36 protein-coding genes (1 of these 36 running past the window's edge) are annotated in these 57,671 nt (G+C 48.3%); 27 read left to right on the top strand and 9 right to left on the bottom strand.

The window, feature by feature from the left end; genetic code table 11:
* The 7 genes from FC652_RS16510 to FC652_RS16480 form a co-directional block, all read left to right on the top strand.
* Nucleotides 1-882: the 3' portion of an alkyl/aryl-sulfatase gene (locus FC652_RS16510; protein WP_176299463.1), read on the top strand. The gene continues 1,143 nt to the left of window position 1, outside the view; only the last 882 of its 2,025 coding nucleotides appear in the window; its start codon lies beyond the left edge, outside the window; it ends in the stop codon at nucleotides 880-882.
* Nucleotides 883-1,189: 307 nt separating this feature from the next.
* Nucleotides 1,190-15,154, top strand: coding sequence for a type I secretion C-terminal target domain-containing protein (locus FC652_RS16505; RefSeq protein ID WP_176299462.1), 13,965 nt, complete (start codon nucleotides 1,190-1,192; stop codon nucleotides 15,152-15,154).
* Between the two features lie 11 nt (nucleotides 15,155-15,165).
* Nucleotides 15,166-17,319: a type I secretion system permease/ATPase gene (locus FC652_RS16500; RefSeq protein WP_176299461.1), complete on the top strand. Its 2,154-nt coding sequence runs from the start codon at nucleotides 15,166-15,168 to the stop codon at nucleotides 17,317-17,319.
* Nucleotides 17,316-18,644, top strand: coding sequence for an HlyD family type I secretion periplasmic adaptor subunit (locus FC652_RS16495; protein WP_176299460.1), 1,329 nt, complete (start codon nucleotides 17,316-17,318; stop codon nucleotides 18,642-18,644). The genes FC652_RS16500 and FC652_RS16495 overlap by 4 nt, the downstream gene beginning before the upstream one ends.
* A gap of 17 nt (nucleotides 18,645-18,661) precedes the next feature.
* A complete protein-coding gene (locus tag FC652_RS16490) occupies nucleotides 18,662-19,972 on the top strand; it encodes a TolC family outer membrane protein (RefSeq protein ID WP_011151735.1) in 1,311 nt (436 codons plus the stop codon).
* A 1-nt stretch (nucleotide 19,973) separates the two neighbouring features.
* A complete protein-coding gene (locus FC652_RS16485; RefSeq protein ID WP_176299459.1) occupies nucleotides 19,974-20,588 on the top strand; it encodes an OmpA family protein in 615 nt (204 codons plus the stop codon).
* Nucleotides 20,589-20,615: 27 nt separating this feature from the next.
* Nucleotides 20,616-21,524 carry a PstS family phosphate ABC transporter substrate-binding protein gene (locus FC652_RS16480; RefSeq protein WP_176299458.1) on the top strand — a complete coding sequence of 303 codons (909 nt, stop codon included), beginning with the start codon at nucleotides 20,616-20,618 and terminating at the stop codon, nucleotides 21,522-21,524.
* 43 nt (nucleotides 21,525-21,567) lie between these two features.
* On the opposite strand, the gene FC652_RS16475 is transcribed toward FC652_RS16480, so the two are convergent.
* Nucleotides 21,568-22,686 (bottom strand): mechanosensitive ion channel family protein, encoded by a 1,119-nt coding sequence (locus FC652_RS16475; RefSeq protein WP_176299457.1) that lies wholly within the window; start codon nucleotides 22,684-22,686, stop codon nucleotides 21,568-21,570.
* Nucleotides 22,687-22,947: 261 nt separating this feature from the next.
* On the opposite strand from FC652_RS16475, the gene FC652_RS16470 reads away from it, so the two are divergent.
* Complete coding sequence (locus FC652_RS16470; protein WP_176299456.1) at nucleotides 22,948-23,295, top strand: XRE family transcriptional regulator; 348 nt, start codon at nucleotides 22,948-22,950, stop codon at nucleotides 23,293-23,295.
* Between the two features lie 205 nt (nucleotides 23,296-23,500).
* Entirely contained in the window at nucleotides 23,501-25,129 is a 1,629-nt protein-coding gene (locus tag FC652_RS16465) for a methyl-accepting chemotaxis protein (protein ID WP_176299455.1), read from the top strand.
* Between the two features lie 133 nt (nucleotides 25,130-25,262).
* Here FC652_RS16465 and FC652_RS16460 read toward each other — a convergent pair whose 3' ends face one another.
* Nucleotides 25,263-25,538: a GNAT family N-acetyltransferase gene (locus FC652_RS16460; RefSeq protein WP_176299475.1), complete on the bottom strand. Its 276-nt coding sequence runs from the start codon at nucleotides 25,536-25,538 to the stop codon at nucleotides 25,263-25,265.
* A 170-nt stretch (nucleotides 25,539-25,708) separates the two neighbouring features.
* Here FC652_RS16460 and FC652_RS16455 point away from each other — a divergent pair, with 170 nt between their 5' ends.
* The 6 genes from FC652_RS16455 (at nucleotide 25,709) to FC652_RS16435 (ending at nucleotide 35,285) form a co-directional block, all read left to right on the top strand.
* Nucleotides 25,709-26,458: a flagellar brake protein gene (locus FC652_RS16455; protein WP_176299454.1), complete on the top strand. Its 750-nt coding sequence runs from the start codon at nucleotides 25,709-25,711 to the stop codon at nucleotides 26,456-26,458.
* 284 nt (nucleotides 26,459-26,742) lie between these two features.
* Nucleotides 26,743-28,797: a prolyl oligopeptidase family serine peptidase gene (locus FC652_RS16450; RefSeq protein WP_176299453.1), complete on the top strand. Its 2,055-nt coding sequence runs from the start codon at nucleotides 26,743-26,745 to the stop codon at nucleotides 28,795-28,797.
* Complete coding sequence (locus FC652_RS16445) at nucleotides 28,798-30,933, top strand: TonB-dependent hemoglobin/transferrin/lactoferrin family receptor (RefSeq protein ID WP_176299452.1); 2,136 nt, start codon at nucleotides 28,798-28,800, stop codon at nucleotides 30,931-30,933.
* A 16-nt stretch (nucleotides 30,934-30,949) separates the two neighbouring features.
* Nucleotides 30,950-33,256 (top strand): proprotein convertase P-domain-containing protein, encoded by a 2,307-nt coding sequence (locus FC652_RS16440; protein ID WP_176299451.1) that lies wholly within the window; start codon nucleotides 30,950-30,952, stop codon nucleotides 33,254-33,256.
* A gap of 15 nt (nucleotides 33,257-33,271) precedes the next feature.
* Complete coding sequence (locus tag FC652_RS20590; protein WP_237287466.1) at nucleotides 33,272-34,723, top strand: DUF1566 domain-containing protein; 1,452 nt, start codon at nucleotides 33,272-33,274, stop codon at nucleotides 34,721-34,723.
* Nucleotide 34,724: 1 nt separating this feature from the next.
* Complete coding sequence (locus FC652_RS16435; protein ID WP_255199178.1) at nucleotides 34,725-35,285, top strand: DUF1566 domain-containing protein; 561 nt, start codon at nucleotides 34,725-34,727, stop codon at nucleotides 35,283-35,285.
* A gap of 119 nt (nucleotides 35,286-35,404) precedes the next feature.
* Here the strand turns inward: FC652_RS16435 and FC652_RS16430 are convergent, their stop codons facing one another.
* A complete protein-coding gene (locus tag FC652_RS16430; protein ID WP_176299449.1) occupies nucleotides 35,405-37,048 on the bottom strand; it encodes a methyl-accepting chemotaxis protein in 1,644 nt (547 codons plus the stop codon).
* A gap of 469 nt (nucleotides 37,049-37,517) precedes the next feature.
* On the opposite strand from FC652_RS16430, the gene FC652_RS16425 reads away from it, so the two are divergent.
* From FC652_RS16425 to FC652_RS16405, 5 genes are all read left to right on the top strand, one after another.
* A complete protein-coding gene (locus FC652_RS16425; RefSeq protein ID WP_176299448.1) occupies nucleotides 37,518-38,339 on the top strand; it encodes a phosphate ABC transporter substrate-binding protein in 822 nt (273 codons plus the stop codon).
* Between the two features lie 87 nt (nucleotides 38,340-38,426).
* Nucleotides 38,427-39,359, top strand: coding sequence for a phosphate ABC transporter permease subunit PstC (gene pstC / locus FC652_RS16420; RefSeq protein ID WP_176299447.1), 933 nt, complete (start codon nucleotides 38,427-38,429; stop codon nucleotides 39,357-39,359).
* 21 nt (nucleotides 39,360-39,380) lie between these two features.
* A complete protein-coding gene (pstA, locus tag FC652_RS16415) occupies nucleotides 39,381-40,244 on the top strand; it encodes a phosphate ABC transporter permease PstA (RefSeq protein WP_176299446.1) in 864 nt (287 codons plus the stop codon).
* Between the two features lie 61 nt (nucleotides 40,245-40,305).
* Complete coding sequence (gene pstB, locus FC652_RS16410; protein ID WP_176299445.1) at nucleotides 40,306-41,055, top strand: phosphate ABC transporter ATP-binding protein PstB; 750 nt, start codon at nucleotides 40,306-40,308, stop codon at nucleotides 41,053-41,055.
* Nucleotides 41,056-41,372: 317 nt separating this feature from the next.
* Entirely contained in the window at nucleotides 41,373-43,514 is a 2,142-nt protein-coding gene (locus FC652_RS16405) for a diguanylate cyclase (RefSeq protein WP_176299444.1), read from the top strand.
* 107 nt (nucleotides 43,515-43,621) lie between these two features.
* Here FC652_RS16405 and FC652_RS16400 read toward each other — a convergent pair whose 3' ends face one another.
* Genes FC652_RS16400 through FC652_RS16375 form a run of 6 tightly spaced genes read right to left on the bottom strand, consistent with a single transcriptional unit; the run spans nucleotide 43,622 to nucleotide 50,334 of the window.
* Entirely contained in the window at nucleotides 43,622-45,247 is a 1,626-nt protein-coding gene (locus tag FC652_RS16400; RefSeq protein WP_176299443.1) for a BatD family protein, read from the bottom strand.
* A 10-nt stretch (nucleotides 45,248-45,257) separates the two neighbouring features.
* On the bottom strand, nucleotides 45,258-47,024 hold the full coding sequence (locus FC652_RS16395) for a VWA domain-containing protein (protein WP_176299442.1): 1,767 nt from the start codon (nucleotides 47,022-47,024) through the stop codon (nucleotides 45,258-45,260).
* A complete protein-coding gene (locus FC652_RS16390) occupies nucleotides 47,017-47,955 on the bottom strand; it encodes a VWA domain-containing protein (RefSeq protein WP_176299474.1) in 939 nt (312 codons plus the stop codon). Before FC652_RS16390 ends, FC652_RS16395 begins: the two co-directional genes overlap by 8 nt.
* A 25-nt stretch (nucleotides 47,956-47,980) precedes the next feature.
* Nucleotides 47,981-48,451 carry a DUF4381 domain-containing protein gene (locus tag FC652_RS16385; protein WP_176299441.1) on the bottom strand — a complete coding sequence of 157 codons (471 nt, stop codon included), beginning with the start codon at nucleotides 48,449-48,451 and terminating at the stop codon, nucleotides 47,981-47,983.
* A 5-nt stretch (nucleotides 48,452-48,456) separates the two neighbouring features.
* A complete protein-coding gene (locus FC652_RS16380) occupies nucleotides 48,457-49,374 on the bottom strand; it encodes a DUF58 domain-containing protein (protein ID WP_176299440.1) in 918 nt (305 codons plus the stop codon).
* Nucleotides 49,375-49,377: 3 nt separating this feature from the next.
* On the bottom strand, nucleotides 49,378-50,334 hold the full coding sequence (locus FC652_RS16375) for a MoxR family ATPase (protein ID WP_176299439.1): 957 nt from the start codon (nucleotides 50,332-50,334) through the stop codon (nucleotides 49,378-49,380).
* Nucleotides 50,335-50,666: 332 nt separating this feature from the next.
* On the opposite strand from FC652_RS16375, the gene FC652_RS16370 reads away from it, so the two are divergent.
* The 7 genes from FC652_RS16370 to FC652_RS16340 form a co-directional block, all read left to right on the top strand.
* Nucleotides 50,667-52,580, top strand: a complete 1,914-nt coding sequence (locus FC652_RS16370) for a methyl-accepting chemotaxis protein (RefSeq protein ID WP_176299438.1) — start codon at nucleotides 50,667-50,669, stop codon at nucleotides 52,578-52,580.
* 47 nt (nucleotides 52,581-52,627) lie between these two features.
* The gene (locus FC652_RS16365) at nucleotides 52,628-52,828 is read left to right on the top strand and encodes a restriction endonuclease subunit S (protein ID WP_176299437.1); all 201 of its coding nucleotides are present in this window, start codon (nucleotides 52,628-52,630) and stop codon (nucleotides 52,826-52,828) included.
* A gap of 273 nt (nucleotides 52,829-53,101) precedes the next feature.
* Nucleotides 53,102-53,587 carry a low molecular weight protein-tyrosine-phosphatase gene (locus tag FC652_RS16360; protein WP_176299436.1) on the top strand — a complete coding sequence of 162 codons (486 nt, stop codon included), beginning with the start codon at nucleotides 53,102-53,104 and terminating at the stop codon, nucleotides 53,585-53,587.
* Nucleotides 53,588-53,880: 293 nt separating this feature from the next.
* Nucleotides 53,881-55,047: a nucleotide sugar dehydrogenase gene (locus FC652_RS16355; protein WP_176299435.1), complete on the top strand. Its 1,167-nt coding sequence runs from the start codon at nucleotides 53,881-53,883 to the stop codon at nucleotides 55,045-55,047.
* 2 nt (nucleotides 55,048-55,049) lie between these two features.
* A complete protein-coding gene (locus FC652_RS16350; RefSeq protein WP_176299434.1) occupies nucleotides 55,050-56,051 on the top strand; it encodes an NAD-dependent epimerase in 1,002 nt (333 codons plus the stop codon).
* A complete protein-coding gene (locus tag FC652_RS16345; protein ID WP_217904654.1) occupies nucleotides 56,048-56,581 on the top strand; it encodes a DapH/DapD/GlmU-related protein in 534 nt (177 codons plus the stop codon). The genes FC652_RS16350 and FC652_RS16345 overlap by 4 nt, the downstream gene beginning before the upstream one ends.
* A gap of 149 nt (nucleotides 56,582-56,730) precedes the next feature.
* Nucleotides 56,731-57,671, top strand: a 941-nt coding sequence (locus tag FC652_RS16340; RefSeq protein WP_176299433.1) for a hypothetical protein, incomplete at its 3' end; no start/stop codon positions are given.

Raw genomic sequence — 57,671 nt, 5'->3', positions numbered from 1 at the left:
GGCTTCATTCATAACCAGTCGATGCGCTTAGCAAATCATGGTGTGACCATTCACGATGTGGGTCGTGAGATTGAGAAAATTGTGCCTCAAACGCAAAAAGAAACCTGGCACACCAATGGGTACCATGGCTCCTACAGCCATAACGCTCGAGCTGTGGTGAACTTGTATCTTGGCTATCACGATATGAACCCGGTGAACACGAACCCACTGGCGACTCAGGATAAATCGTGCGTTTACGTCGAAGCCGCTGGCGCACAAACGCTATACAAAGCGGGGCAAACACACTTCGCCAAAGGGGAATATCAGCAAGCATCGCAGCTGTTTAACGACTTGGTTCAGTGTGACCCGAACAATATCCAATACCGTTTTGCGTTAGCCGACAGCTTTGAACAGCAAGGCTACCAGTCGGAAACCATGGCGTGGCGCAACTCGTATCTGCAAGGCGCGGTTGAGTTGAGAACCGGAGAAATTCGTCCATCGATCAAAGCGGCATCGGCCGATGTGATTGCCAACACCCCAACGGGTATGTTCCTTGATTTCTTAGCGGTGAAATTAAACGCGACGAAAGCAGAGCAAGCGGGTCTGGATTTCCGCTTTGGTATATCACATCCAGAGCTGAAAGAGCATTACTACGGTGAAGTGTCCAACGCGAACATGGCCAATATTCAAGTGGATAAGTTACCGAATACCGATGTGACTCTCAGCATCAGTAAGAGCGACTTAACGCAAATTGTACTAGGTAAAACAACGTTAGATAAGCTAGTGAAAGAAGGAAAGGCAAACCTGAAAGGGGATGCCCAACTGATAAAAGCATTGTCGGAATGTTTAGATGAGTTTGATGGCTTGTTTGAGATTCTTCCAATGCCGAATAAAAAAGCATAGAAAGTGCTAACCCCTAATCCCTCAACTTCGGTTGAGGGATTTTTTTTGCTTCTAATTCAGTTGGATACACCCATTAAGTAGGGTGGCATCGTCACGGTTTTAAAAATTCAGTCCGAGCTTATCAACAATGGAAGTGTCCAGTGGCCGCTTCGTGGTGACCAAATGGTTATGACTCTTTGGGTGAAATGTGGTGCTTTCGTTGTTTTGATTTTAAAAAACATAGGTTTAAATAGAGGTTCTTTCTTGTTTGATACTGCTGCATAAATTAAATTAGTATCAGTAAGCGCAGTGGCATAGGGAAATGACAATGAAACCGGTACTTTATATCGAAATTGATGGCGTAGTTTGGAAAATCATGCCGGACGGTCAGTGGGTTGCCGTACAAGCCGATGAGGTGGTTGACCCAACGGTGAAGTACGTTAAAGAAACACCGCTACCTATCAATGATAGTGATGCCGTTAACATTGACGATCCCATTGACGCAGAGCCAGTGTACCAACGCCCTACAACGCCAAACGATGCGCCATCTTCGGAGCAGGACCTCTCTTCAGAAAGCGCGAGCTTATTCGGTTTCATTCGCCCTGAACTGCGTGAGGTGTTGGCTCAATCCGGTTATGACACGCTTCCGACAGATTATGAAAACACGCCCGAGCGTGAAAGCCCAGATGCGCAATTTTATCTCTTGGATGACGACGCCACGATCACGGTGACGATTGCCGATGGTGGCGATGGTTACGAAAATGCGCTGGAAGTGCCGAGCATTGCGATTTTCGGTACCGCGACAGACGTTGAGGATGGCCGCCTCGTTCAGTTGGTTTTGTCTGATGCTTCCGGTCAACAGCAAGTATTTACCGCCACGGTTTTTCAAGGTGAGTACCGCGTTGAAGGCATTGACGCCAGTGGGTTTGATGAAGGCACCTTGACCGTCACCGCAACCATTACCGATGAACTCGACAACTTTATTCAAGCCTCTGATACCACAATCAAAGATACCTTAGCGGAGATCACCACCGAGTTTGATGGCAGAGGCGATGAGTTCTTTAACCGTTTTGAAATCTCTTCCTCGGGCCTGACAGGCACTGTTAGCCATGTTGAAGATGGGCAGCGCATCGATATCGAAGTGATCGATAGCTTGGGCCAAACCTTACGTTTTACCACTACGGTCAATGGTGGAACCTGGTCGATCACTGAAGATTTAAGCAGCCTTGCGGAAGGCCCACTGACCATTCATGCTCAAACCATCGACATGGCAGGCAATCCTGCCAGTGCGAGCGATACCATCGTCAAAGATACGCAAGCTTCCATTACGGTAAGCATTGACTCTGGCGATGATGAGTTGGTGAGCGATGCTGAGAGTGGCAACGTCCGTGTCTACGGCGAGGTGGCCAATGTTGAAGATGGACAAGCGATTCGAGTTGTCCTAGTAGACTCGGCAGGCCATGCCCAGTGGTTTATTACCTCAGTGTCGGGCAATCAATGGTCGATCGATAATATCGATGTTTCTCAGTTTGCCGATGGTGATTTTCGTGTATTGGCGGTGACGAAAGATGTTGCGGGTAACCCCGCTATTGCGACCGATAGCGCAGGGCTAGATACCACTTTTCCTACCATCGATATTGATACCTTAACCGGTCTGCAGATCATCGATTTTAAATCCGGGGCAGACACGGCCTTGCAAGGCACCACCACGGGCGCAGAAGCTGGGCAGCCGGTTTTAGTCACCATCACCGATGGGGTGAATACGGTTGAAGCGCTCACCCAAGTTGATGCGGCTGGCAATTGGTCGTTCGACAGTATTGATCTTTCGACGTTGGATGCCAATTTGGAATGGCAATTGAACGCAACGGTGACGGATCTCGCTGGCAACCGCGCAAGCGACGATATGCCTAGCCTGATTGTGCCTGATGTGGTCAGCGTCAATGAAGATATTGCCGTTGTTCTTGGCAGCAGTGACGCGCTTTCGCCAATCAATATCGATAATGCCGATTTCACCTTCATCGACGAGCAAAGCAGCTTGTCTTCGCTGACCTCGCTTGGTCAATCCATTTCTGTGGTCATCTCTGCCGATGGTCTCTCTCTTTCGGCGGTGCGAGCCGATGGTCAAGTGGTGTTGTCGGCCAGCATTGTCAATAATCAAGAAGTCAAAATTCAACTCTTTTTGCCAGTCGATCACGGAGACACCCAACGCTTACTGACGGAGCTGATGATTCAAGGCACGCAAACCGACAGTGATGGTACAACCGAAACGGTGGTTGCGCCGGTGGCGGTGGTGATTGGCGATGCGATCGTTTTTCCTCCACTGGTTGATAGCGCGGCGATCACCGTCACCATCGATGACGGTGGCGATGGTTACGAGAATGCGCAAGAAGTCCCCGCCGTTGTCATTCATGGCACCACCACCGATGTGGAAAATCTCCGATTAGTGACGATCACGGTGACCGATGTGGATGGCAATACGCTGACATTCACCACTCGAGTAGAAAACAACCGTTACCAAATCTCACCAGTTGACTTGACGGGCTTAGCCGAAGGGCCGTTGAGCGTCGAGGCTCATATCGACGATGTCTATGGCAAGACCATTCAAGCCACCGATAGCACCATCAAGGATACCTTGGCAGACATCACCGCGGAGTTTGAAGGCAATGGCGATGAGTTTCTCAATCAGTTTGAAGTGAGCAAAACCGTACTGACAGGTCGAGTCACCGAGGTAGAAGATGGTCAGCGCATTGATATCGAGGTGATCGATGCTCTAGGGAACACCTTAACGTTCTCGACGCTTGTGGCGGGCAATACGTGGACAATCGAAGCCGATCTTTCATCGCTGGTGGATGGTGAATTGACGCTCAATACGCAGACCATCGACGTTGCCGGTAATGTGACCACCGCGAGTGACACCATTGTCAAAGATACGCAAGCGGCGATTACCATCGTCATCGACAGTGGCGAGGATGAGGCACTGAATCCGACCGAACTGAGTGCTGTGACGCTTTCTGGCGTCGTCAGCCATGTTAAAGATGGTCAAGCGGTGCAAGTGGTGGTGACGGATGCCTCTGGGACGAAGTTAGTGTTCACTACCGTTGTCGTCTCGGGTGCGTGGTCACTCAAAGATTTCGACCTTTCCTCTCTTACTGATGGCGAAATCCGTGCCACCGCAAGTACCATCGATGTGGCGGGTAACCCTGCCACAGCAGAAGATACAGCGATCGTGGATACCACCGCGCCCACGATTGACATTGATACCTTAACTGGCCTTGAGATTGTTCAATTTAAGCAAGGCACAGAAACTGCACTGCAAGGCAGTACCACTGGGGCAGAATCCGGACAGCCAGTCGTGGTGACCATCAGCGACGGCACTCAGACCATTTCGGTGACAACAACCGTGGATGCGGCTGGCTTGTGGTCGTTTTCGTCCATCGATGTCGGTGCGCTGGATGCAGCGAAAAGTTGGAGCTTAACCGCCACGGTGACCGATGCCGCAGGCAATAGCGCCACTGATGAGACGCCAACGCTGGATATTCCAGATACCGTCGCGTTGTGGGAAGACTTAGCCGTGATTCTCGACAGCAGCGAGGCGCTGTCGGAGATCAATATTGAAAATGCCCAGTTTACTTTCCATGACACGCAGTCGGATCTCGCCGCACTTACCTCCCTTGGTCAATCCGTGTCAGTGGTGATTTCAACCGATGGCCTATCCTTAAGCCTTGTGCGTGGCGATGGGGCAACGGTATTGACCGCTGCGATTGAAACCAATAGCCAAGTTAAGTTGTCCCTCTTTTTGCCGGTTGATCATGGCGAAGCACAACGCTTGCTGACGCAAATTTTGTTGGAAGGTACCCAAACGGATGCCGATGGCACCACGGAAACGGTGATTGCACCGTTACCGATTGTGATTGAGGACGCGATAGTCTTCCCTCCGTTGGTGGACAGCGCGTCGTTGACGGTCACTATCGATGATGGTGGTGATGGCTACGAAAATGCTCTCGAAGTACCAGGCACACGGATTCACGGCAACACAGTGGATGTTCAGGATCTGCGTTTAGTCACCATAACCGTGACCGATTCGCTAGGTGCGACACTCACTTTCACCACCCGAGTGGAGAACAACCAATATCAGTTTTTCCCTGTCGATTTGAGCTCGCTTGCCGAAGGGCCGCTCACGGTCGAGGCAGAAATTCATGACGCCTATGGTAAAGTCATCACCGCCAACGACACCACCATCAAAGACACATTGGCTGAAATTGATGTTGCCTTTGATGGTCAAGGGGATGCATTTTTAAATCAGTTTGAAGTGGCCACCACCACGATCAATGGCCACGTGGCCAACGTGGAAGATGGACAAACCATTAACATTGAAATCATAGATGGACAAGGCGGACGACTGACGTTTACCACGGTGGTATCGGGCGACCAATGGTCTCTGGATGTTGATTTAAGCACGTTAAGTGATGGTGAGCTGACGGTACATGCTCAAACCATTGATATCGCGGGCAACCCTACCACCTCACACAACACCATAGTGAAAGATACTCAAGCGTCCATTACGGTTGAGATTGACAGTGGTGATGACGACTTATTGAATCCAGTAGAGTTGACTTCGGTAAAAGTCAGCGGTTTGGTCAGTCATATCGAGGATGGCCAAAGCGTGAATGTGGTGCTGTTGGACTCGGCAGGCAACACCATGACGGTGCAAACCACGATTGTGGGTGGCGCATGGGCGCTCGATAATCTTGATCTTTCAGGCTTTGTGGATGGCGAGATCTCTGCCACCGTCTCGACCGTCGATGTGGCAGGCAACCCTGCAACGGCAACGGATAGCGCGACGGTAGATACCACGGCTCCAACCATTGATATTGATACGCTCGATGGTCTCAACATTCTGCAGTTTAAATTAGGGACCAACACCGCGTTGCAAGGAACCACAACGGGGGCAGAAGCTGGCCAACCAGTGGTGGTCACCATCAGCGATGGCACTCAAAGTATTCGTGTTACCACGAACGTGGACGCCGCGGGGAACTGGCAATTTGCAACCATTGATGTAAGCGCCTTGAACAACCGCGCGACATGGACACTCACCGCCACGGTGACCGATGCCGCAGGAAACAGTGCGATGGATGACATGCCCACGCTCACCTTTCCTGATGTGGTGACCGTGTATGAAGATTTGACGGTGGCGATTGGCAGCAGTGGCGCAACATCCGATATCAATGTGGAACAAGCGCAATTCCGTTTCCATGAGGTACAAACGGATCTAGAAAGTCTGACTTCGTTTGGTCAAAGCATTACGACCACGCTTTCAGCCGATGGGCTGACCTTAACCGCCACCCGTGCCGATGGTGAAATTTTACTGAAGGCGCATATTGCCTCCAATGCGCAAGTTCAGTTGCAACTCTTCCTGCCGGTGGACCACGGCGATGCACAGCGCCTACTCACGGACCTGATGATTGCGGGAACGCAAACCGATGCCGATGGCACCACTGAAACGGTGCTAACGCCACTGCCCATCGTGATTGAAGATGCGATTGTCTTTCCTCCGCTGGTTGATAGTGCAGAGATCACCGTGGTGATTGACGATGGCGGCGATGGCTACGAAAACCAGTTTGAAGTCCCCGCTGTGCGTATTCACGGTAACACAGTGGATGTTGAGGATTTACGTCTCGTCACCATTACCGTTACGGACGTGGATGGAAAGGTGCTGACCTTTACCACCCGCGTTTCCGATAACGCCTATCAAGTGAGTCCGGTTGATCTCAGCTCATTGGCGGAAGGGCCACTGACGGTGGAAGCGGAAATTCACGACGTATATGGCCATTCTGTGTCGGCCAGTGATTCCACCATCAAAGACACCTTGGCGGAGATCAGCACTGATTTCCAAGGCAATGGCGATGAGTTCTTCAATAAAGCCGAAATCACCACCAGTGGTATCACTGGGACAGTGAGCAATGTGGAAGATGGTCAGCGCATTGATATTGAAGTGGTGGATCATCTCGGTAATCGCTTAACCTTCACAACGACCGTGAGTGGCAACAGTTGGTCAATTAACGAAGATCTCTCTGCTCTTGCTGAAGGTGAGATCACCGTGCATACGCAGACGATCGACGTCGCAGGCAATCCCACCACGGACACCGATACCATTGTCAAAGACACGCGCGCACTGATCAGCGTGAATGTCGCCTCAGGCAGTGATGCGCTGCTCAACGCAACTGAAGTGACCGCCACCGATCTGTTTGGTCGCGTCTTTTTTGTCGAAGAGGGACAAACGGTTTCCGTTACGGTGACGGATCAAGCGGGCAAAGTGCTGACGTTTAGCACCACGGTGGTAAACGGACGCTGGGAAGTTGCCGACGCGGATCTCTCTAGCCTTGCTGACGGGCCGATTGTGGTGACAGCATCGGTCAGTGATGTGGCGGGCAACGTGGCGACGGCCAGTGATTCGGTGCATGTGATTGATACTATGCCACCACAAATTGACATCGATACACTCGATGGCTTGAGCGTGGTGGATTTTCGCTCTGGCAGCTTAACAACCCTTCAAGGCACGACCACCGCGGAAGAAAATCAAACCGTCACGGTGACGATCACCGATGGGGTGAACACGCTGACTTACACCACCTTAGTCAGCGCCAGCGGCTCATGGCAGGTTGAAGGCGTGGATATTGCGACTTTAGATCAAAACCGTGAGTGGCAAATTCAAGCTGACGTAACAGATTTGGCTGGTAACCCAGCGAACGACGGCATGCCAACGGTGATCTACCCAGACGGCGCCGTGTTTGTTGAGGCGCTCGTCGGCATTCTAGGTGAGCAAAATGCGACGGTTGATCTCAATATCCAATTTGGTGAATTTACGTTCCACAGCGATCAAAGTGCGTTTGCTTCTTTGACTTCGCAAGGCTTGGCATTAACCGTGGCCATTTCGCCCGACGGTCAAACATTGACGGCCACTCGCACGGATGGCCAGCAGGTGTTGACGGCCGAGATAGTGGGTGAGCAAGTGAAGATCAGCCTGAAAAAGCCGATCGATGAAATTCGCGACTTGGATGCAACGCACACCTCGTTGTTGATTCAAGCGACACAAACGGATGCCGATGGCACCAGTGAAACCGTCGTTGCCCCCGTTTCCATTGTCGTGCTCGACTCTCAACCGATTTCGTTTGATGACCATTACCTAGCAACGGAAGGGCACAATGAGTTTGGTAACCTGCTTGCCAACGATTTTGACCTTGATGCGCCACTGCTGGTGAAAAGCATTTTGATTAACGGTGAAACGCATGTGGTTTCGCAAAGCACACCACTGAGCTTAACGCTGCCAGAGGGCATCCTTACTATCTATTCCGATGGTCGTTGGACCATGGCCGTCAGCCGAGATCTCGACCATAACCAAAGCCAGCAAGTGACGTTTTCCTACATCGCAGGGGATAAAAGCTACGATTACGACTCCGCCAATGTGGTGATCGATATTCGTGATGGGGAAGCAGGGCGCATTGAATCGAGCAATCAAACGGTGACCGAATCTCTAATCACGGCGGATGCGCAGGTGGTGAACAGCACCATTCATGTGACGGGCGGTTCGGATAATCCTGATCCGGACTCGCTGCGTTTTGATGAATCAGCGCTGCTGGATTTTGATGCATTGAACCTGACCAGTGGGGAAAGTTTACTCGAGTTGAGCTACCAACTGAGCAGCGATGGGAAAACCATTACCGCCAGTTCGACGGGCGGTGAGGTGATTTTTTCCCTTGCCATCAGCGGTGCGGTGCTCAGCGGCAGCGACGTACAAGCCACCCTAACACTGACGTTGAATCGTCCGATCAATCAAGCGAATGGTGACGATGTGACTCGTTTACCGGTCACCATCACAGGCACCGACAGCGATGGTACCGCGTTGATTTCCGGTGATTTTGTATGGCACATCAACGATGGCGCTAACCCTACGCTCGCCAATGGTGATGGGGTGTTTCTTAATGAAGAAGGGCTGCTAACCCAATCCAGTCTTGTCGACAACGGTACGGTGAACGTCACCGTGGGCAGTGATCCGATCGCTGAGCTGTATTTCGATTTGGCTGGTCAGCCAACCTTAACCAGTGGTGGTGAGGAGATCGCGTATACCATCTCGCCAAACGGCAATGTATTGCAAGCGTATGTGGGCGATATCAGCAATGTGATTTTCCAAGTGGTGATTGAAGAGCCGAGTTCAGAAAATGATTCTGTGATCAACTATCAGTTCACCTTGTATCAAGCGCTCGACCAACACGATGCAGATGAAATCGACACGATTCCGCTGGTGATCAGCGTGAGGGATACGGATGGTGATGTTCAACGCTTGCCTCTTGACATTGAAATCCAAGACGGCCATCAAGGTGAATTGAGCTCAGGCACGCTGGTGATTACCGAGCTGCCTAAAGATGATTTAACCCCGTCGGGTATCACCGCTGAAGCGAGTGTGAATCTGGTGGTCACCGCCGATACCGACCCCATTGTGGCGGTGACATTAGCCGTGGCCAATGGTCAAGCAGTGATTGATGGCAATGGCGTACCACTGACGCACAATGGTGAAGCGATTGTCTGGCGAGTCAACGGTGATGGTAGCTACGATGCGGTTCTAGCCGATGGTACACGAGTGCTGACCGTGACGTTGCCTGATGATGTGAATGTTGAGGCGGATACCGCGAGCAACGTTGAGCTTTCTGTTCATCTCTATTTACCTGTCGATCACCATAAACCGGAGGCAGACAACCAGCTTTCTCTCTATCTGCCAGTCACCGCAACGGATTCTGATGGCACGTTTGTCACCAGTGACAGCACCTTGATTATCTACGATGGCGAAACGCCAGTGCTGACGGTGGCAGGCAGCGTGACTGTCGATGAACATGGCATTGTCGGTGACGGGACCGAGAATGGGATAGAAAGCGTTAAACACGTTTTGAGCATCGATGGCGGCAGCGATGACGTTGCCGACATTCAAATTGATGTCGCGGCGTTTAATGCACACGGGTTCACCAGCGGTGGCTTAGCCATCACACTGCACGCGCAAAACAGCAACGGCTGGTTTATTGCCAAAAACAGTGCAGGGGAAGTGGTGTTTAAAATCCGTCCCAACAACAATGGTAAGGTCGATTTTTCATTACAAGGGGCGCTTGATCACCCTGATGGTAACGGCACCAACTTACTCGATTTGCCTTTTGAAATGTGGGTCATCGATGCCGATGGCGACATCTCCTCCACCGAAACGTTAACCGTGACGGTGACCGATGATGTGCCCATTGCACAAAACACCAGTGTCGAGCTGGTGGAAGGAGACAGTTACACCACCAACTTGCTGCCTGAATCAGTGATGGGTGCTGATGGCGCTGAAATCAGCAGCGTTACGTATCGCGGTACAACCTATCCGCTCTCGGCGGATGGCACGCCAGTGACCATTCAGCTCGTTAACCCGAATGTACCAAGCGAGGTGTACGGCACATTAGTCGTGCATCAAGATGGCACATTTGAGTTAACCACTAACCCAAGTGTGACCACGGTTCCTGCGATTTCGGACACGGTAAGTTATGTCGTTATTGATGGGGACGGCGACCAAGTGACCAGCACAGCAACGCTGGTCTTGGATGATACGGCGGGAATCTTGCGCGTTGAAGATCTCGAGATGCGGGAAGATGAGCAAGGGACACTTTCCATCGTCGTTGCACTGGGCGATCGCGATCAAGGAGAAGTGGTGGACTCAATAGAGATTGATGCCAACTCTCTGCAAGGAGGCACCTTATATCTCGATGGCGTCGCGCTCAATGCGGTGGGTGGCAAAGTCATTCTTTCGGGTAGTCAGTTGTTGATGATTGGCAACCAAGTGACGGTGGCAGGCGCACTGACCTATCAACCTGCAACCCATTTAGCCAGCAATACCGCTACGATCGTTTTGGCGGTCAGCGCAATCATCGCCAGTACCACAGGCAGTGAAACCTTGGCGGACACCATTAATGTCAATGTGTTCCCCGTTGCGGATGTACCGACATGGCAAGCTGATTCACAATATGACTACACCCTTGTTGAAGACAGTTCAGAGCCATCAACGTTGACGTTGAACGCCGATCTTGTCGACAGCGACAGTTCCGAGAGCCTCAGCTATCAGATCTCCGGCATTCCAGCGGGAATTACCGTTTGGCTCGATGGCAGCCAAGTCAACGAAACCACCGCCTATAGCGAAGAAGAATTGAATCGCATGACGATTCGATCCGATACCAATATTTCTGGACAGTTCACCTTTACGGTCACCGCCATAGCAACGGAAGCGGGTAGTAGCTTCGTCAGTCCAAGCGATCAAACCGCAGTTGCTTCTCAGCAAGTGACCATTAATGTCCGACCGGATGCTGATACGCCGTCGCTATCCGTGAAAAACATTGCCGGCTTAGAAGATCAGCCGTTGAACCTCCACGATGCCATTAAAGGACATCTTAACGATACGGATGGTTCTGAAACGCTCTACTACAAGCTTGAAGTGGCAGAGGGTTGGAGCGTCGAAGGGGGCACTTCCTCAAGGCTCGAAGATGGGACGTATTGGTTCTCGGATGCTGAGCTGGTGGCTGGTCACATCTATCTGGTGCCGAAAGAAGATATCAGTTCAGTGACCGAAACGTTGAGCGTCAAAGTCACCGCAGTTGCGGTGGAGTCCAATGTTGATGGATTAGTGCCTGTAAACCCAAGCGCCAACAGTGTGACAGAGACCATCACCATTCGTCTCACTGGCGTGGTTGATGAACCGTTGGCGGTCGATGGTGGAGAGGGCCACTGGCGTTATGACGCAGAAACAAAAGTGATCAGTAATCAGGTCGATTTCATCGAAGATCAATTGATCCCGCTTGATTTTGTCTTGGTGACCTCAGATGACGATGGCTCCGAAGTGATCAACATTTTGATCACGGGCATTCCTGATGGCGTGATGCTCGTGGATGCTGCTGGGCAGCCGGTGAGTTTGCCGATCTCGGGTGAAGACCCACTCACAGGGATCATTTATCAAGTGACTAATAGCGATTTGGCCAACTTGTATCTCAAAGTACCAGAGGATTACAGTGGTCAATTGCAACACTCGCTTAAAGTGATCTCCACTGAGCCAGATGGTGACTCGGGCGAGTTTCCTATGACGGTAAATATTGAAATCAAGCCGCAAGTGGATGAAAACTCAGGCTCAACGCTCAGCTCCTTGGGTGTGGAAGACAACGCCGTTCCTCTTACTTTATGGCCTTCGCTGGGAGCCGATAACGATGGCAGCGAAGAGGTGATTGGCTACGTGATTCAGGCGCCAGAGCAGGGCATTACGCTCTATTTTGACGGTAACTATCTTGAAATACCGGCAGGTGGTTATGACGTCTCGAGTTTGCTGGATTCTCTTTCCCCCGATCTGGAATCGTTGTTAACCAGTGGCCGTTTAACCGCCAAAGGACCGATGGATTTCAGTGGTACGCTCGATATTCCAGTGACTTATTTGGTGCAAGATACCTCTGGTACAGGCGCCATTGACCAGAAATATGTTGATGCGACCATCGCAGTGAATTTTGATGCTCGCGTTGAACTCGACACACGTTTAGAAGGCAATCCAAGAGTATTGGCTAACACCGAAGGTGGACCCGTCGATCTCACTTACGCGGTGCGTTTTGTTGATATGGATGTGGATGGCTCAGAGTATCTTGATTATATCGTTATCAAAGTCCCGGCAGGCTTAACCTTGATTGTCGAGCACCCGAATGGGGCCACTCAAGACGGCGCAGGAAACTGGGTGATCCCAGCGCATGGCCTAACCAGTGATAGCGTGCGAGAGATGGCGGCGCTGATCCTCAAGGATGCGACGATTTCGTCGACACAAAATACTGAGATTATTAATCTGGTGATTTCAGCACGTGTGATTGATGGGGAGGATGCCCGCTTTATCGACGCGCCGATCCGAGTGCAATTTACCGGCCATGATGATGGTGGCGGCAGCTGTGATCCGGTGGGGCCTCCTGGCGATCTGACTCCGGGTGATGACGCGCTGCAGTTTAACGAAGGAGAAGACCTCGATTTGTCTGGTCTGCTCGATGGCAATATTGGCAGTGATCCAAATAACGAACTCTCATTCTTTATTAGTGCCGATAAACTGCCAGACGGCGTGATGATTGAAGGAGAAGGGGTCACCATTGAGTATGACAGCGCCGGTAACATCGTCGGCTTTGTTATTCCGCCTGAAGCAATGGCGAGTTTAAAAATCACCGGTTTGGATGAAGACTTTGCGGGTTGCCTTTCTCTCGAAGTGGAAATCAAAGAAACCTCTGGCTGCAATGGTGACAGCGTCACTACAACGCAAACCATTGATATCGAAATTCTGCCAGTGGTTGACGACTTAGTGGTTTCCTCGATCACGTCGATGGATGAAGATGTGGTCACTCAGTTAGACCTCAGTGTTGTACTGGGAGACAGCGTTGAGGCGGGACAAACCATCAGTGGTGAGGGTAACAGTGCAACGGGTAAAGAGACCATCAATAGCCTGATGATCAAAGTGCCAAGTGGCGTCACGTTAGTGGAAACTCCAGCGGACACTGGCTTGCTCACCGACAACGGTGATGGAACGTACACCATTAACGACGCGACGCGACTGACCGATATCAGCCTTGTCCCTCCGGCGCATTACAGTGGTGATATTACCTTGGAAGTGCACGCGAACATTACCGATGCTGCGGATTGCGTCACGCAAACCGACACGCAAGACAAGGTATCGATCGTCACTATTCACATTGAACCGATAACGGATGCAGCCAACATCGTGGCCAACAATGTTCAAGGTGATGAAGATAGCTATATCGCCCTGTCTGGATTGGATGTCAGTTTGATAGACCAAGATGGTTCAGAGACCTTATCGGCGATGATCAAGGGCGTGCCTGATGGTGCTGTGCTGGTTTACAAAGTGGGCGAGAGCTATGAACTGCTGCCAAATAATGGCCATGATGGCGGCACGTTTGCTGGCAAGCCAACCAGTGAATGGCAGCTAGATCCAAGCCGACTGGGTGAACTCTATCTTCTGCCTCCGCTCGATTTCAGTGGCGATATTTTGCTGACTATTGATGCCATTACGCAAGAAATCGGCACCACCGATATTGTCCACACTTCTGGCACGATGACAGTGGGCGTGCTGCCGGTGGGTGATGATGTACAGTTCTTTGGATTGGATAGCCAATACACAGGCACGGAAGGAGAAGCGCTCTCTATCCCTGTGACCATCAGCAGCAATGAAACCAATAGCGATGAGTTTATTGTGCTGACCTTGCATGCTGAATTGACCTCCGATCCTTCCGCGTTGAAGGGGCTGGATAAGATCATCGCCGATGGTCATGAAGCGTCATTCACTCAGCTCGGTGATGGTAGTTGGGTGGCGAGAGTGATTGTGCGAGCCAGTGAGGTCGGCAATATCGAACTCTACTCAGGCAATGCCTTTGGCACACTCAACTTGACCATGACCGCGCAAACCTTCGACAAGAACATTGTGTTGGGTTCTCTGGCGACAGATTTGGGTGAGGTGCAAACACAAACTATTGTTGTTGAATTAGCTCCGGTACCCGATGAGCCCATTTTGACGCTGGATTACGTCACCATCGTGGCGGAAGCGAGTGGTGCCATTCCACTCAATCTTGATATGAGCATGGTTAACCCAGCCGATGGAGAAAAAGGGTATCTGACCATTTCGGGATTACCCGATGGTTTGGTCCTGTCGGCTGGCAGCAAAGAGTCGGGCGAATGGCTCGTTCCGGTTAACGATGTGGCCAACCTCAGTATTGTCTCCGGTTACACCGGCGCCGAGAGTTTCACCCTCACACTGACGCCAAGTGCGCAGTTGGGTGGTCAGACGGCGACAGGAATTAGCCAAGAGTTGGATGTGCAGTTACTGGCAACCGGGGACAGCAGCTTAACTGCCACCAGTGGCGATGATCTGTTTGTTTTCAACTCAGACAGTTTAGGGGCGGTGGGGGATGCGACGATCGATACCATCGCAGGGTTCGATATGTCTGCCAACAGCGACACCATTGATCTCAGTGCGATTTTGTCTGGTCTGGGTGTGAGTGACGGCGCGAGCGCCGATCAGTTTGTCGACTTGGTGCAAACCGGTGCGGATCTGCATATCAACATCAAGACTGATGGTGTGAATGCGGTGCAAACCATCGTGCTGAGTGACCTCAATCTTGAGGATTACTACGGCGTAGGGTTGACCGAAGCGCAGGTGCTTCAGCAAATGATCGATGATCAAAATCTGATTGTTCAGTAGTTGGGAGTGGTATGAACACTATCGTGGAAGAGAGACAAGATCACTGGTTAACGGCCATTCTTTGGGCATGCCAACATTTTGGTATTCGTTGTCACGCTCTGAAGGTGGTCAATGGTTTGCCCCTTGAAAATGGCCAATTGAGTGAAGCTTTGTTTCAACGAGCGGCAGAGCAAGCGCAGCTAGAGGTCGGCCTCACCAGCTTGTCACTGCTGGAACAGGCCACTTTGCCTTGCTTAGCCGTGGAAAAGCAAGGCAACCCGCTGCTGATTTTGGGGCGAGAAGGCGAGCATTACCGTTGTTTATCGCCACATCAGGCCAATAGTGACGTGACCTTGAGCTTGGATGAGCTGAAAACGCAAGTGAAAGAGGGGATATGGCAGCTTTCGACACTGGTTGCCGCCGATGGCCGTGTTGAAAGTTTGATTGAAGAAAAGCCCGTTCATTGGTTTCGTCAAGTGCTGATGGAAGTGAGGCCTTGGTATCGTGATCTCTTACTGGCTTCGTTTGTCATTAACCTGCTGGCGATGGTCGTGCCACTGTTTACTATGAATGTCTACGACCGTGTGGTGCCGAATCAAGCCTTCCATACTCTTTGGGTGCTTTCTGTCGGTGTCATCATCGTGGTGGTGTTTGATTGGGTATTACGAGAAGCGCGCAGCTCGGTGACCGATATGGCGGGGCGCTATGTCGAAAACAAACTGTCAGCACAATTGTTCCAAAAAGTATTGGGGATGCGCCTAGAGCAGCGACCTCAGTCGGTGGGGGCATTTGCCCGCCAGTTGCAAGATTTCGATAGCGTAAAAGATTTCCTCACCTCAGTGTCACTGGTTACTTTAGTGGATCTGCCGTTTACGCTGTTCTTCCTCCTGCTGATTGGCTGGTTAGGCGGCGCGATGATGTTGATCCCTCTGGCGGTCATGGCGGCGTTATTGCTGCTCAGTTTTGTGATGAAAGGTCGCCTTGCACAAACCTTTACCGAATCGGCGCGCCTTTCTACGCAACGCCAAGCCCATGTCTACGATAGCCTGTCAGCGTTAACGGATATCAAGCAAAACAATGCAGAAGGGATGACACAAAAACGCTGGGAGCAGACGGTTTCTGCGTTGTCTGAATGGCAAACCCGTTCTCGTTTTTATTCCAACATCGTTTCTCACTCCATTATGTCGAGCCAGCAAGTGGTGACGATCGCCTTGATCATTTTCGGCGTGTATCAGATTGCCGAAGGGCTATTGAGCATGGGAGGCTTGATTGCCATTGTGATGCTCAGCGGGCGCGCAGCGTCTTCGATTAACCAGCTTTCTATGCTGATGCTGCGTTACCAGCAGACGCAAACCGCAATGGAAGGGCTCAACCAAATCATGGCCACGCCTCAAGAATCCACGTCACATCAAGTGATGGACAGAGGCGAGTTCCACGGGAATGTCGCTTTGCGAAACGTCAGCTTCGCTTACCCAGAGATGCAGATCCACGCGTTGGAAGCGATCTCACTGGATATCAAAGCGGGAGAGAAAATTGGTGTTATCGGCAATGCTGGCTCGGGAAAGTCCACCTTAATGGCGTTGCTTGCTCGTCAGTTGCTGCCAACTGCTGGGCAAATGTATTACGAAACCATTGATGCGCAGTTATGGCCGCCCAGTGTTATTCGTGCGGGGATTGGCTGGGTTGGTCAAAACCCTGGGCTGATTTATGGCACCATCTACGAAAACATCACCTTTGGCGACCAAAGCATTGATGAGCAAAGATTACTCAACGCGGTGATGCTCTCTGGCCTCAATGATTACATGCCTCGCTTAGCGAATGGCTTAGAAACTCAGGTGGGTGAGCAGGGGCGTTTTCTCTCAGGGGGACAACGTCAGGCAGTGGCGATCGCTCGCGCGATCTATCGCGATCCTGCGATGTTGCTTTTGGACGAACCCACCAGTGCCTTAGACAAAGCGGCAGAAGAGCGTTTTTTCCACGCTTTACAGCGTTTGCCAGCGGACAAAACCTTGGTCATCAGTTCACATAAGCAGAGTTTTCTTACCCTTTGCGATCGCATTCTGGTGCTCGATAAAGGTAAATTGGTGGCACAAGGCACCCCGCATGAGATCTTCACGCAACAAGGTTCGGCAAGAGTGCGCAGCCGAGTGAAATCAGTGAGTGTGGTCAAAGGAGGGCAATCATGAGCAGTCAGATCATGTGGTCGAATAACCGCATTGCTTACCGTTCTCGTCGTCTCATTTGGCTTTGCGCTGCGTTGGTGTTGGCGATAGGGGTTTGGGCCTCATGGGCGACCCTAGATGAGGTAGTGGTAGGCGATGGCAAAGTGGTGCCAAGCTTGTCGATTCAAACCATACAAAGTTTGGAAGGCGGCATCATTAAGCAAGTGTTGGTGTCGCAAGGGGAACAAGTGGTGAAAGGGCAGCCGTTGATGGTTCTCGATGACACTCGCTTTCGCGCTTCTTACCAAGAGTCGGATCAGCAATTGCAGACCTTGCTCGCGCAGAAAAAGCGTTTGGATCTCGAGCTGCAAAGCATTGTGGTTGACGGGCGAGCCACGGATTGGCAGCAACAAGTGCGTATTGCCAAGCAACCTTACCCAAGTGGGCAAGATGAAGTCACTCGAGCTGAGTTTAATGCGCGAGAAAACTACCATCAACGTTTGGAGCAGCTGGACTCAGAACTGGAAGAATCCGCCCTGCGTATTGAGCAGCAGTCTCAAACCTATCAAGATACGTTAAACAGCATTCGCACCTTGGAAAACAGTATGGCGATTGTGCAGAAAGAGCTCAACATGCTGGAAGATGTCGTGAAAACGGGGGCGGTAGCCGAAGTGGAGCTGCTTAAACTCAAGCGCGACTACGTCAAACTGCAAGGCGATATTTCCAGTGCAAAAGTGCTGGCTCAGAAACAAAAAGCGGCCTACTCCGAGTCGATTGCGGATTATCGCGGTATTGCGCTTGATTTTCGCACCAAAGCGCGGGGTCAGTTGAATGAAGTGGTGGCGGAGCTCGCGCGCTTGCAGGAGAGCCAGTCGGCGATAGCGGACCAGTTGCGCCGCACGGAAATTTTGTCACCGGTGGATGGCACGGTAAAAGATGTCTTGATCCGCTCGATTGGTGGTGTGGTACGCCCAGGTGAACCGATTATGGAGTTGGTGCCGCTCGATAGCCGCTTAATTGTGGAAGCGAGAATTGCGCCACAAGATATTGCGTACGTCAAAGTTGGTTTAGAAGCCACGGTCAAGTTTACCGCTTATGACTTCGTTATCTACGGTGGGCAGAAAGGCAAAGTGGTGTATGTGAGTGCTGACTCACTCAAAACCGAAGAAGGCGACCCGTATTATCGTGCTCACATTGAATTGATGACCAATGACGCATCACAACAGAATTTTAGAATTATCCCCGGTATGCAGGCGATGGTCGACATATTGTCGGGAGAGAAAACCGTATTGAGCTATTGGCTTAAGCCGCTTCTCAGAGCCAAAGAGACGGCGTTAAGAGAGCCATAAACAGAAAAGGAAAGGGAATGCGTTCAAAATTACTCATGGTGTCATGGGCACTGGCGCTGCCACATGCGCATGCAATCTCACTGGAGGAGTCGGTGGCATCGGCCATTGATTACAGCCCAGAAGTGCTTGCCCAGTACTCGCGCTATCAATCGGTCATCCGAGACATGGACGGTGCCGAGGGCTTTTATCTGCCACAAGTGAAGCTCTACGGCGCGATCGGCTACGAGGAAACCTACTACAACAGTGGTCGAAAAATCGATGACGAAGATCGTGGTCTCACGCGCAGTGAGCTTGGGGTGAAAGTGTCGCAGCTGTTGTTTGATGGAATGAAAACCACCGCCAATGTCGACCGTCTCAGCTTTGAAGCGGAATCTGAACGTTTGGCATTACTCTCCGATGCGGAAAACGTTGCCTTGGATGTGGTGAAGGTCTATTTAGAATACCTCAAAGCGCAAACCATGCTGGATCTGGCCGAGCGTAATGTCACCGAACATGAAGAGATCTATCAAGATATTCTGGAAAGAACGGGCAAAGGCTTGAGTAGCCATTCTGATTTGGCGCAGATTTCAGCGCGAGTGGCGACCAGTAAATCATCAATGATTGCTGCGCAGAACAACCTTTATGATTTAGAAACCCAGTTTATTCGTCTGGTCGGCAAACCCGCTCGTGAGTTGGTGGATCCGGTATTTGATCTTGCGCTACTGCCGCCCAGTCGTGAGGTTGCGGTGCAACAAGCGGTAGACAACCATCCGGAAATTCGTGCCGCCATTCAAGATATTGAAGCGGCGCGTAAAGAGATCAAGCGCGAGAAAAGTGGCTATTACCCAGAGATCAAACTGGAGCTGCAAGCCAACAAAAACGAGAACATCGGTGGGGCGGAAGGGCGTGATGAAGATGCGCGCATCATGTTGACCCTCGATTACGATCTGTTTAATGGCGGTTCAACCAATGCGCGGGTGGAGTCTTCGGCATGGCGAGCAGAGCAAGCTCGTGCAATTCGCATTCGCACAGAACGTCAAGTGAGAGAAGGAACGGAATTGGCTTGGCACGCCTACGACATGCTGGCCAAGCAAAAGCAACTGCTGCAACAAAACGTGGATTCCGCCAAAGTGGCTGAGCAGGGCTACATCCAACAATTTTCAGTCGGAAGACGCAGTCTATTGGATGTGCTGGATGCGAAAGTGGAAGTGTTCTTGGCCCGCAGAAACTACGTGGCTGCGCAGTATGACCATACCTTGTCTGCGTATCGATTACTCAATGCGATGGGGCTGCTTACCTATGCGTTACGCGTAGAACATCCACAAGAATGGCAGGCAAAGGAGAAATAATATGAGACGGAATTTATTAGCCTGCGCAGTGTTGCCTATGTTGCTTACGGCTTGTGCGCAAATGCCAGACACCACCATGACTCGTCATCAAATCGATGATCTGCGCGACAGCGATAAAGATGGCGTGATTAACCAGCGTGACATTTGTGCAGACACACCATTGGGCACTGAAGTTGACAGCAAAGGCTGTACTCGCTGGACGATTTATCAAAAAGTGGATATCAAAACCGTTTACTTCAATTTTGACGATGCCCATATTCGTCTCGATCAATCGAGCGAGTTTGATGAGTTGCTGGCAATTTTAAATCAAGGCACAGAAGCAAAAGTCATTCTGGTCGGCGACACCAGCCCTGAAGGCAGCGACGAGTACAACCAAGTGTTGGCGAAAAAGCGCACCTCGGTGTTAAAAGAGGCATTAATCGAAAACGGCATTGCACCAGAGCGTATTTCTGAGCAGGAATTTACCCAAGTGACCGCGTTGACGGAGAAACTCAAAGACCGCAAACGCCGTACCATCGCGGTGATCACCCAGCCAGATATGAAAACCGAAGCGAAATGGACGATTTATACCTCAGAGCAAGAATCGTCCAATCTCAAACGCACTGTTCGTCAATAACGGGTGGCAATCATGAAGGGAGCAAAAATGAAATTAATCAATGTTTGTATTGCCACATTGGCTGGGTTGTCGTTGAGTGCGGGAGTTTGGGCTGAGGAAAGTTCACGTATTTTGGTTGAGCAAGAATTGATGGCGGTTGCTAACGATTTAATCCAATCGGCAGAACTCGATATCACTGCGCGAAAAAGTGCGGATGTGCAAGGCGCCATGATCGACAACCAAGCGCGTCTGGGTATCAGCTCACGTAAATGGCTCGACAGTGAAATCGCCTTGTTTGAACACAAGTATGGTTATCGCCCGACTGAACTGTTTTTCACTTCAGACGTCATTACCATCTTGGTAAATGAGGAGAATCCGATTGGTGGGGTAACCATCGACGAGTTGGAGCTGATCTTCGGTTGCCATGATCAACCAGAGCTAATGCAGTGGAATAAGGTTCTTGGTGAAGAGTATCAAACCATCAAACCTGTGGCGGTGGAAAACGAACTGGCTAAGCATCTGAACTTTGCGAAGCTGGTGGAGTGTGAATCGCCTCAAAGCTCGCTTACCCAGTATTATCCTGAGCGTGAGCAACTTATCGAGGCCATCGCCGATGACAAGAACCTGATGGGATATACCGTTTATGCAGAGCTTGAAAGTGGTGTACGCCGCCTTGATATCATCAACCGCAGTGGCGAACGTTTTGACCTCAACAAAGAAACGATTTTGTCTGGTCGCTATCCATTGTCTAACGTCTATTATCTTTACCTTAATTTGCCACCCAATCGCAATTACCTCACCGATGCGGAGAAGTATTTTGTCGGCTTAACATTAGGGGAAGAGGGGCAGGAAACCATTGCAGAGCACGGTTTTATTAGTTTGCCTGAAGAAGCGATACACCGAAACAAGGTACGTTTAGAACTCGAGGCCCCATTGGTCTACGGAGGCTACAAATAGCACAGAGTAACAAGCCGAGCATGACCTCGGCTTGTTAGTTTTTTTACTGAACATCTTGCATGGTTTGATTCCCCTTGTTGGGTTCAGTCAATCCTGCCTGCACTGGATCAAACTTCAATGTTTGAGTCGGGAAGGCAATATCTGCACCGTTTTTCTGAATAATTTCCATCACTTTGAGTAGCACATCTTGCTTCACCCCATGGTATTCCACCCAGTTCACCGTTTTGGTGAAGGTGTAGACGAAGAAGTTAAGTGACGAAGAACCAAAGCTATTAAAGTTCACGATCAAGGTCTGATTTGCATCGATATCGGGGTGATGTTTCAGCATCTCACGAACTTGCTCAATGATTTGAGGTAGCTTATTGCAATCGTCATAACGCACACCAATGGTTTCGTAAATACGACGATTGAGCATGCGCGAAGGGTTTTCCACCACAATATTGCTAAACACCGAGTTGGGTACATACAGAGGGCGTTTATCAAAAGTGCGAATAATGGTCATTCGCCAACCGATGCGCTCAACGGTTCCCTCAATTTGGCGATCCGGAGAGCGTACCCAATCCCCCACTTTAAACGGGCGGTCAAAGTAGATCATCAAGCCACCAAAGAAGTTTGAAAGAAGGTCTTTGGCCGCTAAACCGACGATCAAACCACCCACACCACCAAAGGTTAACAAACCAGACAAGCTCAGGCCAAACACCTGCATCATGGTCAGCGTGCCGATGGTGAGAATAAATAATCTCGCCACCTTCGCAGCGGCTTGCACTGTGGTTTCATCGTAGCTTTGTGTTGCTAAGAGATACTCTTCTGCGTGATTAACAAAGCGCATGACGATCCAAACCAGCAGCGAAATCACCATGATGAGTTTCGCGGTGCCAAGCCAAGCTAAGCTTTGTCCGGTTTGGCTTTGGACGATAATGCCAAGAGAGATGGTTCCTGGCCAAAGCCAGATAAAAGTGCTGATAGGGGTTCTAAAAGCTTCCAGCAAAAGATCATCCCAGTGGAGATGCGTTTTTTCCGCGAGCACATGTAAGCGTGATACCACCACGCGCCAAACGATCCATGCGATGGCGCTGCATCCGGTAATAAACAGCACACTGCCAAACCAATCCTTGTGATTACTAAAGAGTGCTTGTTGCAGCTCAATTAACCAATCATTCATATCTCAGAACTTATCGTTTGAATTAAAAAGAGAAAGGTAACAGATAATTGGTCAACACCGCAAAAATTGAGCCGATAAAATTCCAATGCGACTCATTGATATGAGCTCCTTACGACACAATAGGATGTGAATGGGATCGAGTTTTGTGCAATATGTACCGTTTCTACCGCATAATTTCACCGGTTCTTTGACTTGTAACTAACACTTTCGTTATTAAGTCATGAGAGTTTTATACTCAGATCGGATTATTGGGGAAAGGTGATGGAATTTACTGAGCAGGATCGTATCGCGCTGTACGATATTTGGATGTCGCAAAAAGCCAAAATGCATATTACGCAGATGGAAATGACGCGCCGTCTCGGGCTTAACCATCACGAGTTTTCTTCCTATCTGCGAGGCGATACCCCACTTACTCTTGGTTTCATCAATCAACTGTGTGAACAGCTCCACGTCCAGCCATTCAAAGTAATCCCTTCCTTATCACGACGTGATCTTTCGACTTCTCAAACGATATTCCTGCAAAACAAAGTTACTGTCGATGGCGTGATTCGCAATGTTTACGTTGAGGGCAATCAAGTGATCATCGAGTACGAACATCCGATTAACTAACCCTGTTTGTTGCAAGACATATTCTTCTATATTTTTTCACATTTAATCATATGGTCGACTTTTTGACTAAGGTCGACTTTATGTCGCTAACATTATGAAATTATTAGCATCTTTTATAGACAAAAATGTGAGCACGCTCTAGAATTTGCCCTTTCTGAAATGGTTGGCTTTGGCGTAAAGCGAACCTTCTTGATTGAGGCATTACATGCAATTTTCGTTAAAAAACTTGTCTGTTAGAACCCAGGTTTTAGTCCCTGTTATTTTGACCGCGTTCGCTTTGCTCGTGGCGCTTTGGGTCACCAAAGACAAACTCGAAGCTGAACAAGATGTTATTACTCATAACACCAACTCACTGGTTTTCTATAAAGATACTTTGGCGAAAATTGATGATTCGGTTTACCCACTGCGAATTAGCGCAGTGTACGCGATTTACGATGCTAATCGTCGTGACAACTTCTTATCGCAGCTTAAGCAAAGTGCCAGAGAAATTAATCAAGATTTGGATGAGATCATTGAACGCGGCGAATTTCGCGCGGAAGCGACAGAAGTGCGCAAATCAATCAATAGCTACATTGATCACTCAATGAATGCGGTGGAGTTTTTTGGTCGTAATGATCAAGGCACGGTCTCAGCGGCAGAATACAACCGTTTTATCGCGGACTACCGTAAAGTGGGCGATGAGATGGTGGCGGCAATAAACACCATGTCACAAATGGTGAATCGAAAAGCCGCTGAAAGTATGGAACAGAGCAATCTTGATAATATTCATGTGAAAAATGTCGCGACAGCGACGGTTCTTGGTGTGTTGGCGCTGTCTTTATTGGTGGCATGGTTCCTCTCGGGCATGATTGTGACACCGGTGATCAAGTTACAAGCGGTGATGCGTGAACTCTCACAAGGTAACCTTTCGGTTCGTGCGGACGTCGATGGCGACAATGAAATTGCGCACCTCAGCAAAGACGTGAATACCACGGCGAGCCAGCTACACAGTATCGTTGAACACTTGATCCGTATCTCCGAAGAAGTGGCGTCGGCATCAACAGAACTTGCCGCTGTTATGACCCAATCCGAAGCGAATGCGCAGCAAGAGTTGGCGGAAATTGAACAAGTTGCTTCAGCAGTGAACGAGCTTGCAAGTACCGCGAATAACGTTAGCGATAACGCGACCTCGGCGGATGCCACCGCTCGCGAGACAGACGGTTTAGCCAAATCGGGTTTGGCGATCTTTAAAGAGAGTGCCGAAGCAAGCCAACAGATGTCATCGGCATTGAACGATGCCGCGCGCGTGGTATTGAGCTTGAAAGAGCAATCGGTGCAGATCAACGATGTGATTGAAGTGATTCGTGGCGTTTCTGAGCAAACCAACTTGCTGGCGCTCAATGCGGCAATTGAAGCTGCCCGTGCTGGTGAATCTGGCCGTGGTTTTGCGGTAGTGGCAGACGAAGTTCGTATGTTGGCCGCTCGTACGCAAGATTCAACTAAAGAAATTCAAGTGATCATTGAGCAGCTTCAACTGCAATCTGGCCTAGCCAATGACAGCATGCAAGAGAGTTTGAATATGCTAGAGCGCAACAATGAACTGACTAAACGAGCGAACGATGCCTTGGTGGGTATTACTGAAGCGGTTGCGAACATCAACGATTCAAACGCACAAGTGGCAACGGCAGCAGAAGAACAATCGCAAGTGACGCAAGACATCAACCGCAACGTTGTCAACATGTCTGAACTGGTCAACCAAAACGTAGCGGGTATCAGCCAAAGCGCCAGCGCGAGTAGCGAGTTGTCGCAGTTGGCGGAAAAACAAAAGGCTCAATTGAGTTTCTTCCGCTTGTAAAATGTAAAACACCTCTCGAACACTACCTTCAATTTGCCTTCGTCTTTAATGGAAGTCGAAGGCAAATTTCTCATCCCACACCTTCTCTTCTTCCTTCAAACTTGGTGTTGTAGCAGCGGATACTGTAAGCCAGTTAAAGTAAGTGTTGCCACTGCGGATGGCGATCCAAGTAGTGTTTCACATAGCTACAAACGGGAATCACTTTGTAACCGCTTGCCGCGATCTCGGGTAATAGCGCTTCCATCATCACTTTGCCATAGCCAGCGCCTCTTAACGCTTCTGGAATGTGTGTTGAGGTGATCGCCATGCTGTTCTCTTCCAATTGATAATGGACGGTAGCGTAGTGTTCGCCGTGTAAATGAACGCGATAGAGGTTATTTTCTGCATCATGGGTGATAGGGTTCACAATTCTTCTCCTCAATTTATAGGTTTATCATTGAATCAAAAACAGTCTCTAAATAAAATCGGGCAACAGAGTACATAGGCTATGTTTATGTAATAGGCTCGAATGAGTTTAGATAGCTATTCAATAGAATGAAAACAGCGGCCGCACCAGTGAGGCTGACTAGGATAGGTACGATGAATACACCGATGGCTAGAATCCAAAAGCGCCCACTAAGTTCGCCTGATAATGCTTCACAGCGTTGCACAACGTCGTTGAATAGCACCGATGCACTGGCGATGATTGAGCATGGTAGCGAAATCACACTCAATGTCGCAACGCCAGTGGGAACCAAGTTTTTGACGACCAGTCTATTCGTTGGCACTCACTCTGGTCACTCAATACTGGTTGAAATTCCCCAAATATCGGATGACGATCTCAAGTTCTATTTTCAAGAAGGCTTTTGGGTTAACGTCAAGGCACTCTCGCACCGTGGCGAAGGGGCCATCATACAGTTTCGCTGTCAGTTAACGCATCGTTTGAGTGATCCATTTCCGCTGCTGGTGTTAAGTGTGCCAAGCACTATGCTGGTATCGCAGTTGCGCAAAGAAACTCGTTATGAAGTGAACTTACCCGCCAAAGCTTATGTGAATGAAGCCAAAGTGGAATGTGAAATTCGAGATTTATCACGAGGCGGGTGCCGTTTCGTAACCGCCCCAATGAGCCGTATTTTTATGGTGGGAGAAGAAGTGTCGCTCGAAATTTTTCTCAACAAAGTCGGTGGCCCAACACTCGCACCACTGAAAGGGAAGGTATGTAACTTACAACGTTCGACACACTACGCTCGATACGGTGTTGAGTTTGATGATCTTGGCAAGCACAACGCCAAGAATCTGCTTGGTCATTTGAAGTTTGACGGAACAAAGCTAAAACTACGCAGCTCTTAGCTTGCTTGAAATGAGCCGTGAGTGTTCGCCATGGCTCTATTGTCCCAACTGCCCATTCTCCTTATCTATTTTGCCTGCTGTTCAGAATACAGAGCTCGCTTGGCCTTTCTGGTCATTGAGTTTAGTGTCGAGATTAATTTGAGTAATTACTTAAATTGATAGCCATTCTCATTTGTATTTGTGATCATTATCACTAATTTGTGGTAAATGATAATTGATGTTATTTGCATTTGAGGGCAAACTAGCGTCCTTTCATTTACTTTATAAATGTAACTTCCAAAACTATGAAATTTATTCATCTTTTTTTGATGCTGGCATGGCTCCCGGCAGGGTTGAGTTTTGCTCAAAATTCCTCTGTGACGGATAAGGATGCTAAAGACAAGTATGAATGGCTGCGAGATGACTCACGCAGTTCACCGAGAGTGCGTGCTTACTTAGAAGAGCAGAATCAGCTTGCAGCACAAAGACTGCTTGAAAGTGAGAGTTTGGCACACATGCTGGAGAAGCAGTGGCAAGCGATGCAGCCTGAGAAAGGTGAAGAACCATGGGGTTATCGTGAAGGAGAGGAATGGAAACTAACCAACCAAGGCGGCAGTTTGCAATTGATGCGCCGCGACCCAATCACTCAACAAGCAGAGGTGGTGTTCTCGTTTGCCGAGCGACAAAATAACACGCCTTACTATCAAGTGGGTGAGTGGGCCATCTCGGCAAAACGCACACACTTGTTGTTTACCGAAGATCGTCAAGGTAGTGAGCGATATCGGGCGGTGTTGGTCGATTTAAAGCAAGGCCATATCGTTGAAATTGCACAAGACTTGGACACGTCAGTACTGCTCTCTCGCGATGGTTTGACCGCTTATGTGATTGAGAAAGATCAGGCTCAGCGTCCATCGAACATCATGGCGATTGAGCTAGAAACGGGTCGTCAGCACAGCTTGTGGCAGGAAACGCGAGCAGATTGGTTGATGTCGTTTTATGCCGCCAGCGATGCAAATTACGCGCTATTGCAAAGCAACAATGAAAACAGCAGTGAACAAAAAATCCTCAACTTGCGCACTGGAGAAGTCTCCGCTGTTCTGCGTAAAGCTGAGCAAGGAATGGAATATTATGTGGATATCAGCCAGCAAACGCTTTTTGTTCAGAGCAACCATGCTGGTGATTTTCAGCTTTATCAGGCACCGTTGCAGGCACCGACTGATTGGCAACGCTTTAGTGATCACATCACAACGCTGAATCAGTTTTATCTGTTTTCGGCAGGCGTTGTGGTGAGCGCGAGTCAGGGGCAAGATTCATTACTTTCGGTATTAAACTACCGCGGTGAACTACGCAAGCAAATCCCTCTGAATCATGCTGGTGAAGCGGCTTGGATTTCGAGAAATGGCGATTTCGCCAGTAACAAAGTGCGCATTCGTAGCATGTCGATGACCACGCCACCGACATGGCGAGAGCTAGACGTGAGCTCGCTGAGCATCAAAGAGATTGCCCAAGATCGCTACGCCAATTACCAAGCCAATTTGTACCATACTGAGCAGATTTTGGTTCAATCTTCTGGTGTAGAGGTTCCAGTCACGCTGGCGTACCGTCGTGACAAGCTCACGGCAACTTCCCCAGTGATTCTTTATGGTTACGGTGCTTACGGCTTTACCATGAAACCTTATTTTATGCCGCAGACCATCAGCTTACTTGATCAAGGCGCCATCTACGCAGTGGCGCACGTTCGAGGGGGCGGCTACTTTGGCGCGTCATGGCATGATGCTGGGAAAGGGATCAACAAAAGCAACGCCATCGCTGATTTTGTCGCCGCCGCACAAACACTTCGCCATGTTAGCTTGAATGGGGAGGGAGCAGAGCCGGTGCAGCGCGACATTTACCTAATGGGATCCAGTGCTGGCGGCACATTAGTGGCGGCAGCGATCAACCAAAAGCCAGAACTGTTTTCAGGGGCCGTGCTCAAAGTGCCCTTTGTCGATGTGCTCAACAGCATGTCGGACAGCCGATTACCGCTGACTGAGCAGCAATATGGAGAATGGGGTAATCCCGAGCAGCCTACTCAACGAAAAGCGATGCAAGAGTATGACCCCTATCTCAACCTTCAATCGGCCACTTATCCGCCCATGCTGGTGCAAATTGGTTGGCACGATCAGCGTGTGCCTTATTGGGAAGGGGCGAAGTATCTGACAAAACTGGCGGCGCTTAGCACGGGAACTGGGCCTTATTTGTTGCAAACGGATTTTGATTCAGGCCACGCCATGGACAGGCGTAAAGGATTGGCACAACAAGCCAAAGAGTATGCTTTTTTACTTTCACTGATCGAAACATCGAATAAATCGGAGCAATAAATGAAACTAACGCCTGTCTCAGCGGCGGTACTGTCGGTACTCGCTGCCAACTTCGTGCACGCCGAAAATGGCCACGCCGTGATGGAAGAGGTCGTCGTGACGGCTAATCAAATCGAGCAACCGCTCTCAGAAGTGGCGGGCTCTGTGTCGGTGATCAGTGGTAAAGAACTAGAGAAAAAAGGCCAAACAGAGCTGTATGATGCCCTGCGTAATGAGCCCGGCGTCAGTGTCACGGGAGGTGCGGGTCGGCCACAAAACATCGCCATTCGTGGTATGACGGGCAACCGAATTATGATCGTTCGCGATGGCGTGCAAAGCGCCGATGGTTTTGGTGCCAATGACATCAATGACAAAGTGGGGCGTAATTCCTTTGACTTGGTCAACGTCAAAAGCATTGAAGTAGTGAAAGGAGCCAGTTCATCCATTCACGGCTCAGGCGCGCTGGGTGGCACCGTCGTGATTGAATCGATGCAGCCGGGTGACTACTTAAAAAACGACGATTTCTATGCTGATGTGGCCACCACGTACTCTGGCATCAGTGATAAAACCCAACTGATGAGCAATTTGGCCTTTCGCTCAGGCAACACCGACTCGTTGCTGACGGTCGCGTATTGGCAAGGAAAGGAAACGCGCAACTTCAATCAAGATAACTACCAACGTGAGTTAGAAGGGGCGAGCGCCAGCTACCAGCTCAACCATTTTGTTGGTGATGCGCTGATGTTAAGTGTTGCCGCAGATGCTTATCGTGAAGGGCAAATTCGTCGCGAAGGGAGCCCAGGTATACATGCGGATGGCAAATGGGATCAAAACCAGTATTACGAAGACTCGCACGTCACGGATCTAGGTGTTTCGGCTGGGCTGGAATATCAGCCTCTGGACGCATATTGGTTCGATGAAGCCAAAGCCAAGTTGTATTGGCGAGACATGGCGGATGTTGAAGACATCAACCGTCTCTACGGCAGGCTGGATCAAAATGGCATTACGGAGCAAAAGCGCAGTTTAGAAAACAACGAATTTCTCGACCAGCTTGTGGGCTTTCGTGCTGACATGACCAAAGCGTTTGCCACCGACCAAACCGAGCACCAGCTTGCTTATGGCTTGAAAGTAAACAGCAATCGCTATTCGAGAACGTCTGAGCGTCAATCCTTGGTTTCGGGCGGTTCAAGTGCGTTCAGCAAGCAACCGTTCACACCAGCCAAAGCGCTTAGTGTGGGCATCTATGGCTTGGAAATGATGCAGTATGGCCGCTGGACAACCACGTTGGGACTGCGGTTTGATGCTCATCGCCTTGCTCCCGATGGCGATGGGCACAGCAATGGTTTCGCCATGAAGAATATCGACAGCCAAGAGTGGTCTCCGAGCTTCTCCATCGCAAGAAAAGTGGCTGACGCTCATCAGATCTATTTTTCTTACAACCATGGTTACCGAGCGCCAACGTATGACAAAGCATACGGCTATGTGTCTCATGAAGACATTCCATTCACTCCGTTTATCATCATTCCTAATATGGATCTCAAAGCCGAAACCAGTGATTCGTTCGAGGTAGGGCATAAGTTTGATAACGGTACCTCACGCCTTTATGTGGCCCTGTTTTACCAACAATTTGATGATTTCATTGATGTCAAAGAAGTGGGCATGGTTGGCCCTGTGACGCTGAAGCAATACCAAAACCTTAACGGCGTTGAAACCTATGGTGCAGAGTTATCTGCTGCCCATCAGATCAACGAGCAATGGTTGCTGGCGACGAAAGCCGGTTATGTCGATGGCAAAAATGACCAAGGCGAATACATTCGAACCCTGACACCAGTAGAAGGCAACGTTGAGCTGAGTTACGTCAAGCAAAACTGGTCTGCATCTTTGTTGTGGAACTGGGCTGCGAGTATGGACCGTGTACCGGTGTGTGTGAATGAGTTCAATCAAGAAGTGTCGTGCGCCAAAACGGACTCGTGGCACAGCTTCGACCTGTTTGCTTCCTATCAATGGAATAAGGATCTGACGTTGAGCGCGTCCATCGTCAACCTGTTCGACAATGAATACATTCGCTATCAAGACGTGGCGGGCATTTCACAAGCCCACACCACTTATTCCACTGAGCCAGGGCGCTACTTCACGGCCAACGTGAAATACCAGTTCTAAGCGCAAGGAGTCGAAAATGAAGACCAAACTCACCTTACTTGCCCTGCTACTGGCGATGAATCCGCTGGCTAACGCAGCGCAGTGGGACTATCCCGAACAGCGAGTGACCTTGAATAGCGCCGAGCAAGTGCAGCAGTTTGTTCAGCAGCATTATGCTGATCAGGGCGAATTTAAACTCAGGTATCAAACCACCTCACTGTTGGGCCATCACTATAACTTTGATGTTTGGCAACATGAGCAGTACCAACAGCAAAAGAGCCTTGTGGTGACAACGGATCAGCAGCACCGAGTGGCGCGCGTGTTTCGTAGTTTAGAAAACACGGTGTTGCTCAATGGCGAACCAACCACGGCGGTGGAGTTGGAACACCCTCGAAGATTAGAGGCGGATTTTCCCCCCGCCCTGGAACAAGGTGAACTCGAAACGGCTGAAATACAGGTATTCGACCCCGATCTTCGCACGCAACAACAACTTCCGGCCCCAAGCAGTGGCTGGAACAGCATGGATGACTACCCTGGCGCGATGGAATATCAACGCCGAAACGTCAGCTTGCTAAAAACCGATCAGGGTTATTTTTTACGCAACCGAAATGTGGTTGAAGTGGATGCGAAAGCGCTGATTTCAGTGGAGGCACAAGATGGTGTGCCAGTCAGAGACGAAAGCGGTTTTGCGGCGCCGTCTGGGATTAGCCATTTTGCAGCATTGGCGGATCTGCAAGCGCTGCAGAGCAATGATCCGCGTTTTTTGGCAGTGATGGCGTTTTACCATCTTGATCATTCGCTCGAATACACCAAAACATTGGGCTATGCGCTGTTTAATGAACCATTAAAGTTTGATGGGCGTGGACTGTCCGCCAACAACTCCACCTATTATAAAGGCCCTCAGGCGGCGATGTTTGGCTTGGGCGGCGTTTCACCAGATGCGATGGATGCCGATGTTATCTTGCATGAGTTTGGCCACGGTATTCACTATCAAATTGTGCCCGATTGGGCATATGGCCATAGCGGCGCGATCGGCGAAGGGTTCGGTGATTATTGGGCTGGCAGTCACAGTTATCGTCAGCAATATCTCGATGCCGCAAGGCGTGGCCAAGAGTTTGAACTGGATACAGTATTCAATTGGGATGGCGTGTTTGGCAATCGTCTCTCAACTCGAAGCTTGTGGAACCAACGTGCGCGCTATTTTGAACATGGCCACTATCGAGCGCACGAAAGTGTTGGGGGTGAGTTGGGTGATGAATTGTGGTCAACGCCGCTGTTCCAAGCCCTGAAGGAGTCGGTCACCTTGCTCGGTGAAGGGGATGAGCGTGTGTTTCGCGAGTTCGATACGATCGTTTTGCAAGGTATGTATGGCGTCGGGCGCGGTGTAAAGATGCACGATTTGGCGGAAAGCACCGTGCTGGCCGCTGCCACTCTTTATCCTGAAAAACCGTATGCTGAGATTTTGCAGCGCCATTTTAAACGACATGGCTTGTTAAAAGCGCCGTTTATCAGCCGTCTTGAAAGTAAATACATCACGGATGCGAAACCGCTCTCCATTGAGCTGGTGGCCAATGGTCGAGCTGCAGACGTTGAAGCAAGACTTTCTCTTCAGCAACAGATCTTGGTGGAAAAGCAGAGCCTGCTAACTCATTCATTTACCCTAAGCGCGGAGTTACCAGAAGGATTGGTATGTGGCCAGCCGTTTATCGCGCAAGTGGAGGCCGATTATCGTCATCAGCCTTGGCTGGCAAAGCAGCAGTGGCAAGAGTTGATCACCTTGGTGCGAGGTGTTCCTCAGTTACTCAACCGTGCGCAGCAGATGGACGTACGACTGAATGATGCCAGCACTGACGCGCAGGGCCGTTTTAACGTCGGGCAACAGATCTTCTCGCAGACATTTCTTGATCGCGACGTCACTATTGGCGAACAGTTCGCCATTTATCTCGATATTGACCACGCATCAATGGCGGATCTGTCCATCACTTTGACGTCACCAAAAGGTGACAAGCTGGTGCTTTGGAATCACCAAATCAGTCAGGGCAACGGCTTCAAAGGTTATTTCACGGTGGCTCACGACGCGCAATTAGTGCCCTTACTCGGTCAGCAAGCCTGGGGACGCTGGCGTCTAGAGATCATGGATTCCATCGAAGGCAATCAAGGTCGGTTAAACGCGTGGGGCATCAGCCAGTTTGAGCAATACCAATGCGTTGTAAAGCCCGAACAGAATACTAACTCAGTGACAGCCTCAAAAAGAGAGGGTGGTCTTCTTTCCCCTTTCACTATCTGGTTCCTATTCACCCTTTTTATGGCGCGAGTGCACTGCTCTCGTCAAAATTTAAGCTAAGCAGAAGAAAACAACATGAAACGACACTATTCCCTTATTGCCTCCGCGCTGCTCTTGGCAGGTTGTGGTGGTTCATCATCTGGTGGCGGTGCCAGCACCACGGCGCCCACTTATTCATTATCCGGTCAAGTTGCGCTGGCGGAAGCGAACAGCACGAACACCAAAGTATGTGTGGACTACAACCAGAACTCGCGCTGCGATCAAACGGAAAGCGCCATCGTGTTGGATGGCAATGGTCAGTTTCGTTTTCAGTCGACCAGCAAAACCTTCTATAGTCGTCCGGTATTAGCTGAAGTCGCGTTGGCGGGCAATCAAACCCTCTTTCTTTCTACGCCGGGTCAGAGCAAAGAAAAAGGCCTGGTGATCAATGAAGTCACGTCATTGATTTCTGCCATGGTCAATGAAGGCGCTACCGTGACGGTTGCCAAAGAGAAATTACAACAACAGTTAGCGGATGCGGGCGTTGCGGTGGGAGACGATCTTCTGACGACAAGCCAACCGAATGGCCTTGAGGTGTTGAACGAGAACGTGCGCCGAGTGCTGGGTAAAGTAAACAGCCATGAGCAATCGCGTATTTTGGCGCAAATTGCCCACCAGTTGCAGTTTACTGGACAACATTTCGCGACGGATGCGTTAAGCGAGCAAACCATTGAGCAGTGGCTCGAAGCGATCAGAAACCAGCCAATACAACGCCAAGTGATCAACGATACCGGGGTTGTTAAGCACTTCTCTGGCAACAGTGTGAGCTTAGAAAACGCGCCAAGTGAGCATTATCCTGGCCAAGATGCTTCATTTGGTTTTGATCGACTCGATAGGCAGGAAAGCACACAAAATGGTTTCAAACTGGTCAAGCTCGATGGCAATGGTAACCCATTAGCAGATGACGCTGAGCAGTGGTCTTGTGTTCAAGATCTGCGTACAGGCTTGATCTGGGAAAACAAGAGTGCCGATGAGCAGTCGCTTCAATATCGCGATCGTATTTTTACCCTCAAGTTACCTCGTTTTGAACCGTACGCGGAAGATCTTGCAGCGTCTGGCTGCCACGATGCGGGCGACAACATTTGTACCACGCAAGATTACGCGGCGCAACTGAGTCAGCAAACCTTGTGTGGGCAAACCAACTGGCGTTTACCGACGGTGCAAGAATTCTACAATCTCATCGATTTCGGCGAGCAGTCCCAAACGGAAACCGGCCAACAAAAAGGATTGAATCAGCGTTACTTCCCGCAGCAATCATTGGGGCATACCGATCTGGATCCGTATGGCTACGTATGGACATCAACGGTGAAATTTACGCAATACAACGCGTTTGCGACCGAAGGCAGCATCCAATCGGCGGCGGTGCGACTGTTGGGTGAAGACCGAGGCCAAATCGAATACTTTGAAATTTATTCCGACACGGTGGCAGCCGATTCCGGCAGCTCTTTCCAACTACCTGTCCGCATGGTTGCAGCAAAAGGGAACTAAGATGAAAAAAACACTCACAACATTGGCGCTGGTTCTTGCTTCAAGTTCGGTATGGGCAGAGCAGCAATGCTTAGACAGCTTGACCCCAACGGCATCGAATGCCCGTTTTAGTTACTCTGAGCTCGGTACCGTGACCGACAAGCAGACGGGTTTAACCTGGATGCGTTGTGCCGTTGGCCAGCAGTGGAATCAGACTCAAGAGCGCTGTGAAGGCGAGGCCCAGTTAGAGAACTGGCAAAGTGCGTTGCAAACGGCGCAAGCGGTCGATGATGAAAACGCCAACCACGCCTTGTTCAATTTTGCTGGTAAGCGTGGCTGGCGAATGGCCAACATTAAAGAGTTAGTCTCTTTAACGGAGGCTGCGTGCCATTCCCCATCTTTGAATGCTCGCGCTTGGGGTTCAGCGTACGCAGTAGAGCTGGGTAACTTGGCGGCGTATATCTGGAGCAACACACCTTCCACACAAGGTGCGTCAGCACTGAGCTTTGATAGTGCCAATGGCGAAGTGTATCACCACGCACAGATTCAAGGCCTAAGTGTCTTACTGGTGACTGAGCAATAACTAACGGCTATCAAAAAAGTATACTTGCAATAACAAAAGCGCATCGAGATTCGATGCGCTTTTGTTTATACAAAAAAACGCCCTACCAAAAGGCAGGGCGTGTGATCAGTGTGTTGACGTTAGACTTTAAAGTATCCTAACTGTTCTTTTTGATTCTCCGCGAGAGAGGAGAGCTCTTGACTCGCTGCCGCCGCTTGAGTAATGCCCGTGACATTTTGGCTCACCAGCTCGTAAATGTTACTCAAGTTTTGGTTAATGTCTTTGGTCACTTGATTTTGCTCTTCAGACGCAGTCGCCACTTGGGCGCTGATCAAGGTGAGCTCTTCAATCGAGTGGCTAATCTCACTTAGGCTCTGGCTCACTTCGCCCGCCAGTGTTTGATTGCTCGCCAGTGTTTCAAGGCTGGAGTTCATGCTCTCATTCGCGCGTCCAGATTGCGTTTGCAGCTCTTCAATAATGGCTTGGATCTCTTTGGTGGAATCCTGCGTTCTTGCGGCGAGCATACGAACTTCGTCGGCAACCACTGCAAAGCCTCGACCACTTTCTCCCGCGCGAGCCGCCTCAATGGCCGCGTTCAGTGCCAGTAGGTTGGTCTGCTCTGAGATGCTTTGAATCACCTCGATCACTTTACCAATCTGCTCTGACTGAACTTTCAGCGAAGTCACTACACCTGCCGCCTGATTGAGCTGCTCAGCCATCTTATCGTTGGCGCGATTATTTTGTTCAAACATGCTGAGAGTGTGTTTTGCCAATTGGTTGGCTTGGCTAGACGCCGTATCCGCTTTTACAGCATTGGCCGTCACATCTGCAGCTGTCGATTCTAATTGGCTAACGGCAGAGGCGACTTGCTCCACTTCATTTTTCTCTTGATCAGAATTGACGCTTGATTGTGTCATCACAGCGGCAAGCTCTGTTGAGGCTGACGCCACATCCACGCTAATACGAACCAATGCGTCTACGGTATTACGCAGTTGATGAATGGTGGTATTCACGTCTTGAGCCAGCTGTGCGACTTCATTTTGGCCTTCGGCTTGCGCTTCGACTAGTAGATTACCTTTCGCCACGGCTTGCATGGTTTGCTGCAAAGAACGGATAGGCTTAACAATCATGTGTGCGAGCACCATGCTGATAGAAGCAGCAACGGCGAGAATACCCAACATAGCGAAAACAGAGAGAGTGAGTGTTGAACTGTGCTGACTGCCGTTCTTTTTAACATCGTCAATCGCCACCTGATTGAGTTTTTGCGACAGTGTGTCAATCGCTTTGACCATCTCTTCTCCGGCTTTGCGGTAAGCGGTCATCGCAACATCGTACTGTTGTTGAAAATCGGATGAGAGGTAGCTCTCACCATGTTTCACCTTAAGTAAAGGAAGCATGACATCGCGAGAGTAGTCGACGTAGTGATTTAACGCGCGACGCATTTCCTCAACTTCGTTTTTCAATCCCGGTACCGCTTCAACCTTATTGAGCAGGGCGCGGATATCATTTTGTTTTTCGGACAAAACTTGAATAAACGTGGTGAGGTCATCAGGTCGAAATAGACTATAGATCGCTTTAATGCGCATCCCGTACATGTTATCGACAATTTCACCGAGCTCACCTTTGTGGACGATGAGTTGCTCGGTGGAAACCGTCACACGCTCAAAAGCGTTTTTTAAGTTGCTTGCTCCAAGAGTGACTCCTCCTAGAAGCAATACGATAGTAAAAGCAACGGGCACTAACACCTGCGCTTTTATCGAAAGTGAATTAAGAAAACGACGCATTAAAAACGACCCTCTGTGAACAAATAATTAATGAGAATGAATATTATTGTTTTATTTTTATTAGTGGCTGATTGTAACCATTCGTCAACTGTATTCAATGACTTATTTCGTTACAAATGTCATTAGTGGTTGGTGGTCACTCTCATATTGACGGGTAAATAGCAATTCTCCGAGAGGGCTCACAATGCGCGTAAAGCATGATTTCTTATAGAGTAAAAAAACTAGATTAAAGAATGAGCTCTTCAATAAAACCGTTTTCATAACGAATCTATTGCCAAAAAGTGAGGGGATGGCTTCATACGATTTGTTACACATTGATACTGATCGATGGCTAGGTTTATTAGCACAACTGTCAGCAATGTGTCACAGAGGGTTCAATGAAGTGAAACACAACTGTCATATTCACATTCTAAAGTGGGCATCGTTCAAGTGACACACAACGGCAATTCGGCCAATAAAGGATATTGTGATGAAAAAGACAGTAATCGGTGCGATCGCTCTTATGAGCGCTCTGACAGTGACAAGTGCTTCAGCAAAAGAAACGATCTCTGCAGTGGGTTCTAGTAGCGTAACGCCACTGATGGAAGTTTTCTCTGAAACATACATGAAGAAAAACCCTGAAGTTTTTATTGAAGTTCAAGGCCCTGGTTCATCGGCGGGTGTCAAAGCGGCGAAAAACGGTTCAGCAGATCTCGGTATGTCTTCACGTGACCTAAAATCGTCTGAGAAAGAAGCCACTTTGGTAGAAGAAGTCGTCGCTCGTGATGGCATTGCAGTGGTGGTAAACCCAAAAAACAAATTGAAAGGTCTGACTGCTGAGCAAGTTTCTGCCATCTACAAAGGCGAAGTGACGAACTGGAAACAGGTCGGTGGTGAAGACAAACCTATCGTGGCGATTACTCGTGATACAGCATCAGGTACACGTGGCGCATTTGAAGACATTCTTAAACTGAAGAAGAAAATCTCGGGTAAAGAAGTGTCTGCAATCTCTCAACGTGCTCAAGTCGCGAATGGAAACGGCGCACTAAAAACCATGGTGGCTTCAAACCCTTACGCTATTGGTTATATCTCGCTAGGTACTGTTGATGAGTCGGTTCACCCGCTAGCTATCGATGGCACGGATGCGTCTATTCCCAACGTGAAAAATGGCTCTTACAAAGTCGCTCGTCCATTCCTTGTTCTTTACAAGCAGGGCAAACCATCTGCTGAAACGCAAAAGTTCCTTGATTGGATGCTGACGCCTGAAGCGCAAGCCATCGTCGAAAAGAAAGGCTACATCTCAGTTAACTAATCAAAGCTCGTTTAATTTGCTCAGCCCTAACTTTGGGCTGAGCGTTTTCCATCCAATTCGATTTATTCGAACTGTGAGATTAGATTCATGACCATCGCAACTAATAGTGAACAGCTTATGAATAGAGAAGCTAAAGCTATCGGCAAACCTCGTTTACGTACGCAAAAGCGCATCGATTGGCGCGAGCGTATTTTCCATGGTTTGTTTCTCACCAGTGCCGTTATCGGCATCGTTTCCTTAGCGGTTATTGCTTATTTTATTATTCGAGAGAGTATCCCTGCGTTTCAAGAAGCGGGTGTTTCTGGCATCGTTCTAGGTCAAGATTGGCTACCGCCGGCGCTTTATGGCGTGGCAACCATGATTGTGGCTTCGATGATTTCAACCTTTGGCGCCGTTTTGGTTGGCGTGCCTGTGGGCGTGCTCACCGCGATATTTATTGCAGAAATTGCGCCTAAAGCGGTTGCCGATATTATTCGACCAGCAGTCGAGTTGTTGGCGGGGATTCCGTCGGTTGTTTATGGCTTCTTTGGCTTAGTCATCATCGTGCCTTTGGTTCAGGAGCTGTTTGATGTTCCTGCGGGCAACACGATTCTGGCAGGTATCATCGTGTTGGCGGTGATGATCTTACCGACCGTCATCACGGTTTCAGAAACCTCGATTCGCGCGGTACCGAGAGCTTATAAAGAAGGCTCACTGGCACTGGGCGCATCCAAAATATTTACGATCTTTAAGTTGTTGGTTCCTGCAGCACGCAGCGGCATTATGACTGGCGTTATCCTCGGCATCGGCCGTGCGCTGGGTGAAACCATGGCGATCATCATGGTAATGGGCAATGCCCCAGCCATGCCAGAAGGTCTGCTGGACTCCGCACGCACCTTAACCGCCAATATCGCCATTGAAATGTCCTATGCGAGTGGCGTGCACGCCAATGCGCTGTATGCGACAGGTGTTGTATTGCTGGTGTTCATTATGGCGCTTAACGCGGTACTGCTTTATCTCAACCGCGAAAAAGCCAAGTAATTGCAGCTTAAGGATTGAATTATGGAACGCGCAAAACTAAAACAATCACGACAGTTTAAAGATGGTGTGTTAAGCGCCATGGTATGGGCTGCGGCTGCACTGACCGTTGGCTTCCTGTTTTGGATCATTTGGTACATTCTTTCTAACGGTTTACAGCACGTGAACTGGAGTTTTGTTACCGACAACTACACTCGCACTGGTGACGAGCACGGCATCTTCCCGATGATCGTCTCAACCCTATACATGGTCATCGCTTCGATCGCCGTTGCTGCGCCACTTGGCATCATGACGGCCATATATCTAACTGAATACGCCAAAGTGGGCAGCCGATTGGTGAAGGTAATTCGTTTTTGCACCGAATCGCTGGCGGGTATTCCTTCGATCATCTTTGGCCTATTTGGTATGACGTTCTTTGTCGCTATTCTAGGCTTAGGGTTCTCGATTCTTTCAGGTGCACTGACCTTAAGCATCCTGATTCTGCCCGTGATTATCCGCACCACAGAAGAAGCGTTAATGTCAGTGCCACAGACTTACCGTGAAGGTTCGTATGGCTTAGGGGCATCAAAGATCTACACCATCTGGCGATTGATTCTGCCAAGCGCAATGCCAGGCATCATTACGTCGGTCATTTTGAGTATTGGCCGAGTGATTGGTGAATCGGCTCCGGTTTTCTTAACCGCAGGCATGGTGGCACGTATTCCCGAGTCGTTAATGGATTCTGGACGCACCCTAACCGTACATTTGTACAAATTGACCACTGAGCTGTTTACTATCGAAGAGTGGAACCAAGCGTATGGCACAGCCACGGTACTGATTGTGGTGGTGCTGTTGATCAACATGGTAACCAAGTTAATTGCAAAACGTTTTAACACAGCGACTTACTAACGTAAAAACAACCTAAAAGTTGCTTAAAACGCAGATAAAAAAGAATTGAGAGATGAAGACTATGAACAAATTTGATATCGAAAACCTAGACTTATATTACGGTGAAAACCGAGCGCTGAAATCGATCCATCTACCCATTCCGGTTCGTCAAGTCACCGCATTGATTGGGCCATCTGGTTGCGGGAAGTCAACCTTACTACGTTGTCTGAATCGAATGAATGACCTGATTGAAGGGGTGAAGATCACCGGTAAGTTGGCAATGGATGGCGAAGATATCTACGGCAATATTGATGTCGCGGATCTGCGCATTAAGGTGGGCATGGTGTTCCAAAAGCCAAACCCATTCCCGATGAGCATCTATGAAAACGTCGCGTATGGCTTGCGTGCGCAAGGCATCAAAGACAAGAAACAGATTGATGAAGTGGTCGAGCGTTCACTACGTGGCGCGGCGTTATGGGACGAAGTGAAAGATCGTCTAAAATCGCATGCTTTTGGTCTTTCTGGTGGTCAACAGCAGCGTTTATGTATCGCGCGCACCATTGCGATGGAGCCGGATGTGATCCTGATGGATGAACCAACCTCTGCGCTTGATCCCATTGCGACACATAAAATTGAAGAACTGATGGAAGAGCTGAAGAAGAACTACACCATCGTGATTGTGACGCACTCGATGCAACAGGCACGACGCATTTCGGATCGCACCGCCTTTTTCTTAATGGGTGAATTGGTCGAGCATAATGATACCCAAGTGATCTTCAGTGAACCGCGAGACGATCGCACACGTGGTTACGTGAATGGTGACTTTGGTTAAAAACACAGCGCCTAAACAGCGCAATAGTGAGACGAAATTATAACTATAAGCGATGGTATTTTGCCCCTCTATTCAGAGGGGCTTTTTTGTCTATTCGTTTTGCGGTTGCTTGCTGCGATTCTGTTATTCAGCAAATTTATAAATTGATGCAAGCGTTATCATCACCAAGAGAAAAAATGCCAACACTCTCTCGCTTAAGACATAATCCGATAGGAAAATGCGAACGACTTAACAGCTGATTTTGAATGCATTTGATTGCACAGTGTTGGCGCGATACCTTATTGGGGAATCTGTAATAGAAAAACGGTGTTAGCACAGTGGATTTCCGAAGCTTTATGCGCAAAGTGTCCTCAACCAGAGATCATCGATTGCTGGCTGAGACGATGTTTGATTACCTCTCCAAATTGCTGCAAGTTGAAGCGATGGTCATTTTTGATGACCCTAGCGTCAATCAATCTCTTTCAGTGCGCTTTTCGAGCGGTGAGCCGGCGTCGCTTATCGATTTTCCTTCGGCATTTTGGCAATGGGCAAGGCAGTTCGATACCTCCGAAAGCTTAATTCCACTCGCCATCAACACCTGCAGCTGGGATTACACAACGTTACTGGGCAGCAACAGCTACATCATGATGTTAGATAATTTCCCGATGCTACGAACCTATATTTTGATCCAAGGTGTGAAAGTCGGTTCGACAGACGATGTGTATGAAAAAACGCATGATGTTATGCAATTGGTGGCCGCAAGGTGGCAATGCATCAGAGCGGAAAAGCAGGCTGCTTTAGAAATCAAAAATCGTGACATTCGAGAAGCGCAATACATTGACGAAATCAATCAGCGCGAACAGTTCATCGACAACATGAAGTTGGTTCAAGAGGTAGCGTTGGAAATCTCCAATCCAAGCTCGCTCAACGATCTCTATCGTATGGCGGTCGAAGCGCTGCGCGATCGACTCGGGTTTGACCGTTCGACCTTCATGCTGCTTGACATGAAAAAACGGTGTTTCAACGGTACCTATGGTACGGATGAACACGGCAATACCGTTAGCGAGTTCCATACCCAGTATGACTTACACCAACTTGGTGAAGATTACGTCACCGCGCTTTCTTCTCGCGATACCAACCTAGTTGTGTTGAATGAGACTCCGTTGTATACCGCAGGCCAAGTGGTTGGGCAGGGATGGAATGTGATGTTGATTCTACGTGATGGCCATGAACCGTTCGGCTGGTTGGCGCTGGATAATTTCATTCACCGTAAGCCGATTACCAGTTATCAAAAGCAGATGCTGCAATCTTTTGGTTCGCTGCTATCGCAAATTTATATTCGCAAGCGCCAAGAGCAGAATGTCAGGATGCTGCACTCGAGTATGGTTGAGCTCTCACGCTGTGTCACCGTGAGTGATGTTTGCAAATCTGCAGTTTCCTTTGCCATCAAACACCTTGGTGTGGATCGGATGGCGGTATTTTTAACCGATGAACACTGCACGTATATGCAAGGCACTTGGGGAACGGATATCCAAGGCAATGTGGTTGATGAATCGTACTTTTTTGGTGAAACACAGGATTATGCTTTGATCAATTTGGCTCGTTCTATGCCTAATGAAGTGGCGTTTGAAGAGTCGGTCCCGATTTATCATGATTGCAATATTGTTGGTTTCGGTTGGGGGGCAATGACGCTGTTAACCAGCAACACAAAAGTCCCGATTGCTTTTATTGCAGTGGATAATTTATTGACTCGTTCTCCGCTGACCTCACAACTGCGTGAAGTGTTAAGGATGTTTGCATCGAGCTTGGCGGAAGTTCTCCAAAGAACCCAGGCTCAAGAAGCGATCAGTGAACTCAATGAAAACTTAGAAAAGGAAGTGCGTAAGCGTACGCAGGAACTTGAAGAAGCCAACCGTCAACTGGATATCCTTTCTAAGCTAGATCCCCTTACCCGATTGGGTAATAGGCGGATGCTAGAGCATGTCATGGAATCGATCTGCTTACGTGAAGATGACAAAGCTCTTTCCCTTGGCTTGATACTCATCGACATTGACCACTTTGGGCTGTTCAATAATCACTATGGTCATTTGGAGGGCGATATCGCGTTAATGCGTATTGGCCACATTCTCGATCATCACAGCACAGGAAAAGAAGAGGTCTTTTGTCGTATTGGTGGTGAAGAATTCGTTTTGCTTATGATAGGCAGCGACGAAAAGTCAGTTTATCAACGTGCGGAGTGCATCCGAGACTGTATCGAAAAGGAAAAAATCCGCCATAAAGTGAACCCAAGTGGAGAGGTATTAACTGTCTCAATCGGTGTTTCAGTCGATACGGTAAAAGGGAGAGACCTTCATTTTGATAAATTGTATCAACAAGCCGACGTGGCACTCTACCAAGCAAAAGAGCGAGGTAGAAACTGTGTCTGTTTGTTCTCTGCCAACGAGGAAAATGTGGCAGAGACATGCGCGTTAAGTAAGTAGTTGTTCTCGTTGCGATGACTCGTAACGTCCTTGATGTAAGCGTTCATTCCCTTATGTGCAGAGCTGGTGCACATAAGGGATTTTTGTTTGCGCTAAGCAGTGATGAGTTACAGTTTTGGCAGCGAAAAATCATCGTTAAAGTTAGGTGATTTTCCATGCGTTTTTAACAGAGTTGATAATTTGTCAGATGGCCATTCACGGCTGCCATTGGCGTACGTTGCTTGATGCAGTAGATGCAGCTCTTGTTCGATTTGATTGAGCACCTCTGTATTGGGAGCATGTTGTTTGATCCATGCGCGTACGCGCGCTTCAATTTGAATGGCATCACCACTGGTTAAGCACTGCTCAAGTGACGGTGAAACGTGTGATATCTCTTCGCCTTTGCCTTCTAGGCGTGGAACCGTTTTAGCGCGTTTGTACCAATAACCCGCTAAGATTGAGCTTAGCAGCCAGAAGGCGGCAAATACCCAAGTCAGATAAAACCAAATATTGGTGTGATTGGGGGCAGAATGTATCTCTGAATGCTGAGCGTCAGTAGAAGCTGCAGGTTCGTCACTGCCCACTGGCAAGGTGTAAACTTGCGCCGTGCTTGGCGTGATGTTCAACTGCCGTCCTTCAAGAAAGGCCTTGTCTGCTTGATCGGTTTGTGTGTTCCACCAGTCCAACTGCAAAGAGGGGAGTGTGAGCTCGCCAGTGGTTGTCGGAATCAGCACTTGTTTTACTTTCATTTCAACCGCGCCATTGGCGTGTTGCGTCACCACCGGCTTTTCACTGTACACCCTGACAGAATCAGGATAGTTAATGGTCAAAGGAGGCAGCAAGTTTTGGTCAATGCCTTTTGCGGTTAACGTAATTTCACGAGTCACGCTGCTGCCTTGTTCCACTTTGTCAGTGGATGGGCTGCTACCCAGCCAAGCTTGCTTTAGTGTCAACTCAGCAGCAGGTAACCAAGGTTTGACCGCGTCGGTAGGGATTGGCTTGACGGTCAGTACTTGGCTTGATGCTGGTGCGTCAAGTGTGAGAATTTTGGTCGAGCCTGTTAGGCTATCGCCGTAAATGTATGAACCTGTCAGGCGTGGACCGAACAACTCAAATCGCCCTTCAGTTTCCGCAGTCAGACGGTAATTTTGTTCAATAACGGTAATTTGCAGACCATTTTCAACACGTTGATACTGACGGCTTTGCCCCAGAGGTTCCAACTGCATCCCAGAGATTGCTGGTGGAGCAATTCGCGGATTTTCAAGACGACGCGGATCCGCCAAAATGCGGATTTCTACTTTGAGTTGTGTCGATTGTTGTGGATAGAGCGTCTCTTGAGCCAGTTGTAATGCGTATTGAACGATCTCTTGTTGCTTTGGCTCATGTTGATCCACAGACACTTCCAGAACGATAGGATCACTGCTTACTCCTTCTGCACTGAAAGATGGAATCGTGAGATACCCAGCTCGATTGGGTGCAATCGAAAGTGTCCACTCACTTAACTTGGAAGACTTGCCGTTGGTGTAGTTACTTGATGAGAGAAACCTTGGGCCAGAGGTAAAAAAGTCTTGGTTGAGCGATGAAAAGTCAATGTCATCGGCATCAAGCGAAAAATCTGCTCGCACGATGAGTTGCACAACTTCATTTTTCGACACTTTGGTTTTGTTAACGCTAGTGACAATGCTTTTAGCGCATGCAACTTGTGGGAAAAGCAGCGCCATGGACAAGATGAAAAAGGTTACGATTCGGTTCATTGCTTACTGATTACCACTTTTTTTCATAGTTTTCTGGAACAGGTTTTTGCTGGGCTTGCAAGACCATCTGTGCTTTGAGCAGGTAGGCAGGATCTCGAGCGTTTTCCACTGATTCCAGCTTTCTTAAGTCGGGATTCTGACCTTGATCTTGCTCGCTCTCTCGTTGTTGCTTATCCGACTCACCGGCGGAAGGTTTCGGTTTTTCAGTTAGGCTATTAGCCAAATCTGCGTTGTTATTGGTTTTGTCTTTTTGGTTACTTTCACTTTTATCTGACTGTTTTTCTTTGTTATTTTCTTTTGCTTTTTCTTGATTCTTCTCTTGACTCGATGGTTGAGTTGTTGAAGATTGCTGTTGCTGTTGCTGTTGCTGTTGCTGTTGCTGTTGCTGTTGCTGTTGCTGTTGCTGTTGCTGTTGCTGTTGCTGTTGCTGTTGCTGTTGCTGTTGCTGTTTTGCTTTTTCTACAACTTGGCGATTGGCTTGTGCCTGTTTGAGGTTCGGGTTTTTCTCAAGCGCTTTTTGGTAAGCCTCCAGCGCATCATCATATTGGCCGTTTTGCGCCAGTGCATTGCCCAAATTGTAGAGCGATTCCGCGCTCTGCGATTGCGCAAACTGCTGTGCAGCAAGATCATACTCACCAGCTTGATACGCTGCTGCGCCTCTCCAGTTTGTATCCTCAAAGGTTTTTGCTGCGGCTGCGTAATCTTGTTGGTCAAACAGCGCTTTGCCCTGTTGATCTGAATTAAGAAAAGGTGATGCATCGACTTGTGGCGTTGTTAGGATGGGGATAAGCACCAGTGCCATCATCCAGATATCGCCACGACGAAACAAGGGCAAAGCCAAGAGTAACAGGAGTGGGACTAACCAATAGCCGCCGTTTTCACGCACGTCACTGCGTTGGTCAGCCTGCTCTTTGTGCTCCTTCATCGTGTTTGATGTCTGAGTCAGTGCTGCGATTTGAGCGACATCTTGATTACCAAACTGAATTGGAGCGAAAGAACCACCGGTTTTTTGTGCTAAGTTTGCCATGTTGAGCAAGTTTGACCTCGCTACAACGATTTGGCCAGCGGTGTCACTCAATAAACGACCATCAGGCAGAGGGATCGGCGCGCCATCCGGTGTCGCTACTGCAAGTACAGACACGCGAACTTGTTTGTCTTTCAATAGTTGTAACGATTCACTTAACTCTTGATCATCCACATCGTCACTGATGACAACAATGTCACCTTCGGCAGTGTCTCCTTTTGCCAGTTGTGCCAATGCAAGTCGGATAGCGTTTGGCAAATATGCCCCTTGATATGGCATTAGCTCGGGTGAAAGATTTGCGATCAGATTGCTTAAGGTTTTGCTGTCGCTGGTAAGAGGGCTCAGAATGTACGCATCCCCCGCGTAGGCAATCAGGCTGGTGCTGCCTTCCTTCCACATGGGAAGTAGATCCATGGCTTTATATTTTGCTTGCTGCAGTCGACTAGGTGAGATGTCTTTTGCATATAAGGATTGAGACATATCCATGATCAACACGCGATTGTGCTGTGTACTAAAAATGGGACGAGAGCTGGTTTGCCAACTTGGCGAGGCTAGCGCGATCAAACCTAGGCTCCAAGCGACAATCCAAACAGTGATAGTGAGGGATCCCGTTGGCTTGGTGGCTATTTGACTTAAATGAGCGGCGATCGGGCCTTGCGCTCTTTTGCGTTGAAAGCGCCCTATAAGCCAAAGAAAGGGTAAGGCGACAAAGCCCACCAGCCACCATGGTGAAAGAAAAACCAGATCAGGCATGATTTCTCCGAGATAAGAACAGCAGTAGTGAAAGAGTGAGGGCCAGCATCAACGGATAAGCAAACCATTCTTGTTGAGGTCGCCATATTTGCGCTTCAGATGAGACGGGTTCCAGTTGATTGATAGCGTGATAGATCGTCTGCAACTCATCGTTATTACGTGCGCGAAAATATTGACCTCCCGTCAAAGTGGCAATTTGGCTTAATGTTTTTTCATCCAAATCCGCCGCTGTGTCAACTTTACGAGTCATGAAAAACTGTTTGACTTCCATCTCACCGGCACCAATACCGATGGTGTAGATTTTTACGCCGAATTTTTGTGCAATTTCTGCCGCTTCAAGGGGGGATAACGTCCCCGCAGTGTTGCTGCCATCACTGAGCAAAATCAAAGTTCGGTGAGGCGCATCGCTATCGAGTAAGGTTTTTGTGGCTAAACCAATGCCATCACCAATGGCGGTTTTTTGCCCTATCAGGCCTATCACAGTTCGCTTTAACTGTTCGGCAACGGTGGCTCTGTCTGCGGTAATTGGCGTTTGTAAGTAAGCATGGTCTGCAAACAACACTAACCCGAGTCGATCACCTTGTCTCTGCTCGATAAACTGAGACACAACATTTTTTACCGCGCTCAAACGGTCGATATAGTCGCCATCTTTCAGCATATCTTCTTGTTGCATCGAGCCAGACAGATCGACCACCAGCATGAGATCACGATATTGCGGAAAGTGCTCAATCGGTTCGCCGAACCAAACCGGACGAGCCGCCGCGCTTATCAAAGCAAGCCAAATCCCGAATGTTGTGAGTTTGGCCAATTTTTGCTTCACGCCAGCAGAGTCTTGCTCTTTAGGCAGATACGCCAAATGAATGGTGAGCGTCGGCTTCGTCTCTGGAAGCAAGCGAAACGCCAAATACGGTAACGGCAAGAGGACAAACATTCCCCACCAAAGGAACTGAAATCCCTCAGCCACGCAATCCTCGCTTAGGTGGCAGCGCTTTTTCCACCCACAATTGGCAGTCTTGAACTAAGTCGAGGTCATGTTCACTTCGTACATTTTGGTAGAGCGCTGCTTGCCACAATGACATTTTGCTACTAAAGCGATTGTCTCCGAGTTGTGTATCGAGAAACTGATACCACTTTTCTCCGTGCAAAGAGGCGATAGACTCTCTGGAGTGGTAGCACAGCGCCGCTTGACGCAGTAACTCTATGGCCGTGGAAGGTGTGTGCGGAGTGGTGGGTTTGAGAAATAAATGTAACGCCGCTCGTTTGGCTTTTAAGCGTTTCCTACGCCAAAGGAAAAACAGGCAAATGGACAAGAGAAAAACGAGTGTGGCGGCAATTGTGGCCCACCATCCCCACGCCAAGGGAAACCATGAGGGGGCGTCCGGTAGAATCAAAGGTTGCAGCGCTAAAGGTTGAGTGTTTGTTGTCATTATTATTACGCAGTTAATTGATTGATTAAGGGTTTCGCACACGAAAGGGTGCTAAACGGTATTCCATTACGATAACTTAACCTTTGCAAGCGTTGTTGATGCTGTTCGAAATTCGCTTTTAAGGCCATTTTTTGCTTTTTTGAACCAAAGTCAAACCAGCGAGAGTGCTTGCCATTGCTGGCCATCACTTGACCTCGATAATCGGTTTGACCAGATTCGAGTGGATCATAAAGTTGTATCAAATGAACGCTGTTATGCTGTTTCAAATGACCAATTTGGCCAAGTTCCTGCTCTGAAAATTGAACAAAGTCACTAAGAAAAATAATCTGACAACCTTTTGGTGACATGCGCTTCAATCGTTCAAAGACTTCGCCGTTTGAGCGAGGTGCTTCAGAATGTGCAGTCTGGCGACGGTTGTGCTGCTTCGCGAGTTGGTGCAAAAACGACAAACCATTGCGCGTTAACGCTGAAGGCTTGTGTTCAAAGAGGGTATGGCCATCATCGATCAGTGCGCCTAATCGATCTTTTTTCGCTAAGGTCGTCCACAACAACACGCTGGCTAGGTGTGCGGCCTGTACCGATTTGAACAGGTACTGTGACCCCAAAAACATGCTGCTGCTGAGGTCTATATAAAGAATGACGGCTTGCTCTTTGTCTTCACTAAAGAGCTTGGTGTGTGCTTTACCAGTACGAGCGGTGACACGCCAATCAATGGTGCGGATGTCATCACCTTGCTGGTATTGGCGTACTTCCTCAAAATCCATCCCTCGGCCACGTTGACGGCTGGCATGAGCGCCACTCAACACCGATAGCACGCTGCGTGCAGGCGGCAACCAACGTACTGATTGGCTCTGATAGTAAATGAGCTCATCAAGCGAGAGCGTGACGCCATTCGCAAAGGGTGGCAATGCAGCAACACTCATCAATTAAGCACTTCCCACCAAGCTGATCAGCTTATCAATCACTTGGTTTGTGCTTATCCCTTCGGCTTGTGCACGGTAAGAGAGCATAATGCGATGTCTTAGCACCGGGTACGCCATGGTTTGGATATCTGCAGGGGTGACATAATCTCGTCCACTGAGCCAGGCTAGGGCGCGGGCGCAGCGATCTAAGGCGATAGTAGCACGTGGACTCACTCCCAATCCGACCCATTCTGCGAGTTGTGAGTCGTATAGCTCAGGCTGACGTGTCGCCATGACTAACCGCACCACATAGCGCTCAAGAGCCTCTGCCATCTGAACATTCAGCACCGCTTGGCGCGCTGAGAAAACATCTTGTTGTGTCACGAGCGGTTTTTCGGCGTGTGCTTCACCTTTGGCTTCGCCTCGGTTGATGCGCAAAATAGCAAGCTCGTTTTCTGCGTCAGGGTAATCGACATCCAAATGGAGTAAAAAGCGGTCTAACTGCGCTTCAGGCAGTGGGTAAGTACCTTCTTGCTCGATCGGGTTTTGCGTTGCCATGACTAAGAACAGCTTTGGCAGCGGGTAGGTTTGTCGGCCTGCCGTTACTTGGCCTTCTGCCATCGCCTCCAACATCGCAGCCTGTACTTTAGCGGGTGCGCGGTTGATTTCGTCCGCCAAAATCAAATGATTGAAAATCGGACCCGCTTGAAAGATAAAGTCCCCTTTTTCAGGGCGAAAAATGTCTGTGCCCGTTAAATCGGCAGGCAACAAGTCCGGCGTGAACTGAATTCGATGAAAATCGCCTTCAATACAATCTGCTAACGCTTTAACCGCGCGTGTTTTGGCCAGGCCGGGAGGGCCTTCTACCAAAATGTGCCCATCGGCTAACAGTGCAATGAGTAACTGCTTGACCAGTTCTGGCTGGCCAACAATTTGAGATTGTAGATAGGTGTTTAAAGCGTCAAAACTGCGTTGTGGCATAGCGTTACTACATAAATGAATTTGTTTATTGGTTTACAAAACTCGAACAAAGTTCCGTGCTTAGCATCAAAATATCAAGTTGGGATGCTCGGCAATGATCTCAAGGGAACAATAATAATTTTTCAGGTTCATTGGGCTGGTTTCAAAAGCATGTGTTGGGTGGTGAGCGTAATATGTGACCTGTGAACTATAAATCATTTCAGTTTCGGTCTGACTCGCCGATATAGGCTATACCCATAAGAATGTAACAAAAGATGTGCTATATTACGGCGTTTTGTCGTTGTCTTATCGCATACTATCCACAATAAGTGATTCTTGTTAAAGGTCCAAATATGATAAATGTTAACTCATTGAGTATTAAGCAGAAAGTTGTCTTGGGGATAACTTTTGCTGTGCTTGCTTCTACGATCCTTCTTGGTTTTATGGCTCAGAAGCAGTCACGAGAGGTGATCAGTCATCGTCTCGTGGATATTGAGCTGCCGCTGATCCTGAGCCAGATCAACTTGGAGATTGATAAAGATGTCTCTCAGCTCCTATCTGCCGCTGAGCAGTTGGCTAAAAATGAATTTGTACGCGATAGTCTGCAAGAAACCAATGATCCTGAAGGACAAACTAAGCTTGTTCAGCAGCTGAACAATGTCAAGAATCAGTACAAGTTGAACGATGCTTCTGTTGCCAACCGAAAAACAGCCTACTACTGGAATCAGAACGGCTTTTTGCGTCAGTTGACGCAAGCACAAGATGGCTGGTTCTTTGGTTTTATTAATTCAGGCCAAGCGACCATGGTCAGCATCTTCACTGAAGCGAATGGTGAGGTGAAGATGTTTGCAAACTATCAACACCTTTCTGGCTTTACGATGTCAGGTGTCTCGAAGTCTATGGACGAGATGGTGAGCAAACTGAATGGTTTTAAGATAGAAAAAACGGGTTACGTTTTTCTCGTCGACAGCCAAGGTAAAATTCAAATCCACAAAAACAGACAGGCGGTCGGCAAACCGCTTTCCGCTTATGTGACGGAAAACCCATCATCATTACTGAACAAACAGCAAGATGTGGTGTTTGAAACCGAAGTCGATGGTCAACGTGTGTTTGTTGCTAGTGCTTATGTTCCATCGATGAACTGGTATGTTGTGGGTGTTGTACCTGTCAATGAAGTGTTTGCAGACCTTGATGCGGCCGCGAGTCAAATGTTGATCACAACGTTTGTGGTGGCGGCGGTGTTTATCTTGATGGGTATCATCCTTGCGAACAGCATTACCAAGCCGATCCAACAAATCGCGGCTCGATTTACTGATTTGGGTCGCGGTGATGGCGACTTAGCACAGCGGATCGAAATCAAAGGAAAAGATGAGATCGCGCAACTCTCCTCTGGCTTTAACGGATTTATTGAGAAAATCCATGCAACAATGAAAGAAGTCGCAGCGACCAGCACCTCCTTAAATACAGCGGCAGAAACGGTGTCGGCGAAGGCCTCTACGACCCACGACAACAGCCAAGAGCAACGAGACCAGACCATCCAAGTTGTGACTGCGATTAATCAGATGGGCGCAACCATCAGCGAAATCGCTTCGAATGCAGCAACGGCAGCGGACACCGCAAATCAAGCATCGAGTAACACAAAGCTCGGGCGCGATGTGGTGACCAAAGCGAAGAACGTGATTTCTCGCTTGGCAGATGATGTTGAAACCACCAGCCAAGTGGTATCTCAGCTAGCGTCTACTACCCAAGAAATAGGCTCAATTCTCGATGTGATTCGCGGCATTTCAGAACAAACCAACTTGCTTGCGCTAAACGCCGCGATTGAAGCCGCTCGCGCAGGTGAGCAAGGGCGTGGCTTTGCCGTGGTGGCCGATGAGGTGCGAAACCTCGCCAGCCGCACCGCCACATCGACCGAAGAAATTCAGAAGATGATCAACAAGCTACAAAACGATGCTAAAGACGCAGTCACGGCGATGAATGCAGGCAAAGCGGTCACTTTTGAAGGAGTAGAAGCGACCGACGAAGCGGTGCACGTACTGATGGGAATATCTGAGCGTATTGCTGACATTTCAGATCGCAACACGCAAGTGGCAACGGCAACAGAAGAGCAATCCACTGTGGTGCATACCATTAACCAGAACATTGAGGAAATTAACGCCATTAATGAAGTGACGACAAGCACGGCTGAAGAACTGGCGGATGCAAGCCAAGCACTGAGGGCGTTGTCGCGCCGCCTTGATGCTATGGTGGGTAGCTTCAAACTGTAAATTTAGGTAGAATCCGAGACAGTTTTGACCATTTTAGGTAAGTGAAAATGAGTGATTTTGAACAAGAACTTCAGATGATTTCAGAAGAAGCGAGTCAAGAGCCAGAGGTAAAGTTACCGTCTCTTGATGAGCAAAAGCAGATTGCTGCTGAGCTGAAACGACTCGAAGCCGAAGGCAAATTAACCCCAGAAGTACTAGAGCATTACTTTGGCAAGTATGCGCAAAAGGGTGATGCACCCATTCACTAAGCCAATCAATACCTAGGGAAGCAGATGCTTCCCTTTTTTCTTTTTGTTTCTGCGATATCTGCAGCCAGTCTCCCTCAAAACATCAGCAGGAAAATCGGTGTCGAGAGGGTGGGACAAATAGCTCCCGTGCTCCTCCGACAAAATGAACAGTTTCGACAAAAAGATGAGTTTCTCATATTAGTGACAGAGTTGCATTTGCAAGTAGGTTAATATGCAGGACATCAATAAGGAAAACTTTGATATCTACTCAAAGAATAATTGGCTAGGGACAAAATGGAATTGTCAGCTCTCATTGTTTGTAGAGGCAACATTTGCCGATCTCCGCTCGCTGAGGCGGTACTGCGCGAGAAAGCAAAAGCACGTGGGATTGCACTCCACGTAGAGAGCGCAGGTTTAATCGCAGAAACCAGCGGTAAACAACCCGACGAAAAAGCCATTCACGTTGGCCAGCAACGTGGCTACTCCCTTCAAGGCTTACATTCCCGCACATTAACCTTCAACGACATAGCTCGTTTTCATCGCATTTACGCTGTCGATAAAGCCGTAATGGCAGACATACTCGATATTTGCCCCAAACTCTCTCGTAACAAAGTGGCGCTCTATTTGGCCCACACTCAATTAGACAATAAAGAGATAGCAGACCCTTACCAAGGACCTCTCAAAGAGTTTGAACGCACCCTCGATCTCATCGAATTGGGTGCCGATGGCATTTTAACTTACCTAACACAAAAAGAAGTATTGATGGTGGCATCGGCTTAGCTACACGCTTAACCCCTTACCGCCTAGACCTTAACGTTTGTTAGTAAACGCAAACGTTGGCGTTCAATAGTCACGGCCTCACAAGGCTGGTGAAAACACGATCATTTTGGATGTTGATAACGCACTCTGGTAGCGAAAATCAGTGGCGGTAGCGTGCTTGAATACAGGCGATGGCAATAGAATAAACCGTTGAGACCTCGGTGAAACCCTTTTGGATTGTGTACCGAAAGTGTCACGAACCATTCTTAAACTAGTCAGCGATCGCCTCTACAAGTTGGATAAGGAAACAAAAAGTGAAAATTGCAGTTGCAGGTACAGGCTATGTCGGGCTTTCGAATGCCGTTTTGCTGGCACAGCATAACGAAGTTATGGCACTCGATATTGTGCAAAAAAAGGTTGATTTGATTAACGACAAAATCTCGCCAATTAGCGATGTTGAAATAGAAACGTTTTTGGCTGAAAAAACGCTCAACCTCACCGCCACCACCAACAAAGAAGAAGCCTACCGAGGCGCCGATTTTGTCATCATCGCCACGCCAACGGATTACGATCCGCAAACCAACTATTTCGATACCTCATCGGTTGAAGCGGTGATCAAAGATGTGATGCAACTGAACCCAACGGCCGTTATGGTGATTAAATCGACCGTGCCTGTGGGTTACACCAAACGCATCAAACAAAAACTTTGCTGTAATAACATTCTTTTCTCGCCAGAGTTTTTACGGGAGGGCAAAGCACTGCATGACAACCTTTATCCCTCTCGTATCATCGTGGGTGAGCGTTCAGAACGCGCACAACGCTTTGCCAACCTGCTGGTGCAAGGCGCAGTAAAACAAGAAGTGCCGCTGCTGTTTACCGACAGCACAGAAGCAGAAGCGATCAAACTATTTTCCAACACCTACTTAGCGATGCGTGTGTCGTTCTTTAACGAGCTTGATACCTACGCTGAAACGCATGGCTTAAACACCCGCCAAATTATTGAAGGCGTAGGGTTAGACCCGCGCATAGGCAACCATTACAACAACCCAAGCTTTGGTTATGGCGGCTACTGCCTACCGAAAGACACCAAGCAATTGCTGCGCAACTTTGATGATGTGCCGTGCAACCTCATTCAAGCGATTGTTGATGCCAATAGCACGCGCAAAGATCACATCGCTTTTTCGATTCTTAACCGCAACCCGAAAGTGGTGGGTATTTATCGCCTGATCATGAAAGCGGGCTCAGACAATTTCCGTGCCTCCAGCATTCAAGGGATCATGAAGCGAATTAAAGCCAAAGGCGTGGAAGTGGTGGTGTACGAGCCAGCATTGGAAGAGAAAACCTTTTATAACTCGCGTGTGATTAAAGATTTAGAAGAGTTTAAGCGCATTAGTGATGTGGTGGTGAGTAATCGCATGGTGGAAGAACTACTAGACATCGACGAGAAAGTTTATACCAGAGATCTATTTGGGAAGGATTAAAAATGAAGTTTCTAGTAACTGGTGCTGCTGGCTTTATCGGCATGCACACTGCCAAAGCCCTTTTAGAGCAAGGCCATGAAGTCATTGGCTTAGATAATTTAAATAATTATTATGACCCCGCCTTAAAACATGCTCGTTTAGCACAGTTAGCGCACTATGCTAATTTTCGTTTTATTAAAATGGATCTAGCCGATCGTGAAGGCATTGCAAACTTGTTTGCTACTGAACAGTTTCAGCGGGTTATTCATTTAGCGGCACAAGCAGGCGTACGCTATAGCATAGAAAACCCTATGGCGTATGTCGATTCTAATTTAGTGGGCATGATGACCATTTTAGAAGGCTGTCGTCATAATAAGGTGGAACACCTTGTTTATGCCAGTTCTAGCTCAGTGTATGGCATGAATGAAAAAATGCCATTCTCAGAAGAAGACAACGTGGATCATCCAGTTTCTCTATATGCAGCTACGAAAAAATCAAATGAGTTAATGGCGCACAGCTATAGCCATCTATACGATTTACCCACGACAGGTTTGCGCTTCTTTACCGTTTACGGGCCTTGGGGACGACCAGATATGGCGCCTTTCCTGTTTACCGATGCGATATTGAACGACCGTGAAATTAAAGTATTTAACCACGGTAAAATGAAGCGTGACTTTACCTATATTGATGAAATCGTTGAAGGCATTATTCGCATTCAAGATGTTGTTCCTGCACGTGACGCTGACAATACAAATACTTCACCATCATCAAGTAAAGCCCCTTATAAAGTTTTCAATATTGGCAATAATGAACCCATTGCGTTAATGACATTTATTGAAGCAATAGAAAAGGCCACGGGTAAAACGGCAGAGAAGAACTTCATGCCAATGCAAGCGGGTGATGTACCTGCCACCTTTGCTGATATAGACAGTTTACAAGAAGCTGTGGGCTTTAAACCAGATACTAATATTGATACCGGGATAAATGCGTTTTGTTTATGGTTTAAGGACTATTATAAGCTATGAAAATATTATTTGATTTCTTGTTTAGATCTTTAGATTTTTTAAAAAGAAAATTAATGAGACAAGAAAAGTATGCTCGCTCGATAGGTGTACATGTTGGAAAGGGCTGCAGATTTGTAGGTAAAAATGATTTTGGATCAGAGCCATACCTTATAATAATTGGAGATAAAGTTAGCCTGACAAACGTTCAATTTGTTACCCATGATGGAGGAGTATGGGTTTTTCGCGATGAATTTAGTGATATAGATGTAATTGCCCCGATTCGAGTTGGTAATAATGTTTTTATTGGAGCTGGAGCTACTTTGATGCCGGGTGTAACAATCGGTGATAATGTTGTTATTGGTGCGGGAGCTGTAGTCACTAAAAATATTGAAAGTGGCTGGGTTGTCGGTGGTGTGCCAGCAAAGAAAATAAAGCCTCTGCAAGAATACAAAAAAGCCGTTTTATCTAAGTCTGTCAATACAAAAAAAATGTGCAGCGCCGAGAAAAAACTCTTCCTTACTAAGATGTATTCAGAGAATAAGACGTGCTAGTAAATATGCTATTTTTTCTTAGTGTTTTATATTTTTCTGCGTTGTGATATTCCATTCAATAGTTTTATTTTCCTCTCGATATAATAGAAAGATGTACTACGTATCATTAGATTTTTGCACTTGGTATCAGAGAAACACTCGGGTTAGACATGTATAAAATAATATTAGGGTTGACAGGTTCTTCCTTATTAGGTCAAGGGGTTGCTATGCTTCTCCTTATTATAACCACTAAATATTATTCTCAGGCTGATTTCGGTGAATATGGCTATTACGTATCACTAGCTGGCTTATTGTCGTTTCTGTTCTCTCTAAGAATGGATAGTTTTATTTTTAGAATGTCTGACTTGCGTTTGAAAGTAATGGTTCTACCTATATTACTAGGCGTTTTATTCTCATCATTCTTGTTATTTATCATTTCAATATATTTTGTTGGAATCCACTCTGCAGCTATATTGTCTATATTGGTATACTTCACCTTTTTTATTAATTTCTACTCAGTTTATGTTTCTCGCTACGGTTTATTTAAAATATTAGGCGTGACTCGTTCAATTAAACCGATCTCTACATCCGTTTCACAGTTGTTTTTTGGCGTTATGAACATACCAAGCGGCCTATTATATGGTGGGGTTTTTGGCGTAATCGTTCCTTCATTGCTGTTCATGAAAGTAATGAAAGTTATGTCTTTACACAACAAAATGGGTAGAAGGTTTAAAATAGCTATAATTTATCTTCTTTCTAAAAAGAAAGATATTATGACTATCACAGCGCAATCAGTCGTTAATAACGTGTTTATAAATACATTGATTTTTGTTTTCTATTTGAAAGGTGACTTAGTTTCAGCAGGTCTTATTGCATTGCTTGAGCGTGTTATACGAAACCCTATTTCAATGATGGTTGCATCTATACGTAATTATAGCATGTCAAAAGTTGGTGTTGAATCACATCAATATATTAACTATAAGAAAATTATGATTTTTAATATTTTAATTGCTCTAATTGTTCTTACTCTAGGTTGCTTCATTTTTGAATTGGGTTTATTTAAATATATTCTAACTGAACAATGGCACGTAGATAGGGTGAGTTTCATATT

Origin of the sequence: Vibrio sp. 05-20-BW147, assembly GCF_013369385.1 — a bacterium.
GTDB classification, from domain to species: domain Bacteria; phylum Pseudomonadota; class Gammaproteobacteria; order Enterobacterales; family Vibrionaceae; genus Vibrio; species Vibrio floridensis.
Note: the sequence above shows the minus strand (reverse complement) of the source record. Positions and strands in the feature narration are given on the sequence as shown.

What these genes read in the sequence shown, in the direction of transcription:
- FC652_RS16435 (WP_255199178.1), top strand. Translation starts at nt 34,725, where the DNA reads ATGAAAAAAACACTCACAACATTGGCGCTGGTTCTTGCTTCAAGTTCG.
- FC652_RS16440 (WP_176299451.1), top strand. Translation starts at nt 30,950, where the DNA reads ATGAAGACCAAACTCACCTTACTTGCCCTGCTACTGGCGATGAATCCG.
- FC652_RS16470 (WP_176299456.1), top strand. Translation starts at nt 22,948, where the DNA reads ATGGAATTTACTGAGCAGGATCGTATCGCGCTGTACGATATTTGGATG.
- FC652_RS16425 (WP_176299448.1), top strand. Translation starts at nt 37,518, where the DNA reads ATGAAAAAGACAGTAATCGGTGCGATCGCTCTTATGAGCGCTCTGACA.
- FC652_RS16395 (WP_176299442.1), bottom strand. Translation starts at nt 47,024, where the DNA reads ATGCCTGATCTGGTTTTTCTTTCACCATGGTGGCTGGTGGGCTTTGTC.
- pstA (WP_176299446.1), top strand. Translation starts at nt 39,381, where the DNA reads ATGGAACGCGCAAAACTAAAACAATCACGACAGTTTAAAGATGGTGTG.
- FC652_RS16365 (WP_176299437.1), top strand. Translation starts at nt 52,628, where the DNA reads ATGAGTGATTTTGAACAAGAACTTCAGATGATTTCAGAAGAAGCGAGT.
- FC652_RS16450 (WP_176299453.1), top strand. Translation starts at nt 26,743, where the DNA reads ATGAAATTTATTCATCTTTTTTTGATGCTGGCATGGCTCCCGGCAGGG.
- FC652_RS16390 (WP_176299474.1), bottom strand. Translation starts at nt 47,955, where the DNA reads ATGTTTGTCCTCTTGCCGTTACCGTATTTGGCGTTTCGCTTGCTTCCA.
- FC652_RS16455 (WP_176299454.1), top strand. Translation starts at nt 25,709, where the DNA reads ATGAATACACCGATGGCTAGAATCCAAAAGCGCCCACTAAGTTCGCCT.
- FC652_RS16400 (WP_176299443.1), bottom strand. Translation starts at nt 45,247, where the DNA reads ATGAACCGAATCGTAACCTTTTTCATCTTGTCCATGGCGCTGCTTTTC.
- FC652_RS16345 (WP_217904654.1), top strand. Translation starts at nt 56,048, where the DNA reads ATGAAAATATTATTTGATTTCTTGTTTAGATCTTTAGATTTTTTAAAA.
- pstB (WP_176299445.1), top strand. Translation starts at nt 40,306, where the DNA reads ATGAACAAATTTGATATCGAAAACCTAGACTTATATTACGGTGAAAAC.
- FC652_RS16465 (WP_176299455.1), top strand. Translation starts at nt 23,501, where the DNA reads ATGCAATTTTCGTTAAAAAACTTGTCTGTTAGAACCCAGGTTTTAGTC.
- FC652_RS16490 (WP_011151735.1), top strand. Translation starts at nt 18,662, where the DNA reads ATGCGTTCAAAATTACTCATGGTGTCATGGGCACTGGCGCTGCCACAT.
- FC652_RS16445 (WP_176299452.1), top strand. Translation starts at nt 28,798, where the DNA reads ATGAAACTAACGCCTGTCTCAGCGGCGGTACTGTCGGTACTCGCTGCC.
- FC652_RS16475 (WP_176299457.1), bottom strand. Translation starts at nt 22,686, where the DNA reads ATGAATGATTGGTTAATTGAGCTGCAACAAGCACTCTTTAGTAATCAC.
- FC652_RS16485 (WP_176299459.1), top strand. Translation starts at nt 19,974, where the DNA reads ATGAGACGGAATTTATTAGCCTGCGCAGTGTTGCCTATGTTGCTTACG.
- FC652_RS16350 (WP_176299434.1), top strand. Translation starts at nt 55,050, where the DNA reads ATGAAGTTTCTAGTAACTGGTGCTGCTGGCTTTATCGGCATGCACACT.
- FC652_RS16500 (WP_176299461.1), top strand. Translation starts at nt 15,166, where the DNA reads ATGAACACTATCGTGGAAGAGAGACAAGATCACTGGTTAACGGCCATT.
- FC652_RS16430 (WP_176299449.1), bottom strand. Translation starts at nt 37,048, where the DNA reads ATGCGTCGTTTTCTTAATTCACTTTCGATAAAAGCGCAGGTGTTAGTG.
- pstC (WP_176299447.1), top strand. Translation starts at nt 38,427, where the DNA reads ATGACCATCGCAACTAATAGTGAACAGCTTATGAATAGAGAAGCTAAA.
- FC652_RS16385 (WP_176299441.1), bottom strand. Translation starts at nt 48,451, where the DNA reads ATGACAACAAACACTCAACCTTTAGCGCTGCAACCTTTGATTCTACCG.
- FC652_RS16480 (WP_176299458.1), top strand. Translation starts at nt 20,616, where the DNA reads ATGAAATTAATCAATGTTTGTATTGCCACATTGGCTGGGTTGTCGTTG.
- FC652_RS16495 (WP_176299460.1), top strand. Translation starts at nt 17,316, where the DNA reads ATGAGCAGTCAGATCATGTGGTCGAATAACCGCATTGCTTACCGTTCT.
- FC652_RS16505 (WP_176299462.1), top strand. Translation starts at nt 1,190, where the DNA reads ATGAAACCGGTACTTTATATCGAAATTGATGGCGTAGTTTGGAAAATC.
- FC652_RS16375 (WP_176299439.1), bottom strand. Translation starts at nt 50,334, where the DNA reads ATGCCACAACGCAGTTTTGACGCTTTAAACACCTATCTACAATCTCAA.
- FC652_RS16360 (WP_176299436.1), top strand. Translation starts at nt 53,102, where the DNA reads ATGGAATTGTCAGCTCTCATTGTTTGTAGAGGCAACATTTGCCGATCT.
- FC652_RS20590 (WP_237287466.1), top strand. Translation starts at nt 33,272, where the DNA reads ATGAAACGACACTATTCCCTTATTGCCTCCGCGCTGCTCTTGGCAGGT.
- FC652_RS16380 (WP_176299440.1), bottom strand. Translation starts at nt 49,374, where the DNA reads ATGAGTGTTGCTGCATTGCCACCCTTTGCGAATGGCGTCACGCTCTCG.
- FC652_RS16370 (WP_176299438.1), top strand. Translation starts at nt 50,667, where the DNA reads ATGATAAATGTTAACTCATTGAGTATTAAGCAGAAAGTTGTCTTGGGG.